Origin of the sequence: Paraburkholderia fungorum (assembly GCF_003610895.1) — a bacterium.
Lineage (GTDB): Bacteria > Pseudomonadota > Gammaproteobacteria > Burkholderiales > Burkholderiaceae > Paraburkholderia > Paraburkholderia fungorum_B.
This window is the reverse complement of record NZ_MCAS01000007.1, coordinates 56985-113797: the sequence shown is the minus strand read 5'-3', so window position 1 is coordinate 113797 and position 56813 is coordinate 56985. Positions and strand designations below refer to the sequence as shown.

53 protein-coding genes (1 of these 53 only partly in view) are annotated in these 56813 nt (G+C 62.9%); 20 read left to right on the top strand and 33 right to left on the bottom strand.

The window, feature by feature from the left end; genetic code table 11:
- Nucleotides 1-274 precede the first annotated feature (274 nt).
- Together BCY88_RS08790 and BCY88_RS08785 are read left to right on the top strand one after the other, a co-directional pair.
- The gene (locus BCY88_RS08790; RefSeq protein WP_120343879.1) at nt 275-592 is read left to right on the top strand and encodes a hypothetical protein; all 318 of its coding nucleotides are present in this window, start codon (nt 275-277) and stop codon (nt 590-592) included.
- A gap of 52 nt (nt 593-644) precedes the next feature.
- Nucleotides 645-1484: a transposase gene (locus BCY88_RS08785; protein ID WP_259461288.1), complete on the top strand. Its 840-nt coding sequence runs from the start codon at nt 645-647 to the stop codon at nt 1482-1484.
- 53 nt (nt 1485-1537) lie between these two features.
- Here BCY88_RS08785 and BCY88_RS08780 read toward each other — a convergent pair whose 3' ends face one another.
- The 10 genes from BCY88_RS08780 to BCY88_RS08735 all read right to left on the bottom strand — a co-directional run bounded on the left by BCY88_RS08780 (nt 1538) and on the right by BCY88_RS08735 (nt 12342).
- Nucleotides 1538-2410 (bottom strand): ABC transporter substrate-binding protein, encoded by an 873-nt coding sequence (locus tag BCY88_RS08780; RefSeq protein WP_120343878.1) that lies wholly within the window; start codon nt 2408-2410, stop codon nt 1538-1540.
- Nucleotides 2411-2567: 157 nt separating this feature from the next.
- Nucleotides 2568-2777: a hypothetical protein gene (locus BCY88_RS08775; RefSeq protein WP_120343877.1), complete on the bottom strand. Its 210-nt coding sequence runs from the start codon at nt 2775-2777 to the stop codon at nt 2568-2570.
- A gap of 30 nt (nt 2778-2807) precedes the next feature.
- Nucleotides 2808-3053, bottom strand: coding sequence for a hypothetical protein (locus tag BCY88_RS08770; RefSeq protein WP_120343876.1), 246 nt, complete (start codon nt 3051-3053; stop codon nt 2808-2810).
- Between the two features lie 134 nt (nt 3054-3187).
- Nucleotides 3188-3820, bottom strand: a complete 633-nt coding sequence (locus tag BCY88_RS08765; RefSeq protein WP_120343875.1) for a response regulator — start codon at nt 3818-3820, stop codon at nt 3188-3190.
- Entirely contained in the window at nt 3817-5448 is a 1632-nt protein-coding gene (locus BCY88_RS08760) for a response regulator (protein ID WP_120343874.1), read from the bottom strand. The genes BCY88_RS08765 and BCY88_RS08760 overlap by 4 nt, the downstream gene beginning before the upstream one ends.
- A complete protein-coding gene (locus tag BCY88_RS08755; protein ID WP_120343873.1) occupies nt 5445-7610 on the bottom strand; it encodes an ATP-binding protein in 2166 nt (721 codons plus the stop codon). Before BCY88_RS08755 ends, BCY88_RS08760 begins: the two co-directional genes overlap by 4 nt.
- Before the next feature lie 252 nt (nt 7611-7862).
- Entirely contained in the window at nt 7863-8204 is a 342-nt protein-coding gene (locus BCY88_RS08750) for a hypothetical protein (RefSeq protein ID WP_120343872.1), read from the bottom strand.
- 206 nt (nt 8205-8410) lie between these two features.
- Nucleotides 8411-9262, bottom strand: coding sequence for a hypothetical protein (locus tag BCY88_RS08745; RefSeq protein WP_310796111.1), 852 nt, complete (start codon nt 9260-9262; stop codon nt 8411-8413).
- 230 nt (nt 9263-9492) lie between these two features.
- On the bottom strand, nt 9493-11904 hold the full coding sequence (lon, locus tag BCY88_RS08740) for an endopeptidase La (protein WP_120343870.1): 2412 nt from the start codon (nt 11902-11904) through the stop codon (nt 9493-9495).
- A 33-nt stretch (nt 11905-11937) separates the two neighbouring features.
- Nucleotides 11938-12342, bottom strand: a complete 405-nt coding sequence (locus BCY88_RS08735) for an Hsp20/alpha crystallin family protein (RefSeq protein WP_259461287.1) — start codon at nt 12340-12342, stop codon at nt 11938-11940.
- A 136-nt stretch (nt 12343-12478) separates the two neighbouring features.
- On the opposite strand from BCY88_RS08735, the gene BCY88_RS08730 reads away from it, so the two are divergent.
- The 3 genes from BCY88_RS08730 (at nt 12479) to BCY88_RS08720 (ending at nt 15171) form a co-directional block, all read left to right on the top strand.
- On the top strand, nt 12479-12805 hold the full coding sequence (locus BCY88_RS08730; RefSeq protein ID WP_120343869.1) for a hypothetical protein: 327 nt from the start codon (nt 12479-12481) through the stop codon (nt 12803-12805).
- Between the two features lie 15 nt (nt 12806-12820).
- Nucleotides 12821-13204: an outer membrane protein assembly factor BamE domain-containing protein gene (bamE, locus tag BCY88_RS08725; protein WP_120343868.1), complete on the top strand. Its 384-nt coding sequence runs from the start codon at nt 12821-12823 to the stop codon at nt 13202-13204.
- A 242-nt stretch (nt 13205-13446) separates the two neighbouring features.
- Complete coding sequence (locus BCY88_RS08720) at nt 13447-15171, top strand: methyl-accepting chemotaxis protein (protein WP_120343867.1); 1725 nt, start codon at nt 13447-13449, stop codon at nt 15169-15171.
- A gap of 19 nt (nt 15172-15190) precedes the next feature.
- Here the strand turns inward: BCY88_RS08720 and BCY88_RS08715 are convergent, their stop codons facing one another.
- The 3 genes from BCY88_RS08715 to BCY88_RS08705 are packed head-to-tail and all read right to left on the bottom strand — an operon-like array spanning nt 15191 to nt 19453.
- The gene (locus BCY88_RS08715) at nt 15191-16660 is read right to left on the bottom strand and encodes an efflux transporter outer membrane subunit (protein WP_120343957.1); all 1470 of its coding nucleotides are present in this window, start codon (nt 16658-16660) and stop codon (nt 15191-15193) included.
- Nucleotides 16661-16677: 17 nt separating this feature from the next.
- The gene (locus BCY88_RS08710; protein ID WP_259461286.1) at nt 16678-18375 is read right to left on the bottom strand and encodes an MDR family MFS transporter; all 1698 of its coding nucleotides are present in this window, start codon (nt 18373-18375) and stop codon (nt 16678-16680) included.
- On the bottom strand, nt 18311-19453 hold the full coding sequence (locus tag BCY88_RS08705; protein ID WP_259461285.1) for an HlyD family secretion protein: 1143 nt from the start codon (nt 19451-19453) through the stop codon (nt 18311-18313). The genes BCY88_RS08710 and BCY88_RS08705 overlap by 65 nt, the downstream gene beginning before the upstream one ends.
- Before the next feature lie 161 nt (nt 19454-19614).
- Between BCY88_RS08705 and BCY88_RS08700 the strand changes: the two genes are divergently transcribed.
- Nucleotides 19615-20373 carry a CerR family C-terminal domain-containing protein gene (locus tag BCY88_RS08700; RefSeq protein WP_120343865.1) on the top strand — a complete coding sequence of 253 codons (759 nt, stop codon included), beginning with the start codon at nt 19615-19617 and terminating at the stop codon, nt 20371-20373.
- A 220-nt stretch (nt 20374-20593) separates the two neighbouring features.
- Entirely contained in the window at nt 20594-21184 is a 591-nt protein-coding gene (locus BCY88_RS08695) for a TetR/AcrR family transcriptional regulator (protein ID WP_120343864.1), read from the top strand.
- A gap of 170 nt (nt 21185-21354) precedes the next feature.
- On the opposite strand, the gene BCY88_RS08690 is transcribed toward BCY88_RS08695, so the two are convergent.
- The 9 genes from BCY88_RS08690 to BCY88_RS08650 form a co-directional block, all read right to left on the bottom strand.
- On the bottom strand, nt 21355-21786 hold the full coding sequence (locus BCY88_RS08690; protein WP_120343863.1) for an ExbD/TolR family protein: 432 nt from the start codon (nt 21784-21786) through the stop codon (nt 21355-21357).
- Between the two features lie 16 nt (nt 21787-21802).
- A complete protein-coding gene (locus BCY88_RS08685) occupies nt 21803-22228 on the bottom strand; it encodes an ExbD/TolR family protein (protein WP_120343862.1) in 426 nt (141 codons plus the stop codon).
- Between the two features lie 12 nt (nt 22229-22240).
- Nucleotides 22241-23170, bottom strand: a complete 930-nt coding sequence (locus BCY88_RS08680) for a MotA/TolQ/ExbB proton channel family protein (RefSeq protein WP_120343861.1) — start codon at nt 23168-23170, stop codon at nt 22241-22243.
- A gap of 68 nt (nt 23171-23238) precedes the next feature.
- A complete protein-coding gene (locus tag BCY88_RS08675) occupies nt 23239-23919 on the bottom strand; it encodes an energy transducer TonB (RefSeq protein WP_183081319.1) in 681 nt (226 codons plus the stop codon).
- 28 nt (nt 23920-23947) lie between these two features.
- The gene (locus BCY88_RS08670) at nt 23948-26287 is read right to left on the bottom strand and encodes a TonB-dependent receptor (protein WP_120343859.1); all 2340 of its coding nucleotides are present in this window, start codon (nt 26285-26287) and stop codon (nt 23948-23950) included.
- 378 nt (nt 26288-26665) lie between these two features.
- Nucleotides 26666-28015 carry an MFS transporter gene (locus BCY88_RS08665; RefSeq protein WP_120343858.1) on the bottom strand — a complete coding sequence of 450 codons (1350 nt, stop codon included), beginning with the start codon at nt 28013-28015 and terminating at the stop codon, nt 26666-26668.
- Nucleotides 28016-28106: 91 nt separating this feature from the next.
- On the bottom strand, nt 28107-29582 hold the full coding sequence (locus BCY88_RS08660) for a M81 family metallopeptidase (protein WP_120343857.1): 1476 nt from the start codon (nt 29580-29582) through the stop codon (nt 28107-28109).
- A 44-nt stretch (nt 29583-29626) separates the two neighbouring features.
- A complete protein-coding gene (locus tag BCY88_RS08655) occupies nt 29627-30874 on the bottom strand; it encodes a metal-dependent hydrolase family protein (RefSeq protein ID WP_120343856.1) in 1248 nt (415 codons plus the stop codon).
- Between the two features lie 174 nt (nt 30875-31048).
- Entirely contained in the window at nt 31049-32497 is a 1449-nt protein-coding gene (locus tag BCY88_RS08650) for a serine hydrolase domain-containing protein (protein WP_183081318.1), read from the bottom strand.
- A 329-nt stretch (nt 32498-32826) separates the two neighbouring features.
- On the opposite strand from BCY88_RS08650, the gene BCY88_RS08645 reads away from it, so the two are divergent.
- Nucleotides 32827-34005, top strand: a complete 1179-nt coding sequence (locus tag BCY88_RS08645) for an alpha/beta hydrolase (protein ID WP_120343854.1) — start codon at nt 32827-32829, stop codon at nt 34003-34005.
- 10 nt (nt 34006-34015) lie between these two features.
- On the opposite strand, the gene BCY88_RS08640 is transcribed toward BCY88_RS08645, so the two are convergent.
- The 5 genes from BCY88_RS08640 to BCY88_RS08620 form a co-directional block, all read right to left on the bottom strand.
- The gene (locus BCY88_RS08640; RefSeq protein WP_120343853.1) at nt 34016-35080 is read right to left on the bottom strand and encodes a helix-turn-helix transcriptional regulator; all 1065 of its coding nucleotides are present in this window, start codon (nt 35078-35080) and stop codon (nt 34016-34018) included.
- A gap of 163 nt (nt 35081-35243) precedes the next feature.
- The gene (locus BCY88_RS08635; RefSeq protein WP_120343852.1) at nt 35244-35912 is read right to left on the bottom strand and encodes a methionine ABC transporter permease; all 669 of its coding nucleotides are present in this window, start codon (nt 35910-35912) and stop codon (nt 35244-35246) included.
- Nucleotides 35909-36895: a methionine ABC transporter ATP-binding protein gene (locus BCY88_RS08630; RefSeq protein WP_120343851.1), complete on the bottom strand. Its 987-nt coding sequence runs from the start codon at nt 36893-36895 to the stop codon at nt 35909-35911. Before BCY88_RS08630 ends, BCY88_RS08635 begins: the two co-directional genes overlap by 4 nt.
- Nucleotides 36892-37728, bottom strand: coding sequence for a MetQ/NlpA family ABC transporter substrate-binding protein (locus BCY88_RS08625; RefSeq protein ID WP_120343850.1), 837 nt, complete (start codon nt 37726-37728; stop codon nt 36892-36894). Before BCY88_RS08625 ends, BCY88_RS08630 begins: the two co-directional genes overlap by 4 nt.
- An 84-nt stretch (nt 37729-37812) precedes the next feature.
- Nucleotides 37813-38853: an isopenicillin N synthase family dioxygenase gene (locus BCY88_RS08620; protein ID WP_120343849.1), complete on the bottom strand. Its 1041-nt coding sequence runs from the start codon at nt 38851-38853 to the stop codon at nt 37813-37815.
- A 513-nt stretch (nt 38854-39366) separates the two neighbouring features.
- Here BCY88_RS08620 and BCY88_RS08615 point away from each other — a divergent pair.
- The 3 genes from BCY88_RS08615 (at nt 39367) to BCY88_RS08605 (ending at nt 41489) form a co-directional block, all read left to right on the top strand.
- Nucleotides 39367-40077 (top strand): SDR family NAD(P)-dependent oxidoreductase, encoded by a 711-nt coding sequence (locus tag BCY88_RS08615; protein WP_120343848.1) that lies wholly within the window; start codon nt 39367-39369, stop codon nt 40075-40077.
- A gap of 72 nt (nt 40078-40149) precedes the next feature.
- On the top strand, nt 40150-40386 hold the full coding sequence (locus BCY88_RS08610; protein WP_120343847.1) for a tautomerase family protein: 237 nt from the start codon (nt 40150-40152) through the stop codon (nt 40384-40386).
- Nucleotides 40387-40577: 191 nt separating this feature from the next.
- Nucleotides 40578-41489 (top strand): LysR family transcriptional regulator, encoded by a 912-nt coding sequence (locus tag BCY88_RS08605; protein ID WP_120343846.1) that lies wholly within the window; start codon nt 40578-40580, stop codon nt 41487-41489.
- Nucleotides 41490-41580: 91 nt separating this feature from the next.
- Here the strand turns inward: BCY88_RS08605 and BCY88_RS08600 are convergent, their stop codons facing one another.
- Nucleotides 41581-42837, bottom strand: a complete 1257-nt coding sequence (locus tag BCY88_RS08600; protein WP_120343845.1) for an MFS transporter — start codon at nt 42835-42837, stop codon at nt 41581-41583.
- 123 nt (nt 42838-42960) lie between these two features.
- Nucleotides 42961-43887 carry a LysR family transcriptional regulator gene (locus BCY88_RS08595; protein ID WP_120343844.1) on the bottom strand — a complete coding sequence of 309 codons (927 nt, stop codon included), beginning with the start codon at nt 43885-43887 and terminating at the stop codon, nt 42961-42963.
- Nucleotides 43888-44190: 303 nt separating this feature from the next.
- On the opposite strand from BCY88_RS08595, the gene BCY88_RS08590 reads away from it, so the two are divergent.
- The 6 genes from BCY88_RS08590 to BCY88_RS08565 all read left to right on the top strand — a co-directional run bounded on the left by BCY88_RS08590 (nt 44191) and on the right by BCY88_RS08565 (nt 51355).
- Nucleotides 44191-45219: a GlxA family transcriptional regulator gene (locus BCY88_RS08590; RefSeq protein ID WP_120343843.1), complete on the top strand. Its 1029-nt coding sequence runs from the start codon at nt 44191-44193 to the stop codon at nt 45217-45219.
- Nucleotides 45220-45333: 114 nt separating this feature from the next.
- Nucleotides 45334-45891, top strand: coding sequence for a G/U mismatch-specific DNA glycosylase (mug, locus tag BCY88_RS08585; protein WP_120343955.1), 558 nt, complete (start codon nt 45334-45336; stop codon nt 45889-45891).
- 321 nt (nt 45892-46212) lie between these two features.
- Entirely contained in the window at nt 46213-46887 is a 675-nt protein-coding gene (locus tag BCY88_RS08580) for an antibiotic biosynthesis monooxygenase family protein (RefSeq protein WP_120343842.1), read from the top strand.
- 293 nt (nt 46888-47180) lie between these two features.
- Nucleotides 47181-48731, top strand: a complete 1551-nt coding sequence (locus BCY88_RS08575; protein ID WP_120343841.1) for an MFS transporter — start codon at nt 47181-47183, stop codon at nt 48729-48731.
- A 12-nt stretch (nt 48732-48743) separates the two neighbouring features.
- Nucleotides 48744-49820, top strand: a complete 1077-nt coding sequence (locus tag BCY88_RS08570) for an HlyD family secretion protein (RefSeq protein WP_120343840.1) — start codon at nt 48744-48746, stop codon at nt 49818-49820.
- Nucleotides 49817-51355, top strand: a complete 1539-nt coding sequence (locus BCY88_RS08565; RefSeq protein WP_120343839.1) for an efflux transporter outer membrane subunit — start codon at nt 49817-49819, stop codon at nt 51353-51355. Before BCY88_RS08570 ends, BCY88_RS08565 begins: the two co-directional genes overlap by 4 nt.
- A 40-nt stretch (nt 51356-51395) precedes the next feature.
- Here the strand turns inward: BCY88_RS08565 and BCY88_RS08560 are convergent, their stop codons facing one another.
- Entirely contained in the window at nt 51396-52685 is a 1290-nt protein-coding gene (locus tag BCY88_RS08560; protein ID WP_120343838.1) for an MFS transporter, read from the bottom strand.
- 95 nt (nt 52686-52780) lie between these two features.
- Here BCY88_RS08560 and BCY88_RS08555 point away from each other — a divergent pair, with 95 nt between their 5' ends.
- Nucleotides 52781-53710: a LysR family transcriptional regulator gene (locus BCY88_RS08555; protein ID WP_120343837.1), complete on the top strand. Its 930-nt coding sequence runs from the start codon at nt 52781-52783 to the stop codon at nt 53708-53710.
- Here BCY88_RS08555 and BCY88_RS08550 read toward each other — a convergent pair.
- Nucleotides 53699-54097, bottom strand: coding sequence for a carboxymuconolactone decarboxylase family protein (locus BCY88_RS08550; RefSeq protein ID WP_220669659.1), 399 nt, complete (start codon nt 54095-54097; stop codon nt 53699-53701). The genes BCY88_RS08555 and BCY88_RS08550 overlap by 12 nt on opposite strands.
- Before the next feature lie 126 nt (nt 54098-54223).
- On the opposite strand from BCY88_RS08550, the gene BCY88_RS08545 reads away from it, so the two are divergent.
- Nucleotides 54224-55156 (top strand): LysR family transcriptional regulator, encoded by a 933-nt coding sequence (locus BCY88_RS08545; protein WP_120343836.1) that lies wholly within the window; start codon nt 54224-54226, stop codon nt 55154-55156.
- A 13-nt stretch (nt 55157-55169) separates the two neighbouring features.
- Here the strand turns inward: BCY88_RS08545 and BCY88_RS08540 are convergent, their stop codons facing one another.
- The gene (locus BCY88_RS08540) at nt 55170-55490 is read right to left on the bottom strand and encodes an H-NS histone family protein (RefSeq protein ID WP_183081317.1); all 321 of its coding nucleotides are present in this window, start codon (nt 55488-55490) and stop codon (nt 55170-55172) included.
- A 216-nt stretch (nt 55491-55706) separates the two neighbouring features.
- Here BCY88_RS08540 and BCY88_RS08535 point away from each other — a divergent pair, with 216 nt between their 5' ends.
- Nucleotides 55707-56333 carry a TetR/AcrR family transcriptional regulator gene (locus BCY88_RS08535; protein ID WP_120343834.1) on the top strand — a complete coding sequence of 209 codons (627 nt, stop codon included), beginning with the start codon at nt 55707-55709 and terminating at the stop codon, nt 56331-56333.
- Nucleotides 56334-56427: 94 nt separating this feature from the next.
- Here BCY88_RS08535 and BCY88_RS08530 read toward each other — a convergent pair whose 3' ends face one another.
- Nucleotides 56428-56813: the 3' end of a DUF1479 domain-containing protein gene (locus BCY88_RS08530; RefSeq protein ID WP_120343833.1), read on the bottom strand. Its footprint extends 859 nt past the window's final position; 386 of the gene's 1245 nt are visible here — the last part of the coding sequence; its start codon lies beyond the right edge, outside the window — the gene reads right to left on this strand; its stop codon occupies nt 56428-56430.

Genomic DNA, 56813 nt, shown 5'->3' with positions numbered 1-56813 from the left:
ATTCACGTTGAATGCCGGCAACTTGAGCCGGTTGTACAGGAAAACGCCCGCGAGGTGCGATGGCGAATGTTTCCGCGGCCCTGATGATCGGCAAGCATGAATCACTAAGATGAGTGCCGAAATCGTCATGGATCTGACCCCTGCAATCCATAAGGATTTCCTGACCCAAAGTTCAGCATCAACCGTCCGTTTTTTCTCGATGTCCCGACAGCCCCGGAACAATTGACCGCATACGATGCATGCATCGTCTACCGTCATCTGCCCGGGTGCTGTCATGTTCCCTTACTTGTCCGAGCGCGAAAATTCCGTTGAGCATATCAACGCGATGTGTCTGAGCTTTTTCGACGTGTGGTGCGAAAGCAGAAGCGTCGTGCCGTTGAGGTATCTGCTAAGCGGCTGGCCGCTGACGAATAGCGACCCCGACGCCCTCCGGCGTCTCGCCATGGCGCTGCGCGATCTCAGACGGCACCATGTGTACGACGACAGGGGCGCCTCGTTTGAGGAAATCTGCGAGCTGTCGGATTGCGTCGAGGATCTGCTCGCCCTGTCGTCGCTGTCGTCCCTGTCGGCGTGTGCAACGAGCAACGCGTAGCGCAACCGGAGAAACCCGGCCCGCGCAATGCAACGAGTAGGGGGAAGACAGCGTGCAGTTCAATGAAATCAGCGACGAAGAGTGGCGGCAGTTGGCGCCCATCCTGACGGATACGGTCATCGCTCATGGGCAGCGTGGCCGGCCCCGAGTGCGGGCTCGGCTGGTGGCCAACGCCGTGCTGTGGATCCTCACCACCGGAGAGCCGTGGTCGCGCTTGCCGGGCACCTTCCCCTCAGTGCCGACGTGCCGGCGGAGCCTTGAGAAATGGCGTTCGACCGGCGCCCTCGCGCAAATGCATCAGTTCCTCTCCAACGCCGGACGCAGTTTTCGCTGCGGCCCGGATGGGCTGCTGGAAGTCCGCTACACCGCGCCACGAGTCATTGAGCGTCAATCCAGGGACGAGGGTCTTCGGCAGGTGTTCTGGAAAGACCAGGCAGCGTGGCAGACACCGCAAAGCGCACGGCGGCCACGTCTTACGATGGATACGTTCACCCAGATTGCACGGCAACTCCCGAATGCTTCGCCTGCCAAGCCTGCACACGCCCCAACCCGCGAGCCGGTCGAGCGCCCTCGCTACATCCATCGGACTGTCTCGCCATGGATGGGCCTGGCGTCCAATGGCAGATGCGAACTCGACCCGCGCGGCTACGTCGTCTACCTTGCCGCCGACCCGGTGGCCAACGACCGGTTCCGCGGATGGGCCGAGATCGTGCGGGACGCCCGGCGGATTGCCCGTTCCGGGCTGATCGGCCCGAGCTTCAGGAACAGCGAGGCGGCGCAGCAGTACGCATTCGAATGGGCGCGGCGCTGGATCGACGACGCACTCGGCAGCAACAGCGACGACGCCGAAATCGAGAACGATATCTGGCAGCGAAAACTCCGCTCCGGGTAAGCAGCGCGTAGCGGTCTTTAAGTGCCGTTAAGTGCACGTCCGCGCTGCTCGTCTCAGAGCATCCAGTACTCGTCAGGAATTTTGCGGTCCGCTTCGGAGAGGTAGGGATTGTCGAGTTGAAAAGTCTTCCGCAACCCGGGTTTTGCGAGCGCCAGCGCATCCTGAATATAGGGGTGCGAATTGAATAGTTTCATGTAGGAACCCTCGCGATACGCCTGCACGAGGCCCTTCTCAATCGTCTGCGCGAGCGCCTGGTGGCCGGTCGCGACGTAGAAAATGAAATCGGACCGGTACTTCAGCATCAGCCGGTCCTCGACCACCAGATCAGGATCGAGGCGCCGGCGAGCCTCCAGTTCGGCGAACGCTTCGATCACGCCTCTTGGAAAATAGTCGACTCGCCCGCTCTGGGTCATTTCGAACAGCGACTCGTAAGTCGAGGTCTGAACATTCAGACCTGTCGTCCTCAGGATGTCGGTATCGATCCATCCAAGCCCCTGACAGCACGTGAATGCTTTCAGATCCGAAAAACGCTCGACTCTATCGAAATCCCGTTGCCGGTCTTTTCGTATGATGAATACCCGATAGCCGATCAACCCGCGATGGATCGGAATACGCACCACGTTCAGGCCGCGTTCAGATCTCGCCTCCATGCTTGTCCAGTGCAGATTGATGGTATTGCTGCCGTTCGCCAGTTCCGCTAGCGCACGGCCACGCTCCATGACGATGTCGGTCTGCAGCGCCGTATAGGGGGCCCGCGCCGTTTTCATCGCCAGATCGAGGACGGCGAGTGCAAACGCAGCATGCACATCCCCGCCGGGACGGATGCGTGGATAGACAATGCTGAAGGGCTCGGCCGGCGCCGCAGACGTGCCAAGCGTCACGCCCGCGGCGGCCAGCCCAGCCAGTACAAAACGCCTGCGGTGCATGAATGGAGCGGCTTCTCGACACGGGATGGTGCGCCCGGATAGGCGCATCTCCGCACAGGCGCACGCCTGAACGGTGTTTCATCGTGCCATGCGTGACGCATGCAGGCAAACCGTGCTTTCCCGCTGCCGCAGCAGACGCCTCAGTGAGCCGGCCGGGTCAATGAACCCTGCCGAACACCGCGCTGACACCCTCCGCGGGTGTCAGTCCCACGTTGAAATAGCCTTCCAGCCTGAAGGCGGTCATGTCGTCGAGTATGAAAGGCGGCTGAATGAAGCCGATCGAGAACGCGTGGTCGTACCATTCGCTCATCCACACACGCAATTCCGTCTCGTGTCTCGACAATTCCCTTGAGTGTTCGGCATTCATTCACGTTTCTCCCTTGTCCGGACCCGTCGATTACGCCACGAGCCGCTCAAAGCCCATCCTGCCCAGGTTGTCCACGGGCGGAAATACGTGCCAGGTACCGTCGCCGTGCCGGTAAAAGAACAACACGATCGGACCGTCGGGCCGCCTGATTTCGATGCAAACCCGGCAGGTCAGACCATCCTGCGAACCATGCAGCGCGAGTAGACGGGCGGGCATCGCGCCCGCGGTCGCCTGCAATTTTTCGCGCAAGCCGCGCAGCGAGTTTTTCGTCACCATCACTTCCGCCCCTCGCACTACTCGTTCCCGTGTGTCAATCGTGAGGTAACGGGAAATGTTTTTCCGTCAGCAGCGATGGATTGTGCATTCGGGAAACACTGGTTCCAGGTTCAGGATTTCCTTAACGGCGCGCCTTACTCCGTGACCAGACCGTGTCTGATTGCATAGCGGATCAGTTCGGCGTTGTTGTTGAGGCCGAGCTTCTGCATGAGACGCATCTTGTGAGTGCTGATGGTCTTGGCACTGAGTGAGCACGATTCGGCAATCTCATTGATGGCCTGACCGGCAGCCAGCATTCGCAGCACCTGGAATTCACGGTCGGACAGTACCTCGTGCGGCGGCGCATCGCCGGAATGCGTCTCGAAGACCATCGCATCGACCAGCTTCGGATCGATAAAGCGTCCGCCTGCGGCCAGCTTGCGAATCGCCGCGAGCAGCACGTCGGGATCGCTGTCCTTCGTCACATAGCCCGTTGCACCGGCTCGCAGCGCGCGCGAAACGACCTGCGCCTCGTTATGGATACTCAGCACGAGTATCGGCAACGCGGGCTGCTCGGCACGTACACGCCGGATCAGATCGACGCCGCTGATGCCCGGCATCGTCATGTCCAGCAGCACCAGATCGAAGCCTCTCGCCCGCAGCCGCTCGAGCACTTCCGAACCCTGCGCGGCCTCGGCCGCGACGACGATGTCCGTTGTCGTGGCGATAATCTGTTTCAGGCCTCCACGCACGACAGCGTGGTCGTCAGCAATCAAAACGTTTATCATTTTTTGTCCCAGCCCGTTAGCGGAATGTGAATGGAAATGGCGGTGCCCATGCCTGGCGCGCTGTCGATTGTCATCACCCCACCGATCAGGCGGGCACGCTCCTGCATGCCGAGAAGACCGTACGAATAACCGGTACGCGCCACAACCGGGTCGAAACCACAGCCGTCGTCGCTCACGTGGAGGTCGAGCGTTGCCGCGGTGCTGGTCAGCGTCACGTCGACCCGCGCCGCATTCGCATGGCGCCCAACGTTGGTGAGCGATGCCTGAACAATGCGAAACACGGCGGTAGCGCAGGCCTCCGGCAACACCGGCTCGCCGCCGTTGATATGCAACTGGCACGCAACGCCGTTGCGGCGGACAAAATCCTCAACCAGCCACTCCAGCGCGGAAACGACCCCGAAGTTCAGCGCCACCGGCCGCAAATGGTTCGCGACATTGCGAACCATCCAGATCGTTTTCTCGACGAGTTCACGCATATCGTCGGCTTTGCGCATCGCATCGGAATCGTGGTCGAGACGCATTTTCAGCAGCGAAACGTCCATTCTCAAGGCGGTCAGCAGTTGGCCCAGTTCGTCGTGAATTTCCATCGCGATACGCTTGCGCTCTTCCTCGCGAATCGCCTCCATGTACGCGGACAATTCGCGCAACTGATTGCGCGATTCGAACAACTCCTGCTCGATGCGCTTGCGCGCCGTGATGTCGCTCAGGCCAACGTAGATCGCCGGCGCATCGTCGAATGTCGCCACGCGCGCGGTCGCCATGGCCCAGAACGCCGAGCCGTCCGCTCGCTGCATGTGGACTTCGCTGTTATTGAAGCTGCCCTCATTGCGCAGATGCGACACCAACCGGTCGCGATCTTGGGCATCCACATAGAGATCGACGATGTTGGTCAGCATCCCCCCGCGCGCATCGAGGCCGAACAGTTCGCGCAGCGGTTCATTCGCGTACAGAATGACGCCTTCAGGCATCGAGGTAATGCACAGCGGGATAGGACTGGTTTCGACAATCGTGCGAAAGCGCGCTTCGCTTGCCTGCAGTTTCGCTTCCGCCCGGCGGCGCTCGTCGACCTGGGCGGATAGCCTCGCGTTCGACTCCGCCAGTTGCCGCGTGCGCTGCTCGACCTGCTGTTCGAGGACATCGCGCGCGAGCGACAATTCGGTCTCGGCCTGCTGGCGCACGGTCACTTCTTTCAGTAGCTGGCGGTTCTGCGAGACGAGCCGCCGGTGCATCACGCGCAGCGCGAGATGAGTCTCGATCCGCGCCATCATTTCATTGACACGGACGGGCTTCGCCACATAGTCGACACCGCCGGCCGAGAAACCCTCGACCATGTCGTCGCCGCCCGTCAACGAGGTCATGAAGATCACCGCGATATCGCGCGTGCGTTCATTCGCCTTGAGCCGCCGGCAGGTCTCGAAGCCATCGATACCCGGCATCTTCACGTCGAGCAGGATCAGGTCGGGTTGCGAAAACAGCGCGCGTTCGAGCGCCTCTTCGCCATCGAGTGCAACGAGTACCCGAAACCCGCGCTCGGTCAGGCTATCGACAACCACACCGAAATTCGCGGGCGTATCGTCCGCGATGAGGATCGTCGGCCGCTCGCCGGCGTCTACGTTAGGATCGCTCATGGCTTGGACTCGATATTCAGATATCGTTCGACCAACTGAAGGATGGCTTTCGACTGATAGTCCCGGGCAAGTGCGCGCAGCGGCGCCGTGAACGCGTGATAACGCGGGTCGCGCGCCGTCATTCTCTCGGCCCAGACAATGATTTCGTGCATGTCGCCAAGGCGGGCAAGATGATGCAGTTCTTCCATCTGTTGCCGAGGCACCGCTGCCAGACTGATCTCGGGCACGCCGGGGCGCGCGGGTGTTGGCGGCGCCGCATGCGTCCACGTCACGCCGAGCAACGTGGCGATCTGGGTCAGCAACGCGTCGAGATCGAGCGGTTTGGAGAGGAACGCGTTCACACCCGCGTCCATGCTCATCGCCCGGTTGGTTCCGGACGGACTGGCGGACATGGCAATGATCGGGACCTGGGCGAACGCCGGGAGGCGGCGCAGCCTGCGCGTCAACTCGAGTCCGTTCATTTCGGGCATGACAATGTCGGTGAGAATGAGTGCGGGGTGTTCGTGCTGCGCTTTCTCGAACCCCTCGCGACCGTTTTCCGCTTCGACCGTGGCAAAGCCGAGACGGCCCAGTAGATCCACTGCAATCGCGCGATTGATCTCGACGTCGTCGATCACCAGCACCTTCCTGCGCGGCCCCTCATAACCCAGCAACGTATCCGGCCGCGGCGCGGCGGGCGTGTCCGTGCCCGGCACCGGCAGCACGTCCGCCGCCGGCAATTCGAACCAGAAGATGCTGCCCTGCCCAAGGCGGCTTTCGACCTCGATCTGGCCGCCCATCGCCCCCACAAACTGCCGGCTGATGGCCAGACCGAGGCCGGCGCCGCCGGCCCGCCGGTCGGCGGCGCCCAATTGCTCGAAGGGCTCGAAAATCGCATTCAGCTGATCGGGCCCGATGCCGATCCCGGTGTCGCGCACTTCGAAGCGGACGTGATTCGATGCGGACTTCGAAATATGCAAGCCGACGCAACCAGAATCGGTGAACTTCACCGCGTTTGCAAGCAGATTGAGCACCACCTGGCGCAAGCGCCGCTCGTCGGCACGCACGCCGGCGGGCGCATCCGCGGTGATTTCGCAGACGAAGCCAAGACGCTTTTGCTCGGCTTTCACGCTGATGATTTCCCGGATCACATCGACAAACCCCGCCAGACGCACGTCGCAAATTTCGACCCGCAACTTGCCCGCCTCGATTCTGGCGAAATCGAGCGTGTCTTCGATCAATGTCAGCAGATGTTCGCCGCTTCTGCGGATCGCCTCGACGCGCTCGCGCTGCCGCTCGCTCAGCATGACATCGCGCGCCAGGATCTGCGCATAGCCGAGAATACCGTTCAGCGGCGTGCGCAGCTCATGACTCATATTCGCGAGGAACTCGCCTTTGGCACGGTTGGCTGCTTCGGCCAGATTGCGGGCTTCGCGTTCAGCCGCCGCGTCCCGCTCGTCGCGATACGCGTAGTACAAGCGCGCGCTCATCGCATTGAATGCGGCCGCCACGCGGTCGAGCGCGTCGGGCTCGCGCGGCTTGCGGCGCTGGAGCGTGAACGGCCGCGGCGTTTCACGGAAATCGTAACGTTCCACCGTGCGCGCAATGGCAGCGACGTGCCGCATCACGAGACGGGACAGGATATAGACGATGAACAGCGAGACGAGGAAGGTGCTGGCGGCCTGCGTGACCAGAATCATCGCGGCGGTCCGCTTCAGCTCGTCGTACAGATCGAGCAGTGTCGCCTCGACGTAGAGCTCGCCGATCTGCCGTTCTTTGCCCTGTACCTTGTAGACAAGCGGAAACGTGCGGGAGACGACCGGACCGCCCGAGCGCTGACCGGCGCTTACGTAGGCGGATTGCGCCTTGCCCCCCGCCTCGCGAATTTCCGCGGCGCGGATGTCGGCAAGACGCAAAATGCCGTTCAGCTCCAGTTGCAGCTGAGCATGGTCCAATCGCCAGAGGGCTTCCGCGATACTGTCGCGATTGCTGCGATCGATGTCCGCCAGGCGGCTTTCAATCTGCTCGATCCCGCGGTGGTAATCGCGGTAAAGCTGCAACCCGGTCAGCAACACAGTGACGACGCAGTTGACGAGCAACACCGTCACGAGCAGCCGCAACACAAGGCTGCCCCGCAAGCGGTTAATCAAACTCCACCATGTGTCGAGCAAGTTGTGCTTCATACATCCCCGCGAGTGCTACGGTTCTAGTTTGGTCTATTCTGCACTCGTTGCCGCAGCGAAATGCTGACACGTAGGCCGCCGCGCCGGCAGGGGGCGATTCACCGTTTGCGCCTGCCTGGCCAGTTGATTGTTGGCGGGTTCCCGCTTTTTCCGGGTTTTCTCCGGGTTTGCCCGGGTTTGCCCGGGTTTGCCTGGATCTTACCGGCGCTCACACGGAATAAAATGCGCCCTGCCCCATCTGAAGAAGCGCGTTTATACCCCGTACAGGACCCGCACCAGGGGCGGCGCATCGGCTACCGCCTTTTGCAAATAGATCCGGGGATACAGCACAATCTCATCGATGCACGAAACCAGCTCGCAGAGGATCGGCCAGATGCGGCCGTTGAGCGCGTCGGGATCCGATCTGCCCAGTTCGCGCATTCCGTCCGCCAACCGCTTCACCGACGCATGCCCGTTGTCCGGCAATGGCCAGCTGTGCAACAGGTAGCCGAGCGGGACGACACTTCTGCTTTCGCACCACGTCTCGAACAGGCGCTGACACGCGCTGTTCAGGCGTTCAAACACGTGTTCGTGGTTTTCCGAATGACTGCTCATCACGAGCCCGTTGATAGAGACGACGACAAATCATCGTAGGTAGACGTGCTGCGCTACGCAGTCAGGAAGCCCGGAAAAATGCACTTCCGGTCTGCTGAATATATTGTCAGGAAATCCTGAATGACGGCGCATCCCCCCGATGGCCGGCCAGTCTCGACAAGCCAGCCAGCGCGACAGCAAAGACGCCGAACGGACACGCCCGCGTCTTAGCCCATCCAGTACTTGTCCGGAATCTGGCGATCCCCTTCGGAAAGATACGGATTGTCGAGAACGAACACCTTGCGATTCGCGAGATCGGCGCGGGCCAGCGCGTCCTGAATGTAGGAGTGAGAGTTGAAGAGCCTCATATACGATCCGTCGAGATACGCTTTTACCAGCCCGCTATTAATGGTCCGGGCCAGGCTTTCATGTTCCGCGGAGACATAGAAGATAAAGTCCGAGCGGTATTTCAGAAGCAGGCGCTTTTCAACGACCAGGTCCCGCCCCCTGTGCCGCGGCTCGTCGAGTTCCGCGAAAGCCTCGACCACGCCGCGCGGAAAATAATCGAGCCGGCCGCCCTGGATCATGTCGAACACCGTTTCATACGGAACCGTGTTGATGTTCAGGTTCGCGGCTCTCATGATCCTGGTATCGACCCAGCCAAGCCCCTGGCCACCCGTCAGGGATTTCAGGTCGGCCAGGCTCTGCACCCGGTCGAAATCCGCCTGGCGATCTTTTCGTATGACAAATACCCGGTGGCCGATCAGTCCACGATTGATCGGAATCCGTACCACCGGCAAGCCTTGTTCAGCCGCTGCGTCCGTACTGGTCCAAAGGAGATTGATGGCATTGCCGCGGCCGGCCAGTTCTGCCAGCGCACGTCCCCGTTCCATCAGGACGTCGGCCTGCCGCGCCACATATTCGGCGCCGGCCGATTTCATGGCGAGGTCGAGCACCGCCAGCGGAAACGCCGCACGTGCCCGGTCTTCGGGCTGGTAATGTGGGTAAACGATATCGAACCGGTCTGCGGGAGTTGCATGCGCGCGAAGCGTCACGCCTGCCGCACCTAGTGCGGCCAATACAAAACACCTGCGTTGCATAGATATTTTCGGCGCATAAGCGATATTCACGTACTGCTACGGATCGCCCAGAATCACATCAAGTCAAAAAACCATCGTGCCACGATTCGTGTAAGCATACAAAGGCGTTTTGATCGCAAATCAATACACACTGTGACGCTCCGGCGATAGCGCCGAGCCGATCAGGTAGACCTCTTGCAGGAATCGGCGAGCCCAGCCGCAGCTGCTCGTCAGTCCACGGTGCCAGGCAGTTTCGTTGCCTTGTGCCCGGTCAACTCGTGCAGTGCGTCGCTCACGGTTTCCAGCAGTACGAAGCGCAACTGGCTTCGTGCATCCGCGGGAATGTCCTCGAGGTCGGGGGCGTTGCGCGCCGGCAGCAATACCGTACCGATACCGGCGCGCAACGCGGCCAGCACCTTTTCCTTGATGCCGCCCACCGGCAGAACAACGCCACGCAGACTGATCTCGCCCGTCACCGCGCAGTCGCTGCGCACGGCTTGCCCCATCAACAGCGAAGCGATCGCACTGAAGATGGCCACCCCGGCACTGGGGCCGTCTTTCGGGACCGCGCCGGCCGGCACGTGGACATGAATGTCGCGTTTGTCGAAACCCGTGCAGTCGATATGCAGCGCCTCGCATTGCGACTTGACCAAGGTCAGCGCGGCCTGGGCGCTTTCCTTCATGACGTCGCCCAACTGGCCGGTCAGTACCAGCCGGCCCCCGCCAGGCGTGCTGCTGGCCTCGATAAAAAGCAGTTCACCGCCAACGGGTGTCCACGCGAGGCCGGTCACTACGCCCGGCAAACTGGTGCGCATCGCCATCTCGCGCTCGAAGCGGTGATGCCCCAATATCGGCATCAGGCGATCAGGCTCGATCCGTTCATGCGTGGCCGGGTCCTCGGCAACACGCAACGCAACAGAGCGGAAGACCGAGCCGATCTGCCGCTCCAGGGCACGCACACCTGCTTCGCGTGTGTAGTCGCGGATGATGGCGCGCAGCGCCTCGTCGCTCAGCTCGCATTGTGCGGGACTCAGCCCGCACGCTTCCAACTCGCGCGGCACCAGAAAGCGCCGGGCGATCTGAAACTTTTCGGCCTCGGTATATCCGGGTAAATCAAGAATCTCGAGGCGGTCCCTCAAGGGCCCGGGAATACCTTCGAGCTGGTTGGCAGTGGCAACGAACACCACGGCGGAGAGGTCGAACGGCACCCCCAGGTAGTTGTCCCGGAAGGTGGCGTTCTGCTCGGGATCGAGGACCTCGAGCATCGCCGCGCCTGGGTCGCCATGCACGCCATGGCCGAGCTTGTCGAGTTCGTCCAGCAGCATGACGCAGTTGCGCGCCCCTGCTTTGCGGATCGCCTGCACGATATTGCCGGGCATCGCGCCGATATACGTGCGCCGATGGCCGCGGATTTCCGACTCGTCATGCACGCCGCCGAGACTCACGCGTACGAACGGCCGCGCGAGTGCCTGGGCAATGCTCTGACCCAGTGAGGTCTTACCCACACCGGGCGGGCCGAGAAAGCAAAGAATGGGCGCCTTGCCGTGCGGATTGAGCTTTCTGACACCAAGGTATTCGAGGATGCGGCGCTTGACCTTCTCCAGGCCAAAGTGCGCGTCATCGAGAATCTGTCTCGCCCGGGCGATGTCGATCGGCGCCTCCGGCGCAAGCGCCCACGGCAGTTCGGTCAGCCATTCGAGGTAGCTCACGCTGATCGAGTATTCGGACGATGCCTCCGGCATCCGCTCCAGCCGGCCAAGCTCCTTGCGGGCATGAGCTTCGACATCCGGCGGCATATGCGCGGCGTCAATCGCTTCGGCCAGCTTGCGGGCCTCTTCGCGGTTTTCGGCGTTCTCGCCGAGTTCCTGCTGGATGGTTCTGAGTTGCTCGCGCAACATCATCTCGCGTTGACGCTGATCGATCCGGCCGCGTGTCTGCTCGCCGATTTCCTGTGACAGGCGCAAGACTTCGATCCGTCCCGCGACGGCGTCCAGCACTTTGTCCAGCCGTTTGCAGAGATCGAGCGTCTCGAGGATCTCCTGCTTGAGCTCCGGCGGGATGTCGAGCAAGCCGGCCACGGTGTCGGCGAGCAACCCGGGCGACTCGATCGCATCCAGCGCCCGCACGAGCTCGCCCCCCGCATTGGGCAGCAGCCCGATCATTTCCCCCGCGCGTTGCCTCAGGACCAGCGTGCGCGCGTCGATGGCGGAATCACTGAGCGTGGCGTCGGGCAACAATTCCACCCTGGCGGCCCTGAAGCCGAGGCCGGCCACCGGTGCGATCAGGCGGAAGCGCTCCACGCCCTGGCATATCAGGTGATGCGCGCCGTCCTCCGGACTGGTGATATAGCGCAGCACGTTTGCTACCGTGCCGATTGTGTTGAGGCCGTCGAACGGGGGGTCCTGCGCCTGCGGATCGCGTTGCAGCACGATACCCAAGGGCTGCTGGCGTTTCATGGCGGCCTGCACGTCCTCCTTGGTCTGCCCGCGCCCCGCCATGAGCGGCAACACCATGCCTGGAAACAGCACGGCATTGCGGACCGGCAGCAGGATCAGGCTGTCCTTGGGGAGTGCGGGCACAGGCGCCGCGTCCGGGCTCAACGGGTTGGACTCGGGGGCCACGCTGTCACTGTCCGTGCTCATCTTCGCTCCTCGATCCGCCAGGGCTTGCCGGGTTCAATCCAGCCTCTCGAAGTCCAGCAACAGACAACCGTGTTCGAAATCGCGCCGTGCCAGGCGATAGTGTCCTGCCGGGAGCCGGATGTGGCGCTCGAAGCGGCCATAGGGGATTTCCAGGCAATGGATCACGCCCCCCGCGAAAGCCCGGGGCATGGTTCTCTCGGCCGCAATGATCAGCATTGCGCCTTCGAGGTCCAGGCTCAAGGTATCGGGCGGCACGCCGGGCAGCGCGACCACGATCGCCAGCCGGCCGTCCTGCTCGAACACCTCGATGGGCGGTTCCCATACCGGCGTCCGCGCATGCTGACCCGCTAAACGGAAGAACTGCCGATGCATGCGCTCGGCGCGCTCGAGTGCGTCGACGGCGGTTTCCCACATCATGGTATGGCGGGTGAAGGTCACGGCTGGCTCCCTGCCTGTTCTGTCAGCCCAACGCTGGCTGTCCATTCATCAAAGGCCAAGCTCGCGCAGGTGTCAAGTCAGCGCGCACGAATGCAGCTCCTTCGATGCGTCTTCCGCAGCCGATTATGGTGTCAGGATGAGCGCGTGCGACAGCGGCCGAAATGTCGATGTGCTTATCAATTCGCCCGATATTTACTATCGTCTCAAGCACCCGTTGATGCGAACGGCCGAGCGCGGCGAATATGCGAATCAGCCTGCTCTCCGTGGTATGGCCACTTTCGTTTCATCGCCCCGATACCTGCCCGGACATAAAACCGTCCGCGTGGCCTGTTATGATCGCATCCATTCCGGATGGGTGAAAATGACCGGCCGCCCGGTTATGCTGCGGGCACGCGTCGAGTGTGACGACGGCTCGCGCGCTCGCCAGTCCTTCGATTGGCATCAAACAAACGCCGGTACTTGATGAAGGAGAGATGGCATGAGCCGCTTGCGGACCACGATGACCCTGTCGATCGTTTACGTGTGCTTTCTGGTCGGCTGCACCACGACGGTGGCGCAGATCAAACCCGAGGATGTATCGGACTTCAGGCCCGGCGTGACGACGAAGCAGCAGGTGCTTGCCAGACTGGGCACGCCATCGTCGGCGTCCACCCTGCCAAATGGATCGACTTTCCTGGTGTATGCGTCCACCGCGGCACGGCCGCTCTCGGCGATATTTCTTTCGAACATGAATCCAGTCGTGGGCGGTAGCGACGCCGCGCCTACCGCCACGATCAGCTTCGAGTTCGGACCGGACGGCATACTGAATGCCTCGAATACCGTTTCTTCCGGCTTCGCTCCGCAGACACCTCGACAGCCGTGAGCGCACTGGTGCGGGGAGCTCGTCTACTCACCTCTCCCCCACCCTGTCCTTACATCCAATCCCCGATTTCCTTTCATTTATACCCCGGCCACATCCCTACCCCGTCATCAGGAAATCCGCACACGGTTTTACTGAAGAAATAAAAGCGCCTTGCCGTATACGCATACGTCGCCAGCGATATCGGCACTCTCCTTCCGGGCTTCACCGAGCCCACCCCGGCACTACTTTTCAACAGGCGCGAGATGGATAATTTCTTACAAACAATCAGGTTCAAGATCATTCTCGCGTTTGGCGTGTGCGTGATACTCATGGGCGCAATCGGCCTGTTTGGAATACTGAAGCTCTCCTCCCTCAATGCGAACGTGGCCGATGGATATAACGGCAACACGGTGCCGATTGCCGATTTGTCGGACGTACGCCAGGCCAGTTCAGATATTCGCCTTCAGTTGAGACGAATTCAGGTGTATCGCGACCAGGAAAAGACGAGCGAGGCGATTGAGAAAATCCGCAGTGACGAAGCAAGCCTCAACAAAGCATGGAACCACTACTATCCAAGCGGAATTTCCAGCGATAAGGAACGCGAAATCGCGGACAGGATCAAGAACGCCCTGCAAGAGTTACTCGCGACAAGCGACCAGGCGGTGCTGACGTTCAGTTCCGGTAACTACGATGCGGCCACTCCGCTCATCGACAAGATAGGTACGACCGGGGACACGCTGGCCGCGGCGCTCAATGAAGACGCGGCACTCAACCTGACTCAGGCCCAGCAGTTTGTTGTCGACAGTGACTCGACGTTCAGGACAACCTTCTGGGTCAGTATCGTCCTGCTCGTCGCCGGCATCGTGGTTGCAGTGGGCATGTCGGCTTACCTGCTGCGCGCGATCTCGCAACCGCTCAGCAAGGCCGTTGATTTAGCGAACCATATCGCAGACGGTCAGCTTGAAAATCGCGTCGTCGTTGATTCGCGCGGTGAGTTCGGTCAGCTTCTCGAAGCACTGGGCAGGATGGACGGCAAGCTTGCCGATACGGTTCGCGGCATCAAGACGTCCACCGATTCCGTCACGGTCGCCTCGCGTGAAATCGCCAGCGGCAACCTGGACCTGTCCGCCCGCACCGAGGAACAGGCGGCATCGCTTGAAGAAACCGCGGCCAGCATGACGCAGCTGACCGAAACGGTGAAACAGAACGCCGACAATGCCCGCCAGGCGAACGCTCTCGCAACCAACGCCACGAACATGGCCGATTCAGGCAACGACTCGGTTCAGGTTATGGTCGGCACCATCGGCCAGATCAGCAGCAGTTCAAGCAAGATTTCCGAAATCACCAGCGTCATTGAAAGCATTGCTTTCCAGACCAACATCCTGGCGCTGAACGCAGCCGTCGAAGCCGCACGCGCAGGCGAACAGGGGCGCGGCTTTGCCGTGGTGGCAAGCGAGGTGCGCAGTCTGGCGCAGCGCTCTGCTGCCGCTGCCAAGGAAATCAAGGAACTCATCAGCTCGTCGGTCACCATGATTCACGACGGTGCAAAGCAGGCGACGGAAGTCAGCGCCACCATGGGACAGGTCAAGCAGGCCATCAAGCAGGTCTCCGACATCGTCGGTGAGATTGCTGCCGCGTCTGAAGAGCAGAGCCGCGGCATCGAGCAGGTGAATCAGGCCGTGGGCCAGATGGACGAAGTGACCCAGCAGAATGCGGCCCTGGTTGAAGAGGCAGCAGCGGCGGCGCAGTCGCTTGAAGAGCAGGCAAACCGGCTGAAGGACGCCGTTTCCGTGTTCAAGCTCGCCGATACGGCGCAATCCACGGCACGCATGGCGATTGCGCAAAGCAAGCCGCGCTTGCCTGCGTCCACGATTGCCGCTGCGCGTCGCGTCGAACCCACGAGACCGAAGCCTGCGCCGGCCGCCATGGCCGACAAAGCCCCCGCGCTCGCAGCCGACACGGCGACAGCGGACTGGGAAACATTCTGATCCCTCGACGGCAGGCGCACTAAGCTTGCTGCGCCTGCCAGCCTAAGCCGAGGCTTTTCTGCAGTGACACAAAGTTTTTGAGCAATTCCGCCTGTCCCGCAACGACATTCTGCTGCGCGGTGAATTCCTGACGCTGCGTATCGAGCAGATCGATCAAGGTGGCGACGCCCGCGGAATAGCGCTGCCGCATCAGCGTGGCCGAGTGGCTTGCGGATGCCTCCACCTTTTGCAACGTGACAACATGCTCGCGCTGATGCCCATAGCGCGAGAGCGATGAATTCGCGTCCTGCAGCGCGCCGAGCACGGCCTTCGTATAGCGGGCCTCGGCCTCGTCACGCGATGCCTCGGCCGCGTGCACGCTGCCCAGCGTGCGCCCGAAATCGAACGCGTCCCATTGCAGATACGGCACGCCGAGCCAACTGAAGTTGTTCTTGCGCAAGAGATGGCCCGGATCGGCCGCGCTGAAGCTGAGACTGCCGAGCAGCGTCACCTTCGGGAAAAAATCCGCAACGTGTTCGCCGATCTGCGCATTGCTCGACGCGAGCCGCCTCTCCGCTGCGCGAATGTCGGGGCGCTGCTGCAACATCACGGACGGATCGCCGATTGCAACCGTCTCGGGCAACGCCGGCAGCGGCCGCGTGGCGGCGAGCTGGCCGTCCAGCGCGCCGGGTTCACGACCGGTCAGCACGGCGAGACGGTCGAGCGAATCGGTCAGTTGCGCGTCGAGCGGAATCAAGGTTGCGCGCGTGTTCTCGACCTGCGTGGTCAGGCGTTCAACATCGACGTCCGCCGCCGTGCCGCGCTCCCGGCGCTGCTGCGTAAGCGTCAACATTTTCTGTTCGGTCTCCGCCTGATGCCGCGCGAGCTCAAGCCGCGTCTGCTGGTCGCGCAGATCGATGTAGGTCTGCGCCACCTCAGCCGCGAGCGACACCTGGGTGTCCGCGAGATCGGCGTCGACAGCCTGCGCATCCGCTGACGCCGCTTCGATAGCGCGCCGCGTGCCGCCGAACAGGTCGATCTCCCACGTCGCGTCAAATCCCGCGGTGTAGAGCTGCAACGGACCGCGCCCCGCGGACGATGCACTGCTGCCCGACGAGTTTCCCGAGCTGAGCGAGCTCAGATCAGGCTCGCGCATGCGCAACGCGGCGGCAGCCCCCGACACCTTCGGCAACTCGCCCGCTCGTTGCACCTGCAATTGCGACCGCGATTCCCGCAGCCGCGCCTGCGCGATATGCACATCGGGACTGTGCGCAAGGGCGGCGGCAATCAGATCGTTCAGTTGCGGGTCGTTGAATGCGAGCCACCACTGGTTCGGCGCAGGCGTAGCGGCGATACCGGAGGCCGGCGAACGCACGAAGGCCTCGCTGCTGCGGGCGTCCTGCGCAACCAGGGGCGCGCCGTGATAATCCGGGCCGACCGTGCAACCCGATAGAGCCGACAGAAGCGCGGCGGCGGCCAGTGTGAAACACGAGGAACGGGTGAACATCATGACGGAATAAGAAGGCATTAGTGACCGGCGGACGAAGGCGGCGGCGCATTCCGGCGCGGCGTTTTCAGAAGCAGCGCAAGCGGGATACAGGCAAGCATCGCGATGCCGAGCAGATAGAAGGTTTCCGAATAGGTCATTACGACGGCCTGCTGCTGGATCTGCACCCCGAGTTGCCCCAGCGCGCGCATCTGCGAGTACGCCATGTCCCCGGTGTGAGCGAACCAGTTCGCCGCGCTCCCCGCCAGGCTCTCCTGGCCGATCAGCGAATTTGCGCTGACGGACTCACGGATCATCGCGGTGTGAAACGTGGTGCGCCGGTCGATCACGGTACCGATGATTGCAAGACCGATCGATCCGCCGAGGTTGCGCGCCATGTTGTACAGACCGGCGGCGTCGCCGGAATCCTCGCGCGGCACGGCCGCCATCGACGCCTGATTGAGCGGCATCATGGCGAGCATCTGGGCGGTGCCGCGTATCAGTTGCGACCAGACGAAATCGTGCCCGACACTTTGCGCCGTCAGTTCGATGTCGATCATGCAACTGATTGCGTACAACACCAGCCCGGTGATCACCAGCACGCGGAAGTCGACTTTGCCGAGCAGCCGCGGCAGGATCGGCATGATCATGAAAGCGGGCAGCCCGGACAGCAGCATGATCGCGCCGGACTGTTCCGCGTTGTAGCCGGCAACCACGCCGAGGAATTGCGGCACCAGATACGACACCCCATAGAGCGCCGCGCCAACCGCGGACACAATCACAATCACGCTCGCGTAATTTGGATTGCGCATCAGGCTCAGACGCACGATCGGTTTCTTCGCGGTCAGTTGCGAGGCGGCGATCAGGAGCATGCCGAAGACCGACACGCAGGTGAGCGCGACGATCATCGACGATTCGAACCAGCGCTCGCGCTGGCCTTCCTCGAGCACCACCGTCAGCGAACTGAGACCGATCGCGAGGCCGACGATGCCGAGCCAGTCCGCTTTGAGAAACGCCTCCCAGTGGGGCCGGTCTGATGGCAGACCGACAATCAGCAAGGTCATCAGCGCGAGGCAGATCGGCAGATTCATGAAGAAGCACCAGCTCCAGCTGATGTTCTCCGCGAGCCAGCCACCGACAACCGGTCCAAGCAAGGGCCCGAGCAATACGATCAGGCCGAACATGGTCATGCCGACCGGCAACTGGGATAGCGGCAGGCGCGTGCGGATGATGGTCTGCGCCGTTGGAATCAGCGCGCCGCCCGTGAAGCCCTGCCCGATACGCCCGGCAATCATCATGGGCAACGTGTGCGACCAGCCGCACATCATGGAGAACGCGATGAACAGCGCTGAATTCGTCAGCAGGAAATTGCGCAGACCGAACACGCGCGTGAGCCACGCCGCGAGCGGAATCATCACGATTTCCGACATCAGATAGCCGGTCGAAATCCAGGTGCCTTCGGTACCGGTGGCGCCGATTTCGCCCTGGATCTGCGGCAGCGCGGAGTTCGTGATCGAGATGTCGAGCGTCGCCATCAAGGCGCCGAGCGCACCCGCGGCCACGGCGATCCAGTCGCCGACGCTGGCACGCTCCTCGGCATGCGGCGCGGCTGACGCGACGGCGGCTGACGCGACGGCGGCCGGCGTTCCGGCGGCGGGCGTTGCGGCGGCCGGCTCAGCCACGATGGTTCTCGGCGTCGATGCGCGCGTCACGATCGCGCGCGGAACGCGTGTCGACATCCACGGTGACCGACAGCCCCGGCAAGAGCACGCTACGCGTTTCCACACCCGTGTCGATGCGAATCCGCACGGGCACCCGTTGCACGATCTTCGTGAAGTTGCCGGTGGCATTTTCCGGCGGCAGCAGCGCGAATTGCGAGCCCGTGCCGGGCGAGAAACTGTCGATCACGCCGTGCAGCGTATGACCTGGCAACGCGTCGACGTGCATTTCCACCGGCTGGCCGACACGCATCCGGCCCACCTGCGTTTCCTTGAAATTGGCCAGCAGATAGGTGCTCTGCACCGGCACGACCGTCAGCATCCGCGTGCCGGGTTGCACGTACTGACCGACCCGCACCGTACGATCGCCGACCTTGCCGCCGAGGACACTGCGCACCACGGTGTTGTCGAGATCGAGTTGCGATTGCTGGGCGCTTGCCTCAGCCGCTTCGAGTTGTGCGCGTGCCTGCGCGAGTTGCGCGGTGGCCGAACCGATCTGCGAGCGCGCTGCTTCGACCGCGGCGGCGTTCGCCGTGAGCGTGGCATTGGCCTGGTCGCGGCTGCTGGTCAATTCCGCCAGCCGTTCGCTCGTTTCGGCGCCGGTTGCGACGAGCGGTGCGTAGCGCCGCACTTCGTCGCTCGCATGGTGCGCGTTCACCTGTGCCACCTGCTGCTGCGCCTGAGCCTGCGCGATATTGGACTGCTGCTGCTTGATGTCCGCCTGGGCGCGTTCGATGTCGGCCTTGCGCGCGTCGATCGTGGCGCGCGCCTGGTCGAGCGCGACCTGGTACTGGCGGGCGTCGAGATGGACGAGCGGGTCGCCGGGTTTCACGACCTGATTGTCGGCGACGTAAACTTCCGTCACGTAGCCCGCGATCTTGGGCGCGACCGTCACACTGTCGGCCCGCAGATAGGCGTCGTCTGTGCTTTCGATAAAGCGCCCAACTGTCCACCAGCGGCCGAGCCAGACCGCCGCGACAATCAGCGCGACGACGCCGAGCGCGAGCAGCACCGTGCGCCGGCTGGGGCGCCTGGCGGTGGATGCCGGCGGGTCTTCGGCAGGAAGCGGGCGGGAGGGAGAGCCTGCGGTCGTTGACATCTCATGTAGTCCAATTGTTTCCAGCTGGCAAAATTATTCCACTCGGTACAATTGTGTCAAGTGATATATTTCGGAAGACATCTCCCCACAGGATTTGCTTCGGGTGTCCCCCAAGGGAACGTCCTGCGGGGCGCAATGGAAAGAAACGCGGAGAGCAATGCATGAACACCGCAAAGAAGCTGCGCCGTTCGCCGGAAGGCGGCTATGCGCGCGGCGACGAGACGCGTCAGCGGATCATCGAGGCGGCGATCGAACTGTTTGGCGAACACGGCTTCGATGGCGCGTCGACGCGCGATATCGCAGCCCACGCGGGCGTCAACGCGCCCGCGCTGCAGTATTACTTCGAGAATAAGGAAGGGGTGTATCGCGCGTGTGTCGAAGCGCTCGCCGACGACGCATGGAAGACCTTCGGGCCGGCCATCGCGGATGCGCAGGAAGCGTTACGTGAAAACGCCGGCACCGCGGCGCTGATCGATGCCTACATCCGCATTCAGGGCACCGTGGCGGACGGCGTCTTCGCGAAGGGGAATAATCGCGGCCGGCGGCTTTTCTTCGCCCGCGAGCAGGCCGGCCAGGAACCCGAAAGTGCGACACAGATTCTGGCCAAGCGAATCCGCCATCCGCTCTCCAATGCAACCGCAGCGCTCGTGGCGCGAATTTCCGGGCGGGCCGCCGACGATCCGGTCACGCTGATCCGCAACTTCAGCCTGCATGGGCAAATGGTGATTTTTCACGTCGCCCAAAGCTCCACGCTGTCGATGCTCGGCTGGAAAAGCATCGATGCAGAGAAGATCGAACAGCTCAAGTCGACCATAAGCGACCAGACGCGGATACTGCTCGAGCAATGGAGCCGCGAACGTGACGAGGGGCAGGCCGCCACGCCAACCACGGCTAAAGGAAAGCCACGCAAGCAGTCGTAATCCCGTCACGGCTGCGCAACGTCACCGGAGTCCATCGCGACACCAAAGGGCAGCGGCCCATCGACCAGCCGGGGTTGGCCCAAAGGTGAAGGCCGGCGAACCCTTGTTAGAATGGCAGGCCACGCATGGGCGGCACCTGCTTTGCCAATCTGGCGGCTTCTCGCACGGATGTTGTCCGAAGCACGGTTCGGACGATGGCCCTCACATCTCACAGGAAGACATGGACAATCCTACCCGTTCGGAGCGATCCCGAAACACCGCTATCAAGGCGGCATTCGTAATCCTGACGAGAGATGGTCCAGGTGGGCTTACCTTCGACGCGCTGTCTCGCGAAAGCGGGATCAGCAAAGGCGGGCTACTCCATCAATTCCGCACGAAGGCCGATATCCTCAAGGCGCTGCTCGCCTATCAGCAAGATCACTACAGGTCGTTCGCGAACAATTTCCTGGCGACCAAGGGCGATTCTCTGCGTGAACCCACGCTTTCGTGTCAGATCGCGGTGGTTCGGGAATCGATCAATCAGCCGCACTCCGTGGCCAGAGCGATTCTGGCCACTCTCGTGGAAGACCCGACGCTGCTCAGCGAAATCCGCGACGAAGACGCGGCGCAGACACGCAAGATACGCAGCGAGGCCGACGATCCGGACATGGCGCTCTTACGCCTGATTGCCGCGCGAGGTTTGGCGTACACCACCCTTCTCGGCCTTTCGCCCATTTCAGACCGGCAACGGGATCGGCTCTTCAAGCTGTTGCTGGATGAAGATAGATGGACGTCCGAGCGTCCTTCCGATTCTGAACAAACCGCGGCATAGACGTTTGCGCGCGGCGGATGCCGGCCAATCCAATCGGACTCCTGCCTGCCGGCTTCCCGCTTTTGTGAGCGCAAACGATCGTTCTATCGTGCGAGTGCCGAACGCCCCAGCGAGTTCGCTGCGACGACACGCGGCATCAGCAAGCCGCAGACCGGCTCTCTACCGCATATCTACTGCATGTACTGCTCGTTGCCGATCAGCCCGATCTTCGTTGCGCCCACCCGCTGCGCCGAAGCCATCACGGCGGCAACGTCCCGGTATGGCGTGCGCCGGTCCGGGCGCAGATGGATTTCGGCCTGGAGCGGCTCGGCCGCCACCTGAGCGAGCCTGGCTTCGAGCGCGGCTTTGTCCGGCACGGCCGCGCCGTTCCATGTCGTCACGCCATCGGCGCCGATATCGATCTGCACCACTTCCGGCTGCGTGATCTGCGGTGGCGGATTGCCGACCGGCAGGTTCATTTTGACCGAGTGCATCTGGATCGGAATAGTAATAATCAGCATGATCAGCAACACCAGCATCACGTCGATCAACGGCGTGGTATTGATGTCGACCATCACATCCGGCTCGCCGCCGGCACCGCCCGACGATACGTTCATTCCCATGATCTGCTCCTCCCGGCTAGCCGCCGCGCGCCGGCGGCTCAGTGATGAATGAAACCTTGTCGATACCGGCCCGCTCGCAGGCAGCGATCACACGCCCGATGAACTCGTAACGCGTGCTCTGATCGCCGCGCACATGCACTTCCGGTTGCGGCGTCTGGACCGACGCGGCCTTCAAACGCGCCAGCAGCGCCGGTCCGTCTACCAGACTCTCGTCCCAGAAGAAGTCGCCGTTACGATTGACCGCGATCTCGATGCTCTTCGGCTGGGCCTGCAAGGGCTGCACCGTTTCCTTCGGCAAATCCAGCGGCACGGTGTGCGTCACCACCGGAATGGTGATCAGAAAGATGATCAGCAACACCAGCATCACGTCGACGAGCGGCGTGGTATTGATACTGGAGATGACTTCGTCGTCATCTTCGCCTTGCCTCACGTTCATCGCCATTGCCCGCTCCGCTCAGTCGACCAGTGATGCAACGCGCACACCGTTGCGCGCCGGCCGCTTGCCGCCGGCCAGCACCACCACATGCAACTGCGCGCCAAAGGCCCGGACACGCTCCATCACCGCCTTGTTGCGACGCACGAGGAAGTTGTAGCCGAGCACGGCCGGGACCGCGACCGCGAGGCCGATGGCCGTCATGATCAGCGCCTCGCCCACCGGCCCGGCCACCTTGTCGATGGACGCCTGGCCGGCCACGCCGATTGCCGTCAGCGCGTGATAGATGCCCCATACCGTGCCGAACAGGCCGACGAACGGTGCGGTCGAGCCAACGGTTCCCAGGAACGCAAGGCCGTCCTGCAAGCGGTTCGACACGCTGGTGATCGCGCGCTCGACCGACACGTCGATCCACGTATTGCGGTCGACCGCTTCGAGCAGCGCTTCGTCGTGGTGCTCGCCCGCCTCGATCGCCGTTTCGGCAATGAAGCGGAACGGCGACGTTGCCTCCAGTTGCTGTGTGCCCTCCACAAGCGACGGCGCGCTCCACAACTGCTCGTCGGCGCGTTTCGCGCGGCGGTTGGCGCGCAATTGCTCGAAGAACTTGGTGACCATGATGTACCAGCTGCCCATCGACATCACCACCAGCAGAATCAGCACGAAGCGCGCAACGAAATCGCCACCCGCCCACAGCGCGCCCAGACCGTATGGATTAGCAACGGTGGCCGAGGTGGCCGGCGCCGGCGGCGGAACCGGATGATCGACGGCCGGCGCCGCCGTTTGCGGCGTGGCCTTAGCCGCAGCCGACGCCGCCCCCGACGCCGATAATGCCGCGCTCGCCACGGCGGCGCTGGCCTGCGCATGCGCGGCGAGCGGAACGCCGAGCGTGCTCACCGCGGCGGCGGTCATCATCATGCTGGCCGCGAGTGCGGCAATAGAACGCTTCTTCATGTCTACTCCATTGAACGATCAAAGTCCCTGCTCAAATCCACGACTGCGGCTTCCGTCTGACGGCCCGGTCAATTCAGATTGAACGAGAACGGAACCTGCACACGAACAGCCTGCTCCTGCGAAATGCAACTAAACCGCCTGACCGCGTTAAGCGCGGCGCGATCCAGAATGGGGTCGGCCGACTGCACGACCCGCTCATCCGAAATGTGGCCTTGCGCATCGACAACGAACTCGATCAGGACGTTGCCGGTGATGTTGTTTTCCAGCGCCTCGCGTGGATAGCGCAGTGAAGCGCGCACCTGATCGGAGTTCGGGCACACCACCCCCACCTCATGGCTTGGCGCCTTCACCGCCACCGGAGCGGGCGGCGCCTGCACGACAGGCGCCGACACCACCGGCGCCGGCTGGTGCGCGATGGTTTGCTGCGGCGCCGCCTGCACCGGCACTTCCGGTGGCGGCACGAACGGCCGCGGCGGCGGTGCAACCTTCGGCGGCGTCAACTTGACGACCGGCAGCGGCGGGGGCGGTGGCGGCGGTTTCACCGGGACGATGATCCGGGCCTCGATCGGATGCTGAATGACCTCCACCACCCGGGTGGCAAGACCGTTGAGCAGCGCGTAGATCAACACCACGTGCAACAGCAGCACGACCGCGATACCGCCAAAGCGGCGCACGGGGCTGCCCTGCGGCTGCCCAAACTGGCGCGGCTGTCCCGCCATTCTTCGTTGCGATGCCAGATGGCCAGGCATACGTATTCCCCTCGAATCGGCTCAGGCGTTAGAACGGCGCGCTCAGTTGCACACCGATCGTGCGCGGCTGGATGACGGATGCCCAGACGGTTCCGCCCAACGGTACGTACGCCGTATTGGCGGACAGCAGACCATCGCGATTGAACAGGTTCCTGACGAACAGCGACAGGCTCGCGTACTTCAGGTCCACGCCGAACTGCAAATCCGTCACGGCATAGGCCGGCAGAATGAAGTCCGGTGCGCCTGTCGCGCCGGCGAAGCTCGAATGGCGTTCGCCCACGAAGCGTTCGCTCACCGTTGCGGAGGCCGGATAAGGGCCGATCTGGAAGCGCCGGGTCGCGGCCAGCGCCGCGGAAAACTTCGCCGTGTTCGGCAACAGATCGCCGGCCTTCGAACCGACGCTCGGGGTGCCTTCGGTCAGATAGGCGTCGATCGCGGACAGTGACGCCGTGAACGACCAGGCCGGTGTCGGACGAAATGCGCCTGACAGCTCCATGCCCTTGATGCGGGCGTCGCCCGCGTTGATGAGTTGGGCGATGCCGTCGACTGCGCCGTACTGCTGAATGTTGCGCCATTCGATGTCGTACGCGGAAAGCGCCACCGACAGGCGGTTGTCCAGCAGATCGGCCTTATAGCCGATTTCGTAGTTCCACAAGGTATCGGGCTGGTAGGTCGGATTGCCTGCGATCAGCTGCCCTGTCACCGCACTGACCGCCATGCTGTTGGGGCCGCCGGGCCGATAGCCGCTCGCAATGCGCGCATACACATTGCTCTTTGGCGTCAGCTTGTAGCTGGCCGTGAACATGTACGTCTTGCTCGTGTCGGCCGACGATCCCGGCGCGGAGAAAGGAACCGGCACCAGCAAGCCACCCGTGTCCTGACGAAAGTCCTGGCTGTTGTGAGCAATCCGCATCCCCGCGGTCAACGCAATGCGCGAGTTCAGGTTGTAGGTCAGGTCTCCGTATGCGGCTACCTCCTCGTAGCTTCCCGCATAACCGGCCGTCTCCATCTCGTAGGACGGTGCGCCGCCAACGCCCGTTGCCCGGTACACCTGCATGGTGTCGCTGTGTTCATGGTCGTAATACAGGCCTGCAACCCATTCCAGCGTCTGGTTGCCCGGCGAGGTCAACCGGAACTCCTGGGTCACCTTGTTGGTGCCGACGTTGGAGGAAGCCGATACCGCGCTGACATTGAACCCGTCGGCCGCGAGAATGGGACCGTAGAACGGCGTGAAATCGAGCGTGGAGGCAGTCCGGAGCGACTGGTACGCCGAGATCGAGTTAAAGCGCGCCCATCCAAAATCGTATTCGGCGTTGGCGGTATAGAACTGATTGCTTTGGTGATACGGCTCGGGCGAATCGAGGTTCTTTGTCAGCGCGCCAAACACCGGCTGCCCATTCATTCCGTAGTCCACAAAATTCTGGCCGTCGCTATTGATGTTCTGCACGGTAGCGGTAAAGCGGAATGTGAGCTTGCGAGTGGGCGTCAGGAGTACCGACGCGCGCATGCCGGTCGTATCGTTTTCGTTGATGCGGCTTCCCGCATCCGCGCCCACCGCATCGATAAAGCCCGCGCTGTGGGTATTGAACGCGGATATCCGTACCGCGGCCACATCGGACTTCAGCGGCAGATTCAGTACCGCATTGGTCGTGTTGTTGAGCCCGCCGTGCCACGTCGACGAGAAAGTCGTTCCCACCTGTCCGGAGAAGTTCTCCGTATCGGGCTGATTGGTGACGTATTTCAGCAGCCCACCCATCGCGCCCGCGCCGTACAAGGTGCCTTGTGGCCCGAACAGGATCTCGATGTGATTCAGATCGAGCAGCCCCATGTCGAACGCGAGTGCCGCGCCGCCACCCGACACCGTGTTCGAACCCAAAGGCGTGTCGTCCACATACACGCCCACGGTCGGCCCGACATCGGTGCCCGCCGTCACGCCGCGCATCGAGATCGTGCCCTGACCCGGTCCGCCGCCGCTGTTGAAACCGACGCCGGGCTCTGAGGACAGGTAGTCGCTCAGATTGGTGGCCCCTGACTTCTGCAGACTCTCGCTGGACAAGGTGTCGACTTTCATCGGCACCTCGCGTGCCGGTTCACGACGCCGGTTAGCGGTCACCTCAACCGAATTGAGCGTGACGGCGTTGGACCCGTTACCCTTGCCCGCAGCCGCGGCGGGTGAACTCGCCGCGGCTGGTGCTTGCGCGGCGCTCGCCGCGGGCGATACGGTCTGTGTGTCGGTTCCTGGCGCGGAAGGCGCCGTCTGCGCCGCCACCTCCGCTGTCGTGAGGAACAATTTCATGACCGAGACGGCAACCAGCGTGCGTCCAAGAAAAATCGGTCCCGGTATGGCACGGCCCCTCTTGCTTCCCATCTGTATGTCCCCTTCCCTTCCGGTCGAAAAATGTGAATGTGCTTATTCATCTCCCGGACGACGCGATAGCCGGACTGCCGACCAACTGCTCCTTCGCAAGCGCCCGCTCAACTGACACCAAGGTAAGCATCCAAATTGCGCGGCGCTTTTGCGGATCGCCGAAAAACATTGGCCACCGTCTCTGGATCTTTTGCGGCCCTGGCAAACGGTGCGCAGGCACGCCGCGGCTCAGGCCGCGGGCCTCGTTTGACGTGTATTTACAAGGGGATCGCGACAGACAAACGCATCGCATTGCCGGAGAAAGCGCAAATACCGGAGCGCAATCTCCGGCAAAAGCGCAGCAGACAGCGGCGTGCAGATCGCCGCCGGGATGGCGCGCTAAAGCGCCTGCGCGCGTGTTTCGCAACCCAGCTCGGGCCGGGTCCGGAAGGCGCGCAAAACGAGGCTAAGCAGAATCACGCTGGCCAACGCGGCGGGAATGCCGAGCCAGGCAATCCCCTTGATCAGGGCGTAGGCCGACCCATGCAGCGCGTCGGAAATCGCACCCACCGCGGGAACGGACACCGCCTGGAAGAAATACGTGATCAGGGATGAGGTCCCGATGACTCGCCCGCGCAAATGCGGCGGAGCGATATCCTGCAGCAGCGTAGGCGTTAGCGCGGCCCCGGCGATATACGCCGCGATGATGCCGATCATGCCGGCCAGCAACATCGCCGACGTCGTGACAAGCGACAGGCACAGAAGCAGTATCGCCGCGAGCAGCGCCATCCAGCGCCCGATCACCACGGGCAGCATCTGCCCATATCGCGCCCGCAGGAACCGCGCGCCAAGCGCACTCGCCAATAGGCCGATCGCCGAGCCGCCGCCGACCGCAATGCCGCTATAGAGCCCGGACTTCGCCAGATCCACGTGGAAATCGCGAATCAGCGAAACCGGCGCCCAGCCGAGAATCCCGCCCACGTAGAAAGCCGACAAAGCGTAGCCCACCAGCAGGCAGGTCAGCATGGTCCCGGAACGCCGCCAGAACTGGGCCAGCGTTTCCGGCGGCGCCTGCGCGGCCTGCGCCGTGGCGCCGCCGCGAGGCGGATGGCCAACCAGCGCGAACAGTCCGGCGATGACGGGGCCAGGAACCGCGACAATAAAAAACGCCAGCCGCCATGGCTCAATCGACAACGTGTGCGCGAGCGGCGCAGCCAGACTGAAGATGGCGCCGGCGCCGGCAATGCCGAGCCCCGCACCGAACAGCGCAACCGCAAAAAAGATCGTGTTCGCCGCCGTGCGAAGCCGCGGCGGAAACAGATCCGGAAGCAGGCTATAGACGACCGGGCCCAATCCGGCTTCGCCTACTGCAAGTGTCAGCGTGCAGAGAAACAGCATCCAGCCTTGCGTGACCAGACCGCACATCGCCGTGCCGCCGCTCCACACCAGGATGCATATCACCAGCAGCCAGCGGCGGTCGAAGCGGTCCGCCAGCCATCCGAGCAGAGGTGACGCCACCGCGCTGAAAAGAATCGGACCGAATCCCACGATCACGCCGAGCCCGGTGTCGCTTAACTGGAAGTCCCGCTTCAAGGGCTCGACAGCCAGCGTCAGCATTTGCCGGTCGGTAATGCCGAGGATGGCAATCAGCGCGAGAATAACCAGCGCAAACCACGCCCGCGACATGGATGGCGGCTGGACGGCTGCGCCGGTCCCGGCTGGGCGATTCGTCCCCTGACGATTTTTCATGCTCGGCTCACTTATGCTGGATCGTCCTCGAAGCGGATTGCCGCCAGGTGGATCGGAATCCCGCTGCGCGGCTAGACACGGCTGGACGCTGCTACAGGGCGGTCTCGTCGAACGGCCACATTGGCCGCGTCAACTTTGCGTAGTCCTGTGGTTTGAAATCGAGGTTCAACGAACCCGGCGTTTCGCAGTAGTACACCGCCCGGGCCAACGGTCCGAATAGTGCGAGGAAATGCTGGCTCGACTTCACCACCACGATGTCGCACTGCTTCAGGTCAACGCCGAGATCGGTGAAGCAACTCGTGCTGTAGGTCTGCTGCCGGGTCGAATTCACCACCACCAGAATGCCGTCGATATCCAGCAATACCGTGAGCCCGAGCGTCGCCCCGGGGAATTTGATCTGGTCGGCATGCTGCGACAAACCATCGGCCACGGCTACGACTTTTGCCACGACATCGAGCGGCTGCCCCGCGCGCGGACTGGTCTTGCCGCCCAGCCGCAGGCTCACCGTCGCGCCAACGCCCGCATCGCGGGCAAAGGTCGCGGCGATCGGATCCCAGATCATGCCGAGGGCGACGTTGCGCAAGCCCCGTTCAAGCAGGCCTTCAAGGATAAACGTCGAATCCGAGCCTGCGCCGCCACCGGGATTGTCGGCCACGTCGGCGATCACAACAGGGCGTCCGGCTGTTTCCTGCGGTGCAGCCTCGATCTGGTCGAGAATGCTGTTCAGCGGCTGCCGCAGCGCAAACGTCTCGTCGCGCACGGCGGCAAAGCGCTGGGCCAGTTCCCGCGCATGCAAGCGCGCCGCTTCGGGCGCGCCGTCGCTCACGATCAGCACGCCGGCGCAGGTATCGGCAATATCGGACCATGGAAAACCATGAATCAGCGACACCGTCAGGATGCCATCGCGCCCCTCGCGGTCCATGGCGTCCTGGTTGACCTCGGCCATGCGGGGCTCTGTCGTATAGAACATGCCGAGCATCGGGATGCGCTCGAAATGCATCACCGGTCTGATTTCCTTGCGCACCGCGCGCTCGGCAAGGTTGATCAGGTCGACCGCGCGTTCTTCGAAATCGACATGGGGATAGTGCCGGCAGGCCAGCAGGATGTCGCAGTTCTCCGTCATCGCCGAGGTGACGTTGGCATGCAAATCGAGTTCGACGCCGATCACCACCTCAGGGCCGACGATCGCGCGGGTCTTCGCCAGCAGATCGCCTTCGCAATCGTCGTACCCCTGAGCAATCTGCGCGCCATGCAGCAGATAGAGCACTATGTCAACGGGCTGCGCCGCTGACAGGCCGGCGAGAATTTCGTCGCGCAAGCTCTCGTAGCCGGCCTGTGAGCACGGCGCACCAGGTTCGGCGAACGCAAAAAGCGACGCGCTGACTTCGTGACCGCGCGCTTGTGCTTCGCGCACGAAAGTGCCATAGGCGAGAAGGTCTTTGGCCTTCTCGTCGGGTATGCCGTTCGCCGGACGGTACAACGAACTCCCCTCGAACGAATACCGGCTGGTCGGGATCGGCGAGAAGCTGTTGGTCTCGTGCACGAGCGCCGCAACAAAGATACGCATGGTCGTTCCTGATCGTTTAAAAGTCGAATGTGGATAGCGTGCGGCTACAGCGCGCGCTTATGAAAACGTCCCGCGTGCATGATGACCGGCAGGCGCTCACCGCCCTGGGCCAGCACGGAGATATCCGCCAATGGATTGCCGTCCACCACCAGCAGGTCGGCGTGGGCGCCGGCGCGGATGCAGCCGAGGCGGCCCTCCTGGTTGAGCAACTGCGCGTTCACGGCGCAGGCCGAACGGAGAATCTCGAGCGCCGGCAGCACCTGGGCGCGCAGCGCGAACTCGCTCGATTGGAGCTCGTTCATGCTGCCCATCAGATCGGTGCCGAAGCCCATCTTGACGCCCGCCCGATGCATGATCTGCAGCCCCGTCATCGCCGCCGCGATAACCCGCTCCAGCTTGGCGAAATTAGCCTCGGGAAAACCCAGCCGCTTGCCCCGCTCGTGCAATGCGTACTGGACCGCCATGGTCGGCACCACGAATGCGCCGCGCTCGGCCACGAGTGCGGCGGTTGCCTCGTCGATCATCGTGGCGTGCTCGATCGAGCGCACGCCGAGTTCGACGCAACGGCGAATCGCAGCCGTCGGGTGACAATGCGCAGCGACGTATTTGCCCACGCGAACAGCCTCGTCCACCGCGGCGCGGACTTCGTCATCCGCGTACTGGCAATACTCGAGCGGATCGGTGGGAGACACCACACCACCGGAGGCCATGATCTTGATGTGCGAAGCGCCGCGCCTGAGCTCTTCGCGAACCGCCTTGCGCATCGCGTCGACGCCGTCGACAATCACCGCGAGCGCGTCCATGTGGCACGCGCAGCCGCACATGGCGTCGGCCGCATTCAGATCGTGATCGCCCGGCCGCATGTCGCCGTGACCGCCGGTTTGACTGATCACGCGCCCGCCGTAAAACAGCCGAGGCCCTTTCAGCAGCCCTTCCTGCAAGGCCGTGGCGAGCCCGACGTCGCCACCGCCCACGTCGCGCAGCGTGGTGAAGCCACGGTCCAGACAGCCGCGCAGGAAATTCGCCGCATGGTGCGCCAGGTAGGTGCCCGGCCGCTTGACCAATCTGGCGATGTCGAGACCCGCGCCATAGACATGAACATGCGCATCGATCAAACCCGGCATCAGCACCCGGCCGGTGCAATCGATCACGTCGGTGTCGCCTGAGACAGTCAACGGAGACGCCGAGACTTCCTGAATCGAATCGTCGACGACCAGCACGTCGCAATCATTGAGCAACGTGCTCGACCAACCGTCGAATACGTTAGCATGACGAAATAGTGTTTTTGCCATAGAAGATAGATGGTTTGAAGTCGCCTGACGGTTAGCCTGGCCGCCGGGCTCGCCCGCTTATGTTGGCCGCTTATGTTGGCCGCTTATGTTGGCCGCTTATGTTGGCCGCTTATGTCCACCGCTTACCCGGCGGACTGCCCGCAGGCACCAGGCAGCGAGGCATTGCCCGTCGCGTCAAGCCGAACCGCGCATATAGCGCAACCGCGTCTGCACGGCATGAGGACGGCTGCCGTTCCCGCAAAAGGAAATCAGCCCCAGCCGGCCGCTGATACCGCATAACTGCGCGTCATTCGCGCCGGCCGGCGCGAACAGGCCATCGGCGACAGGGACCAGATCGAGGACGAACGTCGAACCGCCGTCGAAAGCGAACCGGGTGTCGGTCTTGTCGAACGCTTCCCCGGTGCTCGGCCAGACCATGGTCCGATGAAACTCCTCGTCCATGTGCGCCCAGAAGGCTCGCGCCGAGAGCCGGTCGTCCTGCGCGTCGACCTGCAGGCACAGGGGGAAGTGGCGATAGGTGCCTGCGTAGCGGGACGGGAGATCGCTCAAGGGCGTGCGGACAAACGGGCTGACGGCCTCGTGGCCCAGATGCGCCAGAACCGTCAGCAATACCCGATCGTGCAAGGCATTCGCGCCCGGCCCCGTGCCTGCGCTCACCACAACCAGATCGAGCTCCGGGCAAACCGCGAAGCTGCTGGTCGTGCCGAGCGTCGTGCCGCCGTGCCAGAACACGGTCACGCCGCTGACCGGCACCTTCCACCAGCCCAGGCCGATCGGCGGAACGTTCGGCGTCTTCATGTCGAAGGTCACCGTCTGCATGGCGGCGATCAGCTCGGACGACAAGACCCGTTGGCCCCCGATCGAGCGGCCGCCGGCAAGATGCGCGCGTCCGTACGCGAGCAAGTCCTTAACGGTGGAAATCGGCGTGGAACCGGCTCCGGCCAGCGAAGCCGGCAGCATGAACGAATGGCTGGTTTGCAGCTTGCCGCTCGCGGCATGAGCAAACGCGCCCACCGCGTGATGATGCAGAACCGCCTGCTCGACCGAGGTGCACGACTGAAGCATCCCGCAGGGTTGAAACAGTTCTTCTTCGAGCGCCTTGTTGAAATGCTTGCCCGACAACACTTCGATCAGCCGCGCGGCGACCACGAAACCGGCGTTCGAGTAGTGAATCGCATCCCCGGGTGCAAACAGCGTTCCGAAGCCGGACAAACGCGCCACATAGTCTCTCGTCGCGCCGGGCCCGTATTCGGCCATCGGGCTGAAGCTATCCGCGTCGATGCCATTGGTGTGATTGAGAAGCTGCCGCACGCTCAGACGCTCCGCTGCGCCGGACTCGCACAGCCGGAACTCCGGCAGATGCGCGACCACCCGATCATCGAGGCTGATCTTGCCGGCCTCGACATAGCGCAGCAACAGATGGGTGGTCAGCACCTTGGTCACCGAGCCGATCTGGAAGCGCGTATCGACGGTCATCGGCGCGCCGGTGTTCAGGTTCGCAATGCCGCGCGCCAGTTCGATCTGTTGACCCTGGTGGTGAACTCCGGCGACATAGCCCGCCACGGCAGCGCCCTCCACCGCTTTCTCGAGCATTTCGTCAAGCCGGTCCTTCAGGATTTGCATAGCCATTTTCCTTGGGTAGAGACAGGACGTCGCCGTCCGCGGTGCCGGCGGTACGTCCCGGCGGCATCCTGTCAATGTAATGGCGTTTGCGAAACGATCCTTTTGCCTGCGGCCAAAGCGCTTTCGCATGCGTCCACCGTTGCCCCTCGCGGGCAAGGCCGAGCGCCTGACTCCGGAAATCCGCGATAGTCTCCCGGCTGCGCGCAAAAGCACAATGCCAGCGGAACCGCTATGTTCTCAAACCGATGGCGGGTCGATGAGACGGCTCATTGCTACAGCCGTTCATGCACTTCATCGCCCGGATCACCCTATAGAACAGAGGAGTTTAAATGCGGAAATTGATCCCGTCGTTCCTAAGCCGTGACTGGGCAGGCCTGCCCATTGCGCTCGTGATCGGGCTTGCGGGCGGCGCCTGCCTTCATGCCGGCTGGCAGCGTTGCGGCTATGGGTTGCTGGGCGCGGGTATCGTGCTGGCGATCGGCTCGCTCTATCACCTGGCCTACATGGCCCGGGTTCGCGCCGCCTGCCCGCCGCCCGGCAAGCTGATCGACATTGGCGGCTACCGTCTGCACGTGCTCGCCGAAGGCAAGGCCACGACACTCCCCACGGTCGTCTGGATACCCGGCGCTCACGCGGGCGGCCTGGCGTTGCACCACTTGCACCAGGCGCTGCGTGAACAGACCCGCTCGATCCTGATCGATCGGGCCGGGACCGGCTGGAGCGATGCCGGCCCGTTTCCGCGCAGTACCGCGCAAGAAGCGGAAGAAGTGATTTCGGCGCTGCAGCACTCGGGTGAGACGGGCCCGTACGTCCTCGTCGGCCATTCGTTCGGCGGCCTGCTGGTGGCCAACATCGCCCGCCGGCGTCCCGAACTGGCGTGCGGCCTGGTGCTGCTGGACGCGACGCATTTCGACTTCTTCAATTACGCGCCGCCGCAGATCCGCCCGACTATCATGACGACGCTCGGCAATCTCAACGGCATGCTGCACCTGTTCGGTTTGCACACCGACGCCTTCGAGGTACTCGGGCGCCTCAGGTCCGACGTCAGGCAGACGCTCGATCTGATAAAGCGGCACCTGGGCGAAGCCACTTCGATGGGTTTCAAGAAAATCGAATTGAGCTCGCGCCCGGGTTTCAGTTCCGCTTCGATCCTGTCTGAACTGAGCATCGAGGGTTGCGCGCGGGCGGGCTTCGACGCGGTGGTCCACGACGGCGAACTGGGTGCGTTGCCGGTCTTTGTGGTCACACCGCCGGACGCCTCCGAAATGCGGCCGGCGGATCAGGCCGCCGCACTCAAGCTGCGCAGGAGCACGGGGCTGGACGAAGCGGGGTTCGAACGATACATGGAAATGGTCACCGCGGTCCGCAGGCGCTACCTGGCCACCTCGTCCCGTTCGGAACACGTCTTTGCGCCGCCCGGCGCCGGGCATAATTTCCCCTACGAATCTCCGGAGTTCGTCGCGCAGGTGGTGAGCCGCATGCTGCACACCGCTGCCCGCGCCAACTGAACGACCGGTCTCAGCCGGCCGTCGGCAACTTGCCGGCTGCGCCGCGCGAACGCAGCGCCCGCGGCGACACGCCAAAGCGTTTCTGGATCGCCACGGAAAAGCTGCTGGGGTGGTTATAGCCGACCGCGTAGGCCACGTCCGTGACCGGCACACCCGGCTCGCTCAGCAAGCGCAGTGCGTGCTGCATGCGCAGTTCATGCGTGTACTCGTAGACGCTCTTGCCGAGCAGCGCGCGGAATCCGGCACACAGGCTGCTGCGGCTCAGGCCGACCTGGCGCGACAACGTATCGAGCGGCGGCGGCGAAATGAAGTGCTCCTGCAGGATGACCTGCGCCTTGCACACCGCGCGCCGCGTCATCCGGCTTACATCGCCACGGAGCGAATCGTCGTCTGCGTTACTGGCGAAACCATGCAAGGATTCGATTGCGCGAGCAACGATCTCCAGGCTTCTGGCATGGAGATAAATCGAGCGGCTGCGTCCGTCGAGCGAGCAATGGGAGACGTCTCTCAGGCACTCCAGCAGATCCGGCGGAATGGGCGCCGAATGAATAAAACTTTCGCGCAGCGTGCCCTCGACGAAGTGCCGCATGGGAGTGGGCAGGTGCGCCTCCGCGCCGGCATAGAGCGCGCGCAGGGAATTCAGGTGCACGTAGATGTTCGTCACCTCGTGACGCCCCTGCTCGACCACCTCGCCCGGCGGCATACCGTCAGGCTCGGCCACCATGGTGAGCGAAGGACCCTCGAGGTTCATTTGCCGGCCGGCGACGGTGTAAGACCCCATGCCGCGGCGGCCTAAACGGATGCGCAAGGTATTGCGCCCGCTGGTGCGCCTGCGGACCACGCGTGCAAAGTTGACGTCGACAGAGGCCATCCAGCAGGCCGGCGATTGCGCATGAAACTCGGTCCACCCATCGGCATAAGCGTTCGCGTACTCGACCCGATAGTGATGACCGCTGCCGATCTGCTGAATCGCTGCGCACGGAAAATCCGGTACGGAAACATCACCGGGCGGAATCATCAGATCGTTACTCAACGTGTCGTAGTCGAGGTACGGCGAATATAGATTCTGCAGCATGGACGCAGGACTCCGGTAGCGGCCTCCCGCCCGTCCAGGGAGGCAGACTCAAGGTTCGCGTTGTCGTAGGAAACCTCCTTTTATATCAAGACAGAAGTTCTGTCTGGAAGATGTGTTTACCCGTGCGGCAATCGGGCTTGCACGCGAGCGGCTCACCAATGTGTCAGCGCCGGTGGGCAAGCGAGCGCACCAGCCGGTCACCCGTCATCTGCACTGCCTGCACCAACACGATCAGCACCACCACCGTGGCGGCCATGACCTGATTGTTGAAGCGTTGATACCCGTAGCGGATCGCCAGGTCGCCGAGTCCGCCGCCGCCAACCACACCCGCCATCGACGAAAAGCCGATCAGCATCACCACGGTCAGCGTCAGGCCCGCCAGCAGCGACGGAAACGCCTCGGGCAGCAGCACTTTCTGGATCACGTGGCGCGCGGTGCCGCCCATTGCAATGACCGCCTCGACGCGGCCACGGTCGATCTCGTCCAGCGCCGCCTCGACGACACGCGCAAAGAACGGGATCGCGCCGATCGACAGCGGCACAACCGCCGCCGAACTGCCCAGCGTCGTGCCGACAATGGCGCGCGTCAGCGGAATCAGCGCGATCAGCAGCACCACGAACGGCACCGACCGGCCGACGTTGACGATCGCGCCGAGCACCGCCCCGAGGCGCGGAGCATCTAACGCGCCATGGCTGCGCGTGACGAACAGCAACACGCCGAGCGGCAAGCCAATCACGAGGGTAACGAGCGCCGCGAGCGCGACCATATAGAGCGTTTGCGCCGTGCCATTGAGCACCAGCGGCACGATGTCGGTCCATGCATCAAGATTCATACGCGCTCCGCCCTCACCCCGCGGTCGTTCAGAAACGCCAGTACGCCGCCGAAATCGAGGCCGCCTTCCGGCGCCTGAAAACCGACCCGCAGACGGCCGACACGCTGCCCGCCGATGGCTTCGACACCGCCGCCCAGCAGCGTCACGCCGATCGAATGCTCGTGGGCCAGCCTGCTGAGTACGGGCGACGCTTCGACGGTATCGGTGAAGGTCAGCTCGGCAATCGCGTCATGGCCCTGCGACAGCCCTGCACACGCCGGCAACAGCGACCTGCCGAGGCGCGATGCGGGATTGCCGAGCAAAGCCGCCAGCGGCCCGGCTTCGACCACCTTGCCGGCTTCCAGCAAGGCGGCGGAATCGCAGATCGACTTGACGACATCGAGTTCATGCGTGATCAGCACGATCGTCACGCCAAGACGCTCGTTCACGTCACGCAACAACGCGAGGATCTGCTGGGTGGTTTCCGAATCGAGCGCGCTGGTCGCTTCATCGCACAGCAGGCAGGACGGCTGCGCCGCCAGCGCTCGCGCGATCCCGACGCGCTGCTTCTGACCGCCGGACAACTGCGAAGGAAATGCATGCGCCTTGTCGGCGAGTCCGACCAGTTCGAGCAGTTCGGCGACCCGCCGCGCACGTTCGGCGCGCTTCATGCCGACGATCTCCAGCGGCACCGCGACGTTGTCGGCGACATTGCGCGCATGCAGCAGATGAAAATGCTGGAAGATCATGCCGATGCGTTGCCGCTGCCGCCGCAGTGCTGCGGCGGGCAGCGCCGTCAGCTCTTCGCCGTCCACCCAGACCTGTCCCGAGGTGGGGCGTTCCAGCAGATTCAGGCAGCGAATCAGCGTGCTCTTGCCCGCGCCGCTGCGCCCGACAATGCCGAAGATCGAACCGTCGGCGATCTCCAGCGAGACGCCGTCAAGCGCGGTGAACTCGCCGCTGCCCGAGCGGTAGACCTTGCGCAGATCCTCGACGCGGATCACGCACCGCTCCCGGCCGCATGCACCGGAATCACCGAGCCGCGATAGTGGTCGAGGATAAACTTCGCGACTTGCGGCGAGCTGAGCACGGCCGCGAGTCGCTTGATCCGCGGATCGTTCGCCAGTTGCGGCGTGGTGACGACCACGTTCGCGTACGGATTGCCGTCCACCTTTTCCAGGCCGAGCGCGTCTTTGGCCGGTACGAGCCCCGCTTCCAGCGCGTAGTTGCCGTTGATCACGGCGAGATCGACGTCGTCGAGCGAGCGCGGCAGTTGCGGCGACTCGATCTCGATGATCTTCAGATGCTTCGGATTGGAAACGATATCGCGCGGTGTCGCGAGACTCGCCTCGCTGCCGGAGATACCCGGCTTCAGTTTGATCAGGCCTTGTGCCTGCAGCAGAAAGAGCGCGCGGCTCAGGTTCGTCACGTTGTTCGGCACAGCCACCGAGCCGCCGTCCGGCACCTGGGTGAAGCTCTTGTGCTTGTGCGAATAGACGCCGAGCGGCTCGATATGCACGGTCGCCGCCACCGCGAACTTCTTGCCGAGCGCCTGCTCCTGCGAATGCAGATACGGCACGTGCTGGAAATAGTTCGCATCGACGTCGCCGTGCGCGAGCAGCTCGTTCGGATTGACGCCGTTCGCCACCTCGATCACGTTCAGCTTCAGATCGGGGGCAAGTTTTTGCACATAGGCCAGGATTTCGGCATGCGGCACAGCGTCGGCGGCCACCCGCAACGGCGGCGCATCGGCTGCGCTCACATGGGCGGCAAAGGTGATGGGCAACACGGCAAAAGCCGCGCTGCGGACAAGACGGATCATCGCGGAACGGAGCATGGAAGTCCTGGCGCAAGAAAGGTTGAACGACGCGCAGCCGGCGGCCGCGCGTAAAGACACCGAAAAGAACCGGTTCGCCTGGGCTCAGGCAGGCTGTGCGTCGAGCACGTCCTGGTAGTGACGCCGCGCGACATCCGGATGCGAGCGCAAGCGCCCCTTCAGATAATTCGGGCCGACGTCGTGAAACAGCGGATTGTCGGGGTCGCTCGCCGGGCCGCGCGCCTCGCCCGCCAAGGCCGGCGGCAAACTCAACAGCGGCACCGTCGCGTCGAGCCGCGCGCCGAGAAAGAACGCGATCGACAGGCGCTCGCTGCCGACCGGCGGACTCACCACGCGGTGCACGGTGGCGCGCAAATAACCATCGGTGGCCAGCTCCAGCAGTTCGCCAATATTCACGACGAAGGTGCCTGGCAGCGGCACGGCGTCGATCCATTGGCCGTCGTCGGTGGCGACTTGCAGGCCGGCTTGCCGGTCCTGCAGCAGAAAGCTCAGAAAGCTCGAATCCTTGTGCGCGCCGACACCCTGATCGCTCCTCGCCGCTTCGCGCCCCGGATAGCGAATGATCTTGATGTGCTGGTTCGGCGTATCGCCGTAGACGGGCTCGAATGCGTCTTCAGGTTGCTCGACCGCCACCGCGAAAGCGCCCAGCAAACGGATTGCCACGCGCGTCAGTTCGGCTTGCCAGCGCAGCAGCACGGGTTTCAGTTCGGGCAACGTGGCCGGCCATTGATTCGGGCCTTGCAGACGGGTCCATACCGGCACGCCTTCACCCTGCGCAATCGGCGGCCGCTCGGCGCCGATATCGAACTGCTCGCGCCAATCGGGCTGGCCGCGCGTCAGTTCACCGCCGGCTCGCGTATAGCCGCGAAACTGCGCGGAGCGCACCATGTCGAGTGCGCGCTTTTCCGCTTCGGGTAACAGAAAGAAACGCCGCGACAACGCCTGTACCGAGTCGATCAGCGCCGCGTCGACGCCATGGCCGCGCAAATAGAAAAAACCGATATCGCGTGCGGCGTGGCGCAGCTTCGCCAGAAAGACGGCGCGCGCTTCGGCGTCGCCCTGATCGAATTGCGCGAGATCGAGAATCGGCAACGCGGCTGCCGTGATGTTGTTTGCCTCAGTCATGAATGAAGTCTTGCCTTGCCGGGGGTGCCAGGCGCTCCGGCGGCACATGCATGCCACGGACGTGCTTCACTTCACTTCGCGTCGCACAGCTGGCCGGATTCGCCGGTTTCAAAGAATGTCTGAAACTGCGAATCGATGCTATCAGCGGCGTTGAATGCGGCAAACCAACAAATCACGCTTTCGATATGCGTGAATCAACGTGATCTGACTGCGTTGCGCAGAGTCAGATATCCCAAAGCAGCAAGGCCGCGTCAGGCCGCACCGGGCCGTTTCGCGGCTACGGCAGGGGCAAGCGTTGAACCGCCCGCTCACGTTCTGAATTCTCGAAGTTGGCTGCCGCAAGCAGATCGCAATGCGCGGCGGCCGCCGCAACACGCATTTGTTCCTGGCAAGCACGACTGTTTGTCCATGGCGGGTATTCGAACTCGGCGCCAATGCGCCTACATTTGGAACCCATCGGAGCCAGTGGCCCGATCAGCATCCAATCCCAGGCATCTCATCAGGAGTTCAATCATGAGCAAGTCACAAAAAGTCGTTGTCGTTACCGGCGCATCGCAAGGCATTGGCGCCGAACTGGTCAGCGCATTCCGCAAGCTCGACTACCGCGTTGTCGCAACCGCACGCTCGATCCGCCCGTCGGACGCCCCTGATATCGTGACCGTCGCAGGCGATATTGCCGATCCGGAAACCGCGCGTCGTGTGATTTCCGAAGGCGTGGCCCGCTTTGGCCGCATCGACACGCTGGTCAACAACGCCGGCATCTTCCTCGCCAAGCCCTTCACCCGCTACACCGCGGAAGACTACGCAGCCGCCATCGGCGTGAACGTCTCCGGTTTCTTCCACATCACGCAACTGGCTGTCGCCGAGATGGAAAAGAATGGCAGCGGTCACGTGGTCACCATCACGACCAGTTTGACCGACCATGCCATCGAGGGCGTGCCGTCGGTGCTGGCGTCGCTCACCAAGGGCGGTCTGAACGCGGCCACCAAGTCGCTTGCGATCGAATATGCGAAAAAGGGCATCCGCGCCAACGCCGTCTCGCCGGGTATCATCAAGTCGCCGATGCACACGGAGGATACCCATGCGGCGCTCGGTGCCTTGCATCCGATTGGTCATATGGGCGAAATGAGCGATGTCGTGGGCGCTGTCCTGTATCTGGATGGCGCGCCGTTCGTGACCGGCGAAATCCTGCACGTGGACGGCGGCCAGAGCGCCGGCCACTAATGACGCTTCACTGATCTCCCGGGCGCCGCAAACCGGCGCCCTTCAAGTCAACCGACGATCACGGAGGGCGACATGCCTATCGTCACGATTCAGGTTACCCGCGAGGGATCCAAACCCGGCAACGATTCCGTCACTGCCGACGAAAAAGCACAACTCATTGCAGGCGTCAGCCAGGTGCTGTTCGACGTGCTAAACAAGCCGCTCGAATCGACCTTCGTCGTGATCGAGGAAGTGGATACCGAGAACTGGGGCTGGGGTGGTTTGCCGGTCGAGGCGTATCGCAAGCAGCGAGCCCTCAAGCCGGCCTGAACATCAGGACGTGTCAGCTTGAGCATGGCACGTCCTTCTTCGATGACCTTCGCGCTATATCCTGATACTCTGTACGGTCCCCTGTTTCGCACCGAAGGCGATCGCGCCGCCCGTTGCGTTAACTTTTCGGGCATACCGGGCGCCGTTCTGCCCGATCAGGAAAGCGCGCTACCGAAGGTCGTCGAGAGTCTATGCAGCGTCAATTTGAGGATGTCCTTCTGGGCAGTATCGAACTGTTCTGTCTCGCGGCCGAACTCGAGAGTTTTACGCTTGCCGCAACCGCCGCAAGCGTGACGCCGGCTGCCGTCAGCCGTTCAGTCGCGCGTCTGGAATCGCGGCTGAACGTGCGTCTGTTTGTGCGCACAACGAGACAGATCCGGCTAACGGATGCGGGCAAGCGATACTTCGAACAATGCCGGCAGGCGCTCAGCCTGCTTACCGACGCCGAGCGTGAAGCAACCGGGCAGCAAACCGCGCCGAGCGGCGTGTTGCGCGTCAGCATGCCCACACCGTATGGTCACTATCGCGTTCTTCCCCTGCTGGCGGACTTTCGTGCGCGCTATCCCGGCGTCACGGTCGAAGCGCACCTCAGCAACCGTAATATCGACTTCGCGGAAGAAGGCTTCGACCTGGCCATTCGCGGACGCGCACCGAGCGACTCCGGTCTGATCGCGCGCAAGATCGAGGATGCGGAACTGGTGGTGGTCGCCTCGCCCGCTTATCTGCGCGGCGCCGCCAAACTGGAAACTCCGGACGATCTGGTCAATCACGATTGCATCCAGTACGCGCGGCCAAGTACCGGCCGCAATCTCCTGTGGGAGTTCAATCAGGAACGCCAGGAGATGGAAGTGATGACGCACGGCGGCTACGGGACATCGGGCGACGTGCTTTCCGGAGTCACCCTCGCCCGCCATGGGGCGGGCCTCTTTCAGACCTATCGCTTCATCGTCGAAAAAGATCTTGCCGAAGGCACGCTCAAGGAATTGCTCATCCCTTATGGCGGTTGTTCACGCCCCTTCGTCCTGATCTATCCGCATGCGCGGCATCTATCGTCGCGCGTGCGCAGCTTCGTCGACTTCCTGATGGAAAGACTGGGGTCGTAGTGCGTCAGTCTGATCGCGACGATGCGGCCACGCGTTGTGCGTGGCCGCCGCCGTCCGGTTCGGCCCGCAGGCCGCGGGGCCGCGGGGCCGGTTAGCGCAGGCGCGCCCATTGAGCGAGTCCGGCACAGATCACCAGCAGTGCGCCGGTGACGAAAAACACCGAGTGCAGTCCAAACAGCACGCCGATCTGGCCGCCGATCACGGGGCCGATCACCTGGCCGCTGAACTGGGCCGATTGCAGATAGCCGAGCATTTGCCCAGTGCGGCTCTCATCGACCGATTGTCTCGCGAGCTTGGCGATAGCAGGCAGCAGACCGGCGAGCGACATACCCATCAAGACGCGTAATCCGGCGAGTTGCCACCACTCGGTGACGAAGGCTTGCGGCACCATCACCAGACCGGTGACGACCAGACAACCGATGATGACATTCCAGCTGCCGATGCGGTCAGCAAGCGCGCCAAGCCGGGCCGCCGTCAGGACGCTGCCCAACGCGGAACAGGCCATCACCACGCCCGCGATGCGCGCGAGATGATCCGCCTGAACATTCAGGCTCCCGATGTAGACGGTGATGATCGGCTCGATCGACATGTTGGCGAGCAGCACCATCATCGCCGTCACCAGGATCGTTGCCACGACCACGTAATCCATGCGGCGAACCGGCGCGCCAGTCGGATTGATGCCGCGTCCCCTCGCGTCAGTGGCCGGATGAAAGTCTTCCTTCACAACGAAGATGGTCAGCAGTGCGGCAACGGCGATCATCGCGCCACCGGCGAAAAACGTGCCGCGGATTCCGATCCATCCCGGCAACAGTCCCCCGACCAAAGGCCCGATCAGGTTGCCCGCGAGCGCGCCGGTCGACAGAATGCCCAGCGCCCAGCCTGCCCGCTCACGAGGCGCCTGCGTGCCGACCATGACCGTGGAGGCCGACGCGTAACCGCCAACGAGCCCCGCAATCAAACGCAGCGCGACCAGTTCATAGACGTTATGGGCGAGGCCGATCAGCGACATCACGATCGCCATGCCCACTGCCGCGCGAATGAGCATCGGCTTGCGGCCGTAACGATCGGCAAGACGCCCCCAGAGCGGCGCGGTCACGGCGGTTCCAAGAAACGTCGCGCCGAACGCCACCCCGGACCATTGGATGACCGCCGACTGGGATTCGACACCGAGTTGCCGCACGTACAAGGGCAGGAACGGCAGCAGCATGCTCAGGCTGACGAGCGTCGTGAACGACCCGATCACGCACACGGCGAGATTGCGTCGCCAGTAGGTCTCGTTGCGCTCGGTATAACCGCGCGGGGCCCCCTGGAAAGGATTTGAAGGGGAATGAGCGACTGCCTGTTCCATAACTGCCTCCCGAAGACAGGCACCCACCCGCTGGGTACCCTGCCGATAACGTGAGTCAGTCTAGATTAAACCGAATTCCGGGTGAATCGCCGCCGCACGGAAGACATTCTTCCGCCGTGAGATTCAATCCGCCTCGGTAAACCGTTGAAGCTGCTCGAAATGCTCGCGCAGACGCGGTGCCGCGAAGTCCACGAAAGCACGCACCTTGGGGACCGACAGGCGGCCGTGCGGCGTCAGGAGGTGCACGGGCAGAGGTGAATGCTCGCTATCGCGCAGCACGATCTTTAGCGACCCGTTCCTGACCTGTTCGGCGATGTGATACGAAAACATCCGGGTAACGCCGTGACCGGCAACGGTCGAAGCGATCGCCGCCCGGATCGTGTTGACGATAAAACGCGGGGCCAACTGCACGACCTGAGGAATCGTCGAACGGCCGGAGGGCGGAAAGCTCCACGAGTCCAGGCCGAAATGCGTCATCGCAACGATTTGATGATGCGCGAGATCGGCCGGTTCGTTGATGGCGGGATGGGTGGCCAGGTATTGCGGCGCAGCGGCGACAACACGGCGGACTTCGCCGACCGGTATCGCGATCAGCGTCGAGTCCGCCAGATGCGCGATGCGCAGCGCCACGTCGATTCCTTCGTCGATCAGGCTGACGGGACGGTCGAGCAGCTGCAGGCGTATCGGAACCGCGGGATGCTGGTCGATGAAATCGTCGAGTATGGGCCGCAGCACGTCCTCACCCGCGGCAACAGGTGCGGTGACGGTCAGCAGACCCCGCGGCGCCGAGCGCTCGTCCGCCACCAGCAGATCGGCTTCCTCGAGGTCGGTCAGGATGCGGCGGCACGCCGACGCATAGCGTTCGCCCGCCGTACTCAGTCTGATCGTCCGGGTTGTCCGGTGCAGCAGCGCCGTTCCGGTGTGCTCCTCGAGGAAGGCGATGGCGCGGCTCACCGCGGCCGGGGATCGGCCGAGCCGGCGCCCGGCGCCAGCCAGGCTGCCTTCGTCCAGCGTGGCCACGAACACCTTCATTGCGTCGATTCGGTCCATATTTTTAGCGCAGGCTTCTCAATGTCGGTTGCACGTCCAAACCGCTACCGGCACGATTATGCAGCGCGCGATCAGCCTGGGTCCGCAAGCGCAATCAGATTGGGGCCACGAATGCGCAGCCGGCCATGCCCGTGTTCCTGGATTTCATACCTGCACCTCGTGTAACAAGTGATGATCGGCGCCGTGCCTTTATCCGGCCGCGCTTCGCTTCTATGGTTGAGCCCATTGAAGGCACACCGGCGCCGCGCACGCGCGAACGGGGGGTCGATCAACTCACTTCAGGGAATCAACAAGGAGCACGGTATGAGAGTCGCCATTGTCATGTTCGATGGTGTGCAGGCACTGGACGTTGCCGGCCCTCTGGATGTATTCGCCGAAGCAAACACGTTCCTGCCGGAGCATCAGCGATATCAGGTCTCTCTCATCGGGTACGAGGCCGGCGCCGTGTCCTGCTCGAACGGGATGCAACTCTCGGTTCCCCATGCATATACGGACTTCGACACGCCATTCGATCTGCTATTGGTGGCAGGCGGCCCGCAGTTGCCCGATGCCCGGCCACGCAGCGCGTTCCTGAAGTGGCTGCAAGACCAGGCGCGCGGCACAGCACGGTTTGGCTCGGTGTGCAACGGCGCATTCGTGCTCGCGCACGCCGGGTTGCTCGACGGTAAGGAAGTGACGACCCACTGGGCAGATGCCGGCCGCCTCGCCGACGAATTTCCCGAGGCGCGTGTGCAGCCCGACCGGATTTTTATCCGTGACGGACGCCTCTTTACTTCCGCGGGCGTGACGGCAGGCATCGATCTGTGTCTATCCCTCGTGGCGGAAGACTGGGGGCACGAGCTTGCGGTGCGGGTTGCGAAACGTCTGGTCGTGTACATCCAGCGAGACGGCGGCCAGTCCCAGTACAGCCCTTACCTCGGCGTACGGAAGGACCAGGACCCGATTGTCGGCAAGGTGCTGCGTTACGTGACCGAGCACATAACCGATACGCTATCGATCGAACAGCTTGCGCGTGCCGTTTCAGTCAGCCGGCGCACGTTCTCGCGGCTATTCGCAAAGTATGCGAAGGTGACGCCCTCCGCGTTTGTCGAACAGGTTCGCGTTGACACTGCGAGAAAGCTGCTCGAAGAAACGGATGCGCCGCTCAAGACCGTGGCGTTCAATTGCGGTTTTCACAGCGCCACGCATATGCGGTCGATTTTCTTCCGGCGGCTCAACGTAACGCCGAGACAGTATCGCCAACGCTTCCGTGGTGAAACGGGCAAGCAGTGGCCTTCCGGCGGTTTCGACGAGCAGGTCGAGGAGATGGAACTGGAGGAGATGGAAGTGTGAGACAACTTTCCGGTTTGCCCGGACAGTGCGGCTGCTTCTCTGACGCCTCACGTGGAAAAAGCGGTTATGGTCGGGGTAGTCTGTTGCTCCCACTCCATGGCTCACATGCATTTCATGACAAGGCTGACACCACCCGTGACGCGCTCCGGTTCACTTCAAAGTCTTCCCGATATCCTTGAACCGGGTTTGCCGGTGGTGTTTTGCGGCATCAACCCGGGCGTGCTTGCTGCCTCGAGCGGCCACCATTTTGCCGGCCGGGGCAACCGGTTCTGGCGGACCGTTCATCTGGCGGGTTTCACGCCCGAACAGATTGCTCCCGAAGACGACCGCACACTCCTGCAATATGGTTGTGGCCTGACAACCGCGGTCTCGCGCCCGACTGCACGAGCGGACGAGCTATCGCCATGGGAGTTCAAAGCGGCCGCGGCGGAGTTCGAGCAGAAGATTGAGCGATACGCACCGCAATGCGTTGCCTTCCTCGGAAAGATGGCGCTCAGCGCAATGTCGGGCAAGCGCGAGATTGACTGGGGCCGGCAACCGGCACTATTCGGCGGCGCCCGCGCATGGGTATTGCCCAATCCCAGCGGCCTGAACCGGTCATTCAGTCTCGACGCACTCGTGATTGCCTACCGTGAGCTTCGTCTTGCAGTCGCGGCCGCTGACGCGGTCTGAAGAGCTAGCACGGTAGACCCGCTCACGCGTTTTTACTTTCCCGTCCGCGCGCCCGCTTTCCGGGTCGGCGCATCGCCACGGTTTTCCGTGAGGAACCTGGCAAAATTCCGGCATTGAATGGCCCAATACGAGGCCTACCGGTACTTCAAGAACCTCGTCCCATCTCCGACAATCGTCTAAGCCATCGCGCGCCAGTCACAGGGTAGTGAATCGACTGATCGCGCCATGCAAGGACCTGACGCGCGCCACTTGATCATCCGCATCGCTGCGGCGGCGTGTCAATTCTCCTCATTAGGCATCCTCAACCAGACGAGGCAATCCATGTTCTCTGCAATGCTTGAAGTCAATCCGAAAACCGAACAATTCGATGCCTATCTCGGCATGGCGAAAATGCTTCGCCCCGAGCTCGAAACGATCGATGGCTTCGTCGACAACACTCGCTACGCGAGTCTGACACGCGAGGGCTGGCTGCTCTCGCTATCGAGCTGGCGCGACGAGAAATCGCTAATACGCTGGCGAGTGACGACAAACCATCACAAGGTGCAGCAAGCCGCGCGTGATCGTGTGTTTGCCGACTATCGCCTGCGTATCGGCCAGGTTGTCGCCGATACGTGCGTGCCTTCCGGGCAGACCTTGATCGAACAACGTCTCGACGAGACCGAAACGGGCGCGGGCAAAGCCGTCACGCTGCTCGACGCGAAACACGCACCAGACTGGGTCAAGCAGGCGGGTGCGGATGCAGTCGCACAATCACTCGGACTCGATACCGGCGCCACCAGTCTCCTTGCGTGGGACGCATTCGACGCGTTGATGACGCCCGGCGACGTCATCGCCGTGGCAACGTGGGCCGATCTGGATGCCGCCGAAGCCTTCGAGCGCAATACGGCACTGCCCAAAGGCGTACGCCTGCGGCACATCCGTATTGTCCGGGAGTATGGAATGTTCGATCGCCGCGAGGCGCCTCAGTACTTTGCCGAGGTCCAGCCGAAGGCGTAAAGCGGTCGTCACGCGACGTCGGCGTCCCGCGGACAGATTGACCGGGACCCGCGTTACAGGCTCGAAGCGTTGCGTGCGCCACTCCATCTCACCGATATTTATTTCGGCATGCGAATCACGGGCACTCATTTGAAGGCGGCCACGTTGCCACTGGCAGCAACCGTGGCCTTGGCCAGATTTCACCACTGAATGGCCTGATACGCGACCTGTATCAGCTTCTGGAAAACCAGGCCGCCTCCTAGAATCAAGCAAGCCGATGGAATACCCCATTAAATACGAGTCGCCACACTGTCATGAACACCGCCACCCTGCAGACAACCGGAACAGAAGAAGCGAAATTACCGCTTCTCCTCGCTATCGGCCTGATCGGAATGTTGCTGGCGTCGCTGCTGGCCATCCTGAACGAACAGGTCACGGCGGCGGCACTCACCGATATTCGCGGCGCGCTCTCCATTAGTCGTGACGATGGAACCTGGCTGACCACTTTCTTCGAAGCGGCCAATGTCGCCACGATGGTCTTCGCTCCGTGGTTCGGCGTGACGTTCACGTTGAAGCGATTTACGATCGGCGCGGTGCTGGCCGTGATGTTCCTGGGAGTCCTGTGCCCCTTTGCGCCGAACCTGCTCGCGCTATATGTGTTACGCGCGTTGCAAGGCATGGCCGGCGGATGTTTGCCCCCCATGCTGATCATCGTGGCGCTGCGCTATCTTCCGCCGAAGGTCAAGCTCTATGGACTCGCAGGTTACGCACTGACCGCGACCTTCGGCCCGGCGCTCGGCACGCCTCTCGCGGCCTTATGGACGGAATACGCCGGCTGGCAAATGGCCTTCTGGCAAATCGTTCCGCTTGGTCTGATAAGCTGCGCGGCCATCTATAAAGGACTCCCGGAAGATCCGGTTAAGCTCGAGCGGTTCCGTTCATTCAACTGGAGCGGATTCATACTGGGCTACCCCGCGATAGCCATGCTCGTCATAGGTCTTCTGCAGGGCGATCGCCTCGACTGGCTGAATTCCACGTTCATCTCCACGATGTTTGGTGGCGGAGCGCTGTTGCTGGCGGCCTTCCTCATCAACGAGTGGTTTCATCCTCTGCCGTTTTTCAAACTGCAACTGCTCGCCCGCAGGAACTTCACGCACGGGCTTCTGACACTGGTCGGCGCAGTTGTGCTGCTGGTTGGCGTCGCCGCCATACCCGGCCAATATCTTGCGCAGATTCACGGCTACCGGCCGCTGCAAACCGCGCCGCTGTCTTTGCTGGTTGCCATTCCCCTGTTGATTGCGCTTCCGTTGACTGCCGCTGTCCTTAACCTTCGGCAGGTCGACCATCGCTGGGTCATGGCCGTTGGACTTTGCCTCATGGCCAGCTCCTGCCTGATGGGGAGCTTCATGACGGCCGAGTGGATTCGCGAGAACTTTTACTGGCTTCAGTCACTACAGATCGTCGCGCAACCGATGGTGATCATGGGCATCCTGATGGGTGTCACGACAGGTTTGCCGCCAACGGAAGGCCCGTTTGCTTCGGCCATGTTCAACACACTCAAAACGTTCACGGGCGCCGCGGCCACCGGTCTCATCGAGGGATTAGGCACGACGCGCGAGCATTTTCATTCGAGCATGCTCGTTGACCACCTGGGCAACAACGCGTTGATTACCGGCCAAAGCATCGACGCAGTTCATGGTCTCGGCGAACTCGCCCATCGGATCCACGAGCAGGCCGTCGTACTGACTTCGGCGGATCTCTATCGCGTGATGGCCGGTATCGCCATCGCCTTTCTGTTCGTCATTCCGGTGTTGCCCGTGCGCATTTATCCGCCCTGGAGCACCACGCCCTCTTCTTCCCGCTAAGCGACGATATCCATGTCATCCGCCACTCGACTTCCTCCCAAAACCATTCGTCTCGCCGTGTGCGTGCTGCTGCTCGGCGTCGCCATCTGGGCCGGCATGCGACTGTTTGCCGACTCGGCCAGCGAGACCACAAACGATGCCTACGTGACGGCTGATTTCACATTGGTCGCGCCGCGTGTCGCCGGTCAACTGGCAGAGGTACTGGTGGAAGACAACCAGCAGGTAAAAGCCGGCCAACTGCTGATGCGTATCGATGACCGCGACTTCCGCGCCGCCTTGATGAGCGCGCAGGCAGACGTGGCGGCAGCAACCGCATCGGTCGCGAACTACGACGCCGAGATCGCGCGGCAGCCCGCGCTTGTCGATCAGGCACGCGCCACGCTTCGCTCAGACGAAGCAACGCTCCAGTTTGCGCGGGCAAACGCCTTGCGCTACCAGAATCTCTCGGAGGCCGGCGCGGGAACGGCGCAGGAGCAGCAGCACGCGACGAGCGCGCTGGCGGAACAGGTCGCGCAACAGTCCCGCAACCAGGCCGTTCTCGTGGCGACCGAACAAAACCTCGCCGTTCTGCTTACCCAGCGCGACAAGGCTGCGGGGGCGTTGGCCCACGCCGGGGCCGCTCTTGAGCAGGCGAAGCTCAATCTGTCCTATACGGAGATTCGCGCGCCTATCGACGGCAAGGTTGGAAGGCGTTCGGCACGGGTCGGCGCGTTCGTTACACCCGGTGCGCCGCTGCTCGCGATCGTCCCGCTGTCGCAGGCCTATGTCGTCGCCAACTTTCAGGAAAACCAGCTCGCCAGAATGCGGCCAGGCGACGCCGTGCGTATCAAAGTCGACAGCCTTTCAGGTGAAACGATTCGAGGACACGTCGACAGTCTCGCGCCCGCTACCGGCTTGAGCTTCGCACCTATCGCGCCGGATAACGCAACCGGCAACTTCACGAAAGTCGTCCAGCGCGTGCCGGTCAAGATCACCATCGACCGCGGACAGCAGGCCACGTCTGCATTGAGCGTTGGACTTTCTGTCGAAACAAAGGTCGCCGTCGGCAAGCGAGCCGATACGCGTATAGAGGGAGCCGACAAAAAATGAACCCGAGCGAATTCTCTCTGCGCGAGCTGGCGCTCTATGTTCTGGCCTGCCTCGCGATGGCGGGCTGCACGGTCGGCCCGAACTTCGAGCCGCCGCAGACAACCACGCCCGACGTGTTCGACCGCACGCAGTCTGCGCAAGCACCCAGCAAAGCAGTCGAAGCCGATTTCAGTCCGCAATGGTGGACGCTCTTCAACGATCCCACCCTGAACGCACTGGAAGCACAACTGGCCGATGCGAACCTCGACGTGGCGGCAGCGTCGGCGCGTTTGCGGCAAAGCCGGGCGGAGCAACGGATTGCCGGTGCGGAAGATCTTCCGACGCTGAACGGCGCCGCATCGTATGACCGCGAACGCGGCAGTCCGAACGGCATCCTGTCGTTGCTCGGCGTCACGCCGGCAGGAAGCCAGACACAATCGGCCTCGGGTAGCGCGCCGCTTGGCGTGGCGCCGCTGCCGGGCGCCAAGGGCTCGCCCGCTTACGACCTTTACCAGTTCGGTTTCGATGCATCGTGGGAACTCGACATCTGGGGCCGGGGGCGACGCGGTGTCGAGGCCGCAACGGCGTTGTCCGCCGCGTCATACGAGGATCGCAATGCGGTTCTATTGTCCGCGCGCGCCGAACTTGCCCGCGACTATATCCAGCTGCGCGACACGCAGGCGCTGCTGCGGATAGCGAAACAGAACCTCGACATTGCCCACGATGCCACGACGCTCACGCAAACCCGCGTGCGCGAAGGCGTCACCACGGATCTGGACGTGGCCAACGCCATGGCGCAGGCGGAATCGATCGAAAGCCTGATTCCGACGCTCGAATCGCGTTGCGAAACCACGATCAATGCGATTGGCGTACTCCTCGCCATGGAACCGGGCGCGCTGCGGCAAACACTCGGCGAGCCGCATGACGTGCCGGCGCTGCCCGCACAGGTACCCATCGGCGTTCCGTCGGAACTGGTGGAGCGCAGACCCGACATCAGAAAAGCAGAGGCCCAGCTGCACGCGGCCACGGCGACGATCGGCATGGCGAAGGCGGACTTCTATCCACGCATATCGCTGAATGGCAGCGCGGGGTTCCAGAGCCTTCAGCTCTCGAATCTCGCCGACTGGGCGTCCGGCCAGTTTGTCGTGGGACCGTCGATCACGCTGCCGATATTCGAAGGTGGCCGCCTCAAGGGCACACTCCATCTGCGCGAAGCACAACAGCAGGAGGCGGCGATCGTCTACCAACGTACCGTGCTTCAGGCGTGGCGGGAAGTGGACGATGCCCTCATCGTCTATGACGCAGAACAGCGCCGGCGCGATCGGCTGACGGCGGTGGTCGGCCTTAACCAGCGCGCACTAACGATTGCGCGGCAACGGTACAAGGCCGGCGCAGTCGATTTCCTGGAGGTGCTCAACGTGCAGAAGCAGTTGCTCGACGCGCAGAGCAAGCTCGAGCAAAGCAACGCCGAGGCGGCCGCCAACCTCATCACGCTATGCAAGGTGCTCGGCGGCGGCTGGGAATCGACCTATGCCCAACAGGACAGTCCTCATTGACCCGGCAGTCTGTTGCAAGCGGCCTCCGTGGAACCCCGCTTCAGCGTGAAAGACCGGAGCTCCTGCTCCGGTCAAAGAACCCGCATAGCAGTGCGGCAATCGTGAAGGCCAGTACAACTGAGCAAACGCCGCTCCACCCGGCCCAGGCCCACGCCGCCCCCGACAGCAAGGCGCCGATCGCGCCGCCGACAAAGAAAATGCCTACGAAGAGCGCATTCAACCGGCCGCGCGCCGCCGGGTTGATGAGATTGATCGCGCGCCGTCCGAGCGTTTGATCGGTGATGAGGCCCGCGTCGAGCGTCGCCGCGCCGACAACCAGCAGCGCGAGCGCGAGACCCGGGTGCGCCGTTATCGGGAATCCGCCCCAACCCGCACCAGCCGCCCCCATGACGAGCACGGCTGCGATCATCGACAGATGCGCGATCAGTTGTGTCGCGCGCTGCGCACCGCGATCGCCGAGATAACCGGCGAGCGGCGTGACAATCGCCCCGCTCGCGCCGGCCAACGCAAACGCGGCGATGCCGTGCATGCCGAGCGAGAACGGCGGCTGCGCCAGCAGCAAGGCAATGGCGGTCCAGAACGCGCTGAATGCGCCAAGCCCGAGCGCCGCCAGCGTGGCGCGGCGTTGCAGGACGGGTTCCGTGCGCAACAGCGTCCACAGCGAGCGCAGCAACGCCGGATAACGCGCCGTCGCAAGCGGCCGGTGGATGGGCAACTGCGTATACAGCACCACCGCAAGCAACGCATCGGCGCATGCCTCGATGCCGAAGAACGCGCGCCAGCCGAACGAGCCGGCGATCACGCTGGCGAGCGGGCGCGACAACAGAATCCCCACCATCAGCCCGCTCATCACGTTACCGACCGCCCTGCCGCGCCGGTGTTCCGGCGCCATCGAGGCCGCCATTGGCACGAGCATCTGGATCACGCTCGACGTCGCGCCGGCAAGCGATACCGAGACGAGAAATAGCCAGCCCGACCGTGCGAACGCCGCGACGCCGAGGAAGACGGCACAGCACATCAGCGTCCGGAAAATGAGCTTGCGGTTCTCGAACAGATCGCACAAGGGCACGAGCAGAAGCAGGCCGGCCGCGTATCCCAACTGCGGCAGCATGGCGATCAGTCCGGCAAGTTCGGGCGGCAGATTCAGCGCGCGGCTGACGGGGCCCGTCAATGGCTGCGCCGCCGAGAGGTTGACGACGATCACCCCAACCGCGGCGGCGAAGAACAAGGTGAGCTGCGTGGTCAGGACGGCGCCAGGCGCCGCCGCAGGTGCGGGCGAGGAACGTAAGGCAGGCAGGGGCCGCGCGGATGTATCGGCGGGTTGATTCATCGTTCCACTCCGGTTGATTTAACTCCGGCTCATCGTACGGATGACGATGTTATGCGACAATTGAAATATCTCGATAATGTTTATGCGAGTTTGTTATGAATACGCGTGACCTGCAGGCCTTTGTGGCGGTGGTGGAAAGCGGATCGATGGTGCGGGCGGCGGAGAAGCTGTTTCTCACGCAACCCGGACTCACGCGCCGCGTGCAAAACCTGGAAACGATGCTCGGCGCCGAACTGCTGGACCGGCAGAGCAAACCGCTCAAACCGACCGCGGCGGGCAACGAGGTCTACGGCCTCGCACGCACCGTGTTGCGCGCTGTCGACGACCTGATGGCCGTCGCGTCGCCCGACAGCGAATCGACCGGTGAGTTGAGAATCGGCGTCCCGCCGTTTCTATCCGAACTCGCGCTCGCACGGCCCGTCGACCGTTTGCGCAGCGCCTTTCCCAAGCTGACGCTGCGCGTGACGGCGGGCTGGTCGCCGGGTCTGCTGCAGAACGTCGAGCGCGGCGCCGTGGATGCGGCCGTCGTGCTGATGCCCACCGGCATTCCGCTGCCCGAGACGATGACGGCCACGCTGCTCGGCGACAAGCGGGCCGTCGTTGTGGCGCCGCGTTCGCTCGGCTTGACCGGCGAACCGACGACACTCGTCGCGCTCTCGCGTCATCCGTGGGTGTTGAACCAGGACGGGTGCGGGATGCGTTCGGCGCTGAGTCGCGCGATGTCGGCAGCCGGTTTGCAGTTCAACGTTGCAGTGGAGGCGTTTGGGTCGGAGTTACAGCTTTCGCTGGTGGCCCGGGGCATGGGCATCGGGCTCGCGGTGCCGGAAATGCTGGAGCGCAGTTCCTACCGCGAGTCACTGCAGCCCATCGAGGTGACCGACTTCAACAACGTGCTGAACGTCTGGCTCGTGCATGGCATGCTGCCAGGCCGTCTGGTGCGGCCCGTCGCGTTGATGCGCGACGCGCTGGTGGAGACACTGGAAAGCGATTCGGCCGTGCCATCCACGGCGGACTCAGGTCACTGAACCGGTTTGAACAACCAGCAGATCGCGGCAATGCACAAGCGCATTGCGCACCGACGCGCCACCCGCATAGAACATCAACTGCAGAATCGACTCGACGATCTGCTCGCGGGTCGCGCCCGCCGCGAGTGCGGCATACACGTGCGCGCGCAACTGGGTGACGGGATGGCCAAGCGTCACGCACGATGCGATGACAACGAGTTCGCGGGTGATCAGGTCGAGCCCCGGGCGCGCCATGACGCCACCCAGTGCCCACTCGATGGACATCTCGAGGAAGTCCGGGCACAGCCCTTCCATATCGGCCTTGAGAGCCTGTGCGGAGCCGGACCCGTGAAGTTGTTCGAGCAGCGCGGCGCCGCGTTCGCGAAGTGTCGGTTGCGATAGCATCATGCATCTCCCTCAATAATCTGCGATGTCGTACGTGGACAGTTCCACATCCGTATCGAGATTGTTGCCGCGCTGAGGTGGCGAAAAAAGACGGCTGCGCTTCGAACATAACCAAAGGACGCTTCGCAATTGGACAGACTGGAAAGCATGACGATCTTCGTGCGGGTCGTGGAGCGAGGCAGTTTCGCGGCCGCCGCGCAGGAGTTCCGGCTGACGGGAACCATGGTCGGGCATCACATCCGGGCACTCGAAACGCTGCTTGGCGGCCGGCTGCTGAACCGCACCACGCGCCGGCAGAGTCTCACCGAACTCGGTCAGCACTACTACGAGCGATGCCGGCGCATTCTCGCCGACGTGGCCGATGCCGAGTCAATCGGCGCCGAACTGCAGGGGGAAGCACGCGGCCGGCTGCGCGTGCTCACGCCCGTTTCGTTCGGTGTCCATGCGCTTGCGCCGGCCTGCTTCGACTACCGTGCGGCGCATCCCGACGTCGCGATCGATCTCGTGGTCAGCGACCGCAGCATCGATTTCGTCGATGAAGGGTTCGACGTGGCGGTGCGGATCGGCGAGCTCGCGAACTCGTCGCTGATCGCGCGTGCGTTGCGGCCGTACCGGTCGGTGGTGTGCGCCGCGCCTGGCTATCTCGAACGGCATGGTGTGCCCATGGCGCCCAACGACCTCGCGCAACACAGTTGCCTCGGCTTCGCGCATCCGGTAGCAGGACGCAACTGGCGGCTGCAGGGACCCGCAGGCGAAGTGGTCGTGCCGGTGTCGCTGAGCCTCACCGCGAACAATGGCGAAGCACTGCGAATGGCTGCGCTCAGCGGGCTCGGCATCATCATGCAGCCCGAGATCCTGCTCGACGACGACCTGCGCGCCGGCCGGCTAGTGCCGGTGTTGCCCGACTATGTTCCGCACGCACGGCCGATGCATGTGCTGACGGTCGCGGACCGCAAGCCGCCGCCGAAGATTCGCACCTTCGTGGACTTCATGGTGGAGCGCTTTGGCGGGCGCGCTTCGCTGCCGAGGAAGCGACGAAGCACGGCGGTTGAAATGGGTTGACCAGCCTGAACTGTCAACGCCCCTGATCCGATCCGACATCCTCGGGCTGCTTGACCAGAAAATCGTCGTAGCTCCGGTTCCGGATCCAGGACGGCGCACGTCCACGGCCGCTCCAGGTCGCACCGGTAATCGGGTCCTGATACTTCATCTCAATCGGTTTGGTGTTGTATGTGCCTCGCCGGTCGACGCGCAACTGGTTAGGCACAAGGTTGAAGAAGTTCATGACCTGCCGGACGTGTTCAATGGCAGCTTGCTGCTCCTGCTGCCACGCGACCAGTAGCCGCTCATCGAGTTGCGCGAGTTGCTGCTTCAACATCTTTACCCTGCTGCTCATGTTCTCTTTCCGTAGTACATGACCAGGTTGTTGCATCTCGCTCCCGGTCTTAGCGGTTGGCTTCCGCATTGACTTCGCAGGCGCGCCCTCATCCTGTTTCGTAAGACGCTCAGAGGGACAGCCCGCGCTCATACTCCCGCATATCAAGTGATATATGAAATGCAATCGTAATAATATCCAGTTGAATTTTAAATATCAACTGATATCCTTCCGGCCATGAATACGGCGGCCAAACCCCCGCGGCTAAGCCGCGAAGAAAGTCGATTGCAGACCCGGGCGCATTTGCTTGCGGCGGCGAAGCGGCTGTTTGTCGAAAGAGGGTTCGGCGCCACTTCTCTCAGGGATATTGCGGCCGAGGCGGGTTATACGCAGGGTGCTTTCTATTCGAATTTCGCGAGCAAGGAAGATCTGTTTGTGGAATTGATGCGGGAGCGCTCAAGGGCACAAATGAGCGATATTGCCCAGACGCTGAGCGACCCATCCGCATCGGCGGACGGTATCTTGAGCGCGTTGGAGATCTGGGCGCAGACACTCGATGCCGAGCCAGAGTGGTCGGTGCTGGGCGTTGAATTCAAGCTTCAGGGGCGTCGCAACCCGGTTTTCGCAACGGCCTCACAGGCCTTGCTGGACGCGCACCGTGATGGCCTCGCCTATTGCATCGGGCAGATCTTCGCCAAACTGGGAAGAGTGCCGCCAGAATCGCCAACCGTATTGGCCGCGGCCTTCATGGGACTCTCACAAGGTCTCGCACTGCAGCGCTCGATGCTGTCCGAGGTGCCCATTGGGCACATGATCATGGTGTTCCTGCGCAGCTTGCTGGCCGCCGCGCCGCCCGTGCGCTGATCCGCGACTCGCTCGTGCGACTTGCGCACGCGCTCGGGGATCACCGCGTTCGCGGCGCCTCCCTCGCGCAACTTCAGCCAGCCGCTTTTTCGATCTACAGGTCGAACCCGAGTTGCGCCTTGCCGAGCGGTGTCAGGTCGTCAGCCGTCGCGCGTCCGGTGAAATCCACTTCGAAATGATCGGTCGGGAAATCAGGTGGGCTTTCACCCTTGATGAAGCTCGGCAACTGGCGCTTCAGATAAGCATCGTTTTTGGCGCACGCGGGCGCGGAGGCGATGTACATCACATTGCTGTAACCCGTGCCCTTATGCTCGTCTTCGACCGCGTGGATGACGTCGCTGTGCCAGAACACGGTGTCGCCCGCTTCCATTTTCGGAATCGACGACAGCGCTTCGAACAACGGCGCATGAAATTCCGGCTTGATCGACAGCGCCCGCCCGGGCATTGCACCGCATAGATCGTCTTCGGCGACATCGTCCT

Bases quoted from the DNA above. Each gene is read 5' to 3' on its own strand.
- BCY88_RS08790 (WP_120343879.1), top strand. From the start codon at position 275: ATGTTCCCTTACTTGTCCGAGCGCGAAAATTCCGTTGAGCATATCAAC.
- BCY88_RS08780 (WP_120343878.1), bottom strand. From the start codon at position 2,410: ATGCACCGCAGGCGTTTTGTACTGGCTGGGCTGGCCGCCGCGGGCGTG.
- BCY88_RS08775 (WP_120343877.1), bottom strand. From the start codon at position 2,777: ATGAATGCCGAACACTCAAGGGAATTGTCGAGACACGAGACGGAATTG.
- BCY88_RS08770 (WP_120343876.1), bottom strand. From the start codon at position 3,053: ATGGTGACGAAAAACTCGCTGCGCGGCTTGCGCGAAAAATTGCAGGCG.
- BCY88_RS08765 (WP_120343875.1), bottom strand. From the start codon at position 3,820: ATGATAAACGTTTTGATTGCTGACGACCACGCTGTCGTGCGTGGAGGC.
- BCY88_RS08760 (WP_120343874.1), bottom strand. From the start codon at position 5,448: ATGAGCGATCCTAACGTAGACGCCGGCGAGCGGCCGACGATCCTCATC.
- BCY88_RS08755 (WP_120343873.1), bottom strand. From the start codon at position 7,610: ATGAAGCACAACTTGCTCGACACATGGTGGAGTTTGATTAACCGCTTG.
- BCY88_RS08750 (WP_120343872.1), bottom strand. From the start codon at position 8,204: ATGAGCAGTCATTCGGAAAACCACGAACACGTGTTTGAACGCCTGAAC.
- lon (WP_120343870.1), bottom strand. From the start codon at position 11,904: ATGAGCACGGACAGTGACAGCGTGGCCCCCGAGTCCAACCCGTTGAGC.
- BCY88_RS08730 (WP_120343869.1), top strand. From the start codon at position 12,479: ATGAGCGCGTGCGACAGCGGCCGAAATGTCGATGTGCTTATCAATTCG.
- bamE (WP_120343868.1), top strand. From the start codon at position 12,821: ATGAGCCGCTTGCGGACCACGATGACCCTGTCGATCGTTTACGTGTGC.
- BCY88_RS08720 (WP_120343867.1), top strand. From the start codon at position 13,447: ATGGATAATTTCTTACAAACAATCAGGTTCAAGATCATTCTCGCGTTT.
- BCY88_RS08715 (WP_120343957.1), bottom strand. From the start codon at position 16,660: ATGATGTTCACCCGTTCCTCGTGTTTCACACTGGCCGCCGCCGCGCTT.
- BCY88_RS08710 (WP_259461286.1), bottom strand. From the start codon at position 18,375: ATGTCGACACGCGTTCCGCGCGCGATCGTGACGCGCGCATCGACGCCG.
- BCY88_RS08705 (WP_259461285.1), bottom strand. From the start codon at position 19,453: ATGTCAACGACCGCAGGCTCTCCCTCCCGCCCGCTTCCTGCCGAAGAC.
- BCY88_RS08700 (WP_120343865.1), top strand. From the start codon at position 19,615: ATGAACACCGCAAAGAAGCTGCGCCGTTCGCCGGAAGGCGGCTATGCG.
- BCY88_RS08695 (WP_120343864.1), top strand. From the start codon at position 20,594: ATGGACAATCCTACCCGTTCGGAGCGATCCCGAAACACCGCTATCAAG.
- BCY88_RS08690 (WP_120343863.1), bottom strand. From the start codon at position 21,786: ATGGGAATGAACGTATCGTCGGGCGGTGCCGGCGGCGAGCCGGATGTG.
- BCY88_RS08685 (WP_120343862.1), bottom strand. From the start codon at position 22,228: ATGGCGATGAACGTGAGGCAAGGCGAAGATGACGACGAAGTCATCTCC.
- BCY88_RS08680 (WP_120343861.1), bottom strand. From the start codon at position 23,170: ATGAAGAAGCGTTCTATTGCCGCACTCGCGGCCAGCATGATGATGACC.
- BCY88_RS08675 (WP_183081319.1), bottom strand. From the start codon at position 23,919: ATGCCTGGCCATCTGGCATCGCAACGAAGAATGGCGGGACAGCCGCGC.
- BCY88_RS08670 (WP_120343859.1), bottom strand. From the start codon at position 26,287: ATGGGAAGCAAGAGGGGCCGTGCCATACCGGGACCGATTTTTCTTGGA.
- BCY88_RS08665 (WP_120343858.1), bottom strand. From the start codon at position 28,015: ATGAAAAATCGTCAGGGGACGAATCGCCCAGCCGGGACCGGCGCAGCC.
- BCY88_RS08660 (WP_120343857.1), bottom strand. From the start codon at position 29,582: ATGCGTATCTTTGTTGCGGCGCTCGTGCACGAGACCAACAGCTTCTCG.
- BCY88_RS08655 (WP_120343856.1), bottom strand. From the start codon at position 30,874: ATGGCAAAAACACTATTTCGTCATGCTAACGTATTCGACGGTTGGTCG.
- BCY88_RS08650 (WP_183081318.1), bottom strand. From the start codon at position 32,497: ATGCAAATCCTGAAGGACCGGCTTGACGAAATGCTCGAGAAAGCGGTG.
- BCY88_RS08645 (WP_120343854.1), top strand. From the start codon at position 32,827: ATGCGGAAATTGATCCCGTCGTTCCTAAGCCGTGACTGGGCAGGCCTG.
- BCY88_RS08640 (WP_120343853.1), bottom strand. From the start codon at position 35,080: ATGCTGCAGAATCTATATTCGCCGTACCTCGACTACGACACGTTGAGT.
- BCY88_RS08635 (WP_120343852.1), bottom strand. From the start codon at position 35,912: ATGAATCTTGATGCATGGACCGACATCGTGCCGCTGGTGCTCAATGGC.
- BCY88_RS08625 (WP_120343850.1), bottom strand. From the start codon at position 37,728: ATGCTCCGTTCCGCGATGATCCGTCTTGTCCGCAGCGCGGCTTTTGCC.
- BCY88_RS08620 (WP_120343849.1), bottom strand. From the start codon at position 38,853: ATGACTGAGGCAAACAACATCACGGCAGCCGCGTTGCCGATTCTCGAT.
- BCY88_RS08615 (WP_120343848.1), top strand. From the start codon at position 39,367: ATGAGCAAGTCACAAAAAGTCGTTGTCGTTACCGGCGCATCGCAAGGC.
- BCY88_RS08610 (WP_120343847.1), top strand. From the start codon at position 40,150: ATGCCTATCGTCACGATTCAGGTTACCCGCGAGGGATCCAAACCCGGC.
- BCY88_RS08605 (WP_120343846.1), top strand. From the start codon at position 40,578: ATGCAGCGTCAATTTGAGGATGTCCTTCTGGGCAGTATCGAACTGTTC.
- BCY88_RS08600 (WP_120343845.1), bottom strand. From the start codon at position 42,837: ATGGAACAGGCAGTCGCTCATTCCCCTTCAAATCCTTTCCAGGGGGCC.
- BCY88_RS08595 (WP_120343844.1), bottom strand. From the start codon at position 43,887: ATGGACCGAATCGACGCAATGAAGGTGTTCGTGGCCACGCTGGACGAA.
- BCY88_RS08590 (WP_120343843.1), top strand. From the start codon at position 44,191: ATGAGAGTCGCCATTGTCATGTTCGATGGTGTGCAGGCACTGGACGTT.
- mug (WP_120343955.1), top strand. From the start codon at position 45,334: ATGACAAGGCTGACACCACCCGTGACGCGCTCCGGTTCACTTCAAAGT.
- BCY88_RS08580 (WP_120343842.1), top strand. From the start codon at position 46,213: ATGTTCTCTGCAATGCTTGAAGTCAATCCGAAAACCGAACAATTCGAT.
- BCY88_RS08575 (WP_120343841.1), top strand. From the start codon at position 47,181: ATGAACACCGCCACCCTGCAGACAACCGGAACAGAAGAAGCGAAATTA.
- BCY88_RS08570 (WP_120343840.1), top strand. From the start codon at position 48,744: ATGTCATCCGCCACTCGACTTCCTCCCAAAACCATTCGTCTCGCCGTG.
- BCY88_RS08565 (WP_120343839.1), top strand. From the start codon at position 49,817: ATGAACCCGAGCGAATTCTCTCTGCGCGAGCTGGCGCTCTATGTTCTG.
- BCY88_RS08560 (WP_120343838.1), bottom strand. From the start codon at position 52,685: ATGAATCAACCCGCCGATACATCCGCGCGGCCCCTGCCTGCCTTACGT.
- BCY88_RS08555 (WP_120343837.1), top strand. From the start codon at position 52,781: ATGAATACGCGTGACCTGCAGGCCTTTGTGGCGGTGGTGGAAAGCGGA.
- BCY88_RS08550 (WP_220669659.1), bottom strand. From the start codon at position 54,097: ATGATGCTATCGCAACCGACACTTCGCGAACGCGGCGCCGCGCTGCTC.
- BCY88_RS08540 (WP_183081317.1), bottom strand. From the start codon at position 55,490: ATGAGCAGCAGGGTAAAGATGTTGAAGCAGCAACTCGCGCAACTCGAT.
- BCY88_RS08535 (WP_120343834.1), top strand. From the start codon at position 55,707: ATGAATACGGCGGCCAAACCCCCGCGGCTAAGCCGCGAAGAAAGTCGA.